The organism is Leptothoe sp. LEGE 181152 (assembly GCF_032906605.1).
Taxonomy (GTDB): Bacteria; Cyanobacteriota; Cyanobacteriia; order Phormidesmidales; family Phormidesmidaceae; genus Leptothoe; species Leptothoe turfae.
On record NZ_JASATU010000035.1, the window covers coordinates 1 to 57,437 of the forward strand.

Consider the following 57,437-nt stretch of genomic DNA (forward strand, 5'->3'; position numbering starts at 1 on the left):
TTGGTTGAGTTGATTGATACGATCTTGCACATTCATGGCAATAGGCTGAGCTTCTTTTGGTTTTGCTCTTTATCGCCTATTGCCGCTTCCTAGTGCATTCCTCTCTTCAAATTTCTACAAAGTCCAAGGCCTTAGCTTTTACGGGTTCTGACAGGGCTCCAAATCGGCGATCGCGATTTTGGAAGGCTAGCAGTGCCTGGTGAAACTGTTGGCGGTCAAACTGGGGCCAAAATACATTAGTAAAGTACATCTCGGCGTAGGCCATTTGCCATAGTAAAAAATTGCTGAGCCGCTGCTCGCCACTGGTGCGAATTAACAGATCTGGATCGCTACAGCCAGAAGTATAGAGATGACGTTCCAACAGCTCTTCAGTAATCGCATCAGCAGACAGCTCACCCTGCTCAACACGTTCAGCAACCGAGCGACAGGCCTGAGTAATTTCATGGCGGCTACCGTAATTGATAGCAACATTAAACTCCACAGCATCGTTATGTTTGGTTTGCTCCATAGAGCGTTCCATTTCACGACGCAGGGATGTATGTAAACCGTCTAGATCACCAATAAAACGAATACGTACCCCCTCTGCATGCATTTCCGCTAACTCTTTGCGTAGCAAGCGCTCAAACAGAACCATCAGAAAATCGACTTCTTCGTGGGGACGTCGCCAATTCTCAGTCGAGAAGGCATAGGCAGTTAGAGCTCCAATCCCCCAATCCTTACAGCAGCGCAGCAAATCTTTGAGCACAATGGCCCCTCGACGATGGCCTTCAATCCGGGGTAAACCTTGGCTCTGAGCCCAGCGGCCATTGCCATCCATAATCACAGCAACGTGGTTAGGTAGACCGCGAGGGTCAAGGTCAGACGGTAGAGTTTTCAGAGTTTGGATCGTCATAATTGCAGATACGTATTGCTCCAAATATGCCTTAAACGTGAATGGCCTGTCTGTGCTGTCACGCAACCGATATAGTCAAGTTCAAGGAAAAATTAAAATATTGGCTCTTACGAAACCATTGACTTTCATACAATCATCCACACAACGCTCCTTAACTAAGAACGGTGACATGATTCAAGGATGCCCTAAATCATTGAAATTTAGACGTCTCTATAATCTATGAACAGCAGACTACAGAAAGTGCATCAAAATCCTTTGATTAAAAGACAGGTCAGACCAGTGTACCCCCTTGCTTGTTTACACCCTATAGGGTTCTTTGTCTGAGATTGTAGGTAAGGGTTTGAATTTAAAGGTCTGAAAAAGTCGGAATATCCTATGCGCAATGGCTTGGAAGATAACGGTAGTCTATCAATGGTTTTCCATTGACTGTGGCCGATGGGTGTCGATACTGCTATCGAATTTACGGATTATCTACTCTATGAGAAAACAGGACAACACCTCAGTGACCTGCAATGCTGCATATTGAAGCAGGTATGGGGAGGCAAAACCTACCGTGCGATCGCAACCATTGCTGGCTATAGTGAAGGTCATGTAAAAGATGTCGCGTCTCAGTTATGGCGCTTGCTTTCCGATGTATTAGGGGAGCGCATTACTAAGGGTAATTACCGTTCACGGCTGGTCTACTGGCTGAAACGTGCCAAACGCAAAATGGTGCACGTTGCTGAGGAAGCCTGGCCCCGCGTTAGTGCATCGCATACCTCGCAATCCACTCAAAAAACGATCCCAAACAGCGAATCGCCAATTTTAGATCCACATTTTATTGGTCGGAGCGCAGCGCTTGAAACAATCAATACCATTAGTCATCAAGGGCACAAAATCATCGTTATTCAAGGTGAGGGCGGGCTAGGCAAAACCACCCTCGCCCAGCATTATTTACGGCAAATGACATTCGATGTAGTGCTAGAGTGGCGTATTGCGCAGGAAACCTCCAGCTTAACTGCGGTTAAAAATATTCTCGACGAGTGGCTGCGTCAGGATCTCAATGATGAACCCGGTCAGGACTTGAGTATTAGCCTGAGTCGATTAAAACGTCATCTAAAACAAAAACGCGTTGGTATTCTCATTGACAACCTTGAGCCCGCTCTAGATGGTGATGGACAATTTGTTATTGAGGCTCGTTGTTATGCAGAACTCCTAAAGTTGTTAGCGGATTTTTCCATTAATGCAACAACCTTAATAACTAGCCGCGATCGTCTCTGTGAGCCAGGCATCCGAGCGTATCATTATCGCCTACCTCGTCTCACCTTTACAGATTGGCAACAGTGTTTTACATATCATCAATTGCGCCTACCTGAGGTTGACAAGATTTTGCAGAGGTTACACCGTGCCTATGGTGGTAACGCCAAGGCAATGGAGATTTTATGTAGTACAGTACAAACTGATTTCAATGGTGACCTAGAGGCCTATTGGCAAGCTTACGGCGCAGACCCGTTAGCAGAGATTGATTTAAATAACCTGGTCATCAGCCAAATCAATCGACTCCAGTGCCTCGACCTCATAGCGTATCAACTCTTGTGTCGTCTGAGCTGTTATCGCTATCAAACCATTGCTACACTATCGCTGCCTGCTGTTCTGGCTCAATGTAACAGTACCGACGGTCAGCGGGCGATTTCATCTCTTCGCAACCGCTCACTGATTGAGATGGAAAATGGCCAATATTGGCTGCATCCAGTCATTCGTGCTGTCGCGATTGAACGGCTACGACAAAGCGACCTCTGGTATCAGGCTAATCAGGTAGCTGCCCAGTATTGGACTAATAGCATAGAGAAACTAACAGAACTGCTAGATGCTCAGAAAGCATTGGAAGCCTACTATCACTATGTTGCGATCGATGAATATCAGGCAGCAGCACAGGTGCTGTTGCAGAGCCGTCATAACCAATGGCAACAGTTCTTACCCCTGGCCAGTAGCCTGTATCGCATGGGCTTATTGCAACCTGTCAGCACATTAATTTTAGAAGTGTTATCCCATCTGGAAACGGCACCTGACCCATTGCCCCAGGTGAGCGAACTCCGTAATATTCTGGGCGATATTTATTGGATTACGGGGGAAATTAGTCAGGCCATTGAATGTCAGCAAGGTGCGATCTCAACTACTCAGCAGCGACTAGCGATTACGGATCCAGCAGATTCCCTCAACCACTATTACCTCCAGATGTTAAACATCGATTCACGGTTGAGCCTGGGACTGTATGCCATGGATCTATGGGAACTAGACCAAGCCAAAGCAGCCTTTAATACCGTTATAGAACTTGGGCAAGATACCCCACATCAGGCTTGGGCAGATAAGGCAATGGTTGCCCTGGCCCTGGCCCTGGCCTATCATAATCAAACGAAAGCTGCCCACACCCTCGCTAGCCAATGCCTCAGCACCTTTGCCCATCACAGTCCAAAGTCAGGCAGACTCGCCTATTTTATCCAGCTTTTGGGGCAAACCTATGGTCAGCTAGGGGATATGGAACAAGCTGAAACATTACATCAGCAGGCCCTCACATTTGCTGATGTTGGCCATTATCTACAAGTAAAAGCAAAAGCTCTGACTGGATTAGCCACCATTGCCCGCCAGCGTCAGCATATGGATAGGGCAATGGACTATCACAGACAGTCCATTGCCCTATTTCATAGCATTGGTGCCAAGTGCGACCTAGCCAATGCCCATGTGGAACTAGGACATAGCTATATGAGCCTTCATCAAAAAGATACTGCCCATGAGCACTGGCATCGTGCCCTAGCTTTATACTCTGATATTCATGCCCAAAAACAGGTTAACCGAGTAGAAAAACTATTAGGTTAAATGACTGACTGTAGAGTCAAATCAATTGATATTAAAAAAACAGCCTGTTCATTTTGAAAATCAGTGAGTCCCAGTATAAGCCGCTATCTACAGGCGGGTTTTATAGGCAGATCATACGAAATACTGATTTCTTCATCAGCGATTTATCCAACTATCGAAGTTACTGACTATTCTAGAAATGTGCCGAACGAGCACATCAGCAATCTTCCCCGAGACAGAAGGTAGCTGTCAGTACGATCTAGTCTCTTTGATTCTGAAAGCCAATGATTAGACTGTGCGGTGCAAACCGGCAGTCTTTTTTTTTGCGCATCTCACTTTCCAATCAAAAACCACGTATTGTAAAAGGTAAAAATACTGCCTTTAATCAAGAAGTTTTATTCATTTTCAGGCACTATCTTCCCTAAAAAATAGCAATCACAAAAAACTGTTACAGCTACAGAAATCATTAATATTGATTAGTATGCGAATGAAGACCTGTGTAGCCCTATTCTTGACACATCATATCAATTGGCGTTCTCTTTTTGTTGTCGCGATCGCAACGTTGTTGCATCAATACCGTCATCGCTCACAGCCTCGAACACAACTTGATCATCCTGAGACAGCCCTTCCAGATAATAAATCCATTCGAAGATAGCCTTTGTGCTGAGTATGTGAAACGCAGAGATAATCACTAAGAGGTGCTTCAGTGCCATAGGCTCAATGTGAATCATGGGAGAGAAAAACACATTACCAATGGTGTCATAGGAACTTGTTGCCACTAAAACCTTGGCTGGATCTACTCAATTGCTGCTGCTGCGAATTGTTCGACGGCATCAAAGCCTAAGCCTTTACGCAGAATGACTGGCTCATCTTCAGTCATATCCAAAATCGTCGATGCCAGATAGCTCGGCTCAGCTTCACTATCAATAATCAGATCAACCTGCTTCTCTAAAGCATCAAACAACTCATAGCGAGAGAAGTAAGCTTCATCCATATCCCCCGTATGGGCCGACGTGGAAATAATCGGGTTGCCCAGACTCTTCAAGAGTGCCTGACACACTGCACTATCCGGCACCCGAATCCCTGTCGTCTTACGTTTAGGATTCATCACTAGCTTCGGCACTAATTTTGTCGCAGGCAAAATAAATGTATAGGGTCCTGGCACCAGATAACGCATTGTCCGATAGGCCGGATCACTGACATAGGCATACTCAGCAATATTCGACAGCGACGAGCACAGAAATGTCAGGGGTTTATCATTTGACAGTTTCTTGAGCTGCCGTACCCGCTTAATGGCATTCTTAGACAGCAAATCACAGCCAATAGCATAAACAGTATCAGTGGCGTAGAGCATCACCGCACCACTTTGCAACTGCTTACGAATTTTCTCGACTTTAAACAATTGAGGCGACTCTGGATGGAGAGTATAAATTGTAGCCATGGGTCGAGCCCTCACTCGTGACTCGCTACTGCAAACTGTATCGTAACGAGTGCTACCGTATTTTTACGAAAACGGCTAATTCTCTTAACAAAAGTCCTATGGTCACCTCCAGCTTTGAAACATGTGTACCACTACATCAGCAAACGTTTTCCTTAGATCACGCGGCGTTCACTAAGTTACTTACCCACACCGAAAACCTACTGATCATTCAAGATTTGGATGGAGTGTGCATGGGACTGGTTAAAGATCCCCTCAACCGTGAAATCCATCCATCATATGTAGAAGCTGTCACAGCCTATGATGGTCATTTTTTTGTTCTGACCAATGGTGAACACATTGGCAAACGAGGAATTAACGGCATTATTGAAAAGGCATTAGGGAAAGACGTGAGCGATTGTCACTTACCAGGGCTAGCAGCCGGAGGTGTGCAGTGGCAGGACCGCTACGGCCAGTTAAACCACCCTGGCGTCAGTGATGATGAGCTCATTTTTCTTCAATCTGTCCCCAATCGGATTACAACAGCCCTGCGTGAGTTTTTGAACAACCTTAACCACGGTTTATCCTCAGAAGTTCTAAACCACTGCATCAATGCATCAGTACTAGACAATGTGGCATCCCCTACAGCCAACCTCAACACGTTTTACGAAAAGCTTGCCAATCCAGCGCTTTATCAACAAATTCAAGAACACATGAAAGTGCTAATGGATCAGCTTTTGACAGAGGCTGTAGAAAAAGGCTTGGGGGACTCATTTTTTGTGCACTATGCCCCTAACTTAGGGCGCAACAACAATGGTGACGAAGCTGTATGGTGGGCCAATGAGACCACTTCAGGCACCACAGATTTTCAATTTATGCTGCGCGGAGCCATTAAGGAAGCTGGAGTACTGGCTTTACTTAATCGCTATTACTTCAAGAAAATAGGGGTACACCCCTTAGGGATTGGATTTAATGCGCGGCAAGCCCCTAGAACGATGGATGATATGTTGGCTCTGGTCAAGCAAGACTTTGACCCGGCGCACATGCCGCTGATCATTGGTGTTGGTGATACGGTTACCAGCCAGGCTGTGGAGACAGAAGATGGATTGGTGTTTCAGCGTGGTGGGAGCGATCGCAACTTCCTCCAGCTGATCCAAAATATCGGCCACGTCTTTAATAATGGCAATCTCGTCGCCTATGTCGACAGCAGTGGTGGAGAACTTAAAAATCGTCGTCCCGTCCAAGTGGAGACCCAAAATGGTATCTCAAAAGTAACCCAAGGCCCTGGTGATCCACGGGATAATAGCGACCCGCTAAAGCTAAATGTGGTTTTTCCTGGTGGTCATCAGCAATATTGCCAGATATTCGAAACAGGTGCCCACGGGCGGCGACAATTGTAACCTGAGAGGGTCAGCTTCGGAATTCATTGGGCGGTATAGCCATCAAGCTGGGCAGGCTCGCGACACCGACGCCTCAACCACAATATCCGGGACCGATACTAGAGCATTGCGATGGCAACTGTCATCGCAATGCTCTATCTACCTAAGGTGCAATCGGAAAGCAGATAGTCTCGATACGGTGGCATCTCATGCTCATAACAGCCGCGCTGCGCAATGGTGCAGGCATGATTGGCGAAGCTAAATGAACAAAGGATCATATTAGTCAGCCAACAAAAAATGAAACCCTTAAAGTAGGACTAAAACGTTACAAAACTGACTCTAACCAATTTTCTAAATTGATAAAGATAATCAATCGAAGACTTATATAAACCGTTGTAAACTTGAGTAAAGGCCATCGATCAGACCATGTCGCTAGTGCTACATTAATCCTATAGAAACAACTGAATAGCTGTCAGGCAAATCCAATTGTTCCTGACATTTGAAATCCAAATCTTCTTCAGGTTTAGCTATGTGTCTAAGTAGGGTTAGCATCATTTCAAGTAATTGAAAAAAGCAACCAAATCTCAATCGATATAAGGCAAGTAGCAAATTTGAATCGTAAACCCTAGCAACTTAATCTTATCTATTTCTCCAACCAAATTAACAGTAGACTAGCGATTGTTTTTGAGTTTTGCCAAGTTAAAAGGGACCAGTTAGAAATAACTGGTCCCTATTTTAATGAATAATTTTAGACCGCATAAATCTGTACTAAGCCAATAGTTAAAGCAATAATGATTGATTGGCTAGCCCTCGTCATTGGGAATACGCGATGGCACTGGGCCTGGTTTCAGGATGATCACTTACAACACGTTTGGCACCATGAACATCTAGTCAATAGCCAAACACCCACCCCAGACTTATCCTCAATTTTGGCAGCCCATGCCCCCTCTCAGATACGGCTCTTACCAATTGAATCTCTCAATATTTGGGCTGTTTCAGTGGTGCCCAGCCAAACACGGGGGGTGGAACATATATCTACGATTCGATGGCTCCGTCATTTTCCTTTAGAGAAGGTGTATCCCACCATGGGGCTGGATCGCATTGTTACGCTTTGGGGCGCGGGTCAGCACTATAGTTGGCCTACTTTGGTCATCGATGGAGGTACCGCACTGACATTTACAGCGGGAGACGCTGGTACGTTTGTGGGAGGAGCCATTTTATTGGGCGTGCGATCGCATCTAGCTGCCTTACATCACTACACCGCAGCACTCCCCCATCTCAGCCCGCCGCCACACTTACCAACACGGTGGGCTCAGGATACTCCTAGTGCCATTCAAGGCGGTGTAATTCATACCATCCTGGCTAGCATCCATGAATTTATTCACAGCTGGATCAGCCAATATCCTGACACATCTATTCTATTCACAGGCGGTGACGGCGAGTATCTCCATCGCCTTTACCTGGCGCAATATCAGATACAACAAAACCAGGCTCTAGTAAATAGAACCTGGTTTGATCCAAACCTTATGTTTTGGGGAATCTCTGCTTACCGCAAGGAGGAAACTCGAGAACTATAGGCTGTAGTATCAGTACCGGCTGTCGCTGAAGGAATTGCTGATTCGTTATCCATTTGCTGTAGACGCACTACTCGATCACGAGGATTTGGGTGCGTGCTAAAGATAGCTGGTGGGCTGTTGCCACTATCTAGCTTTTGCATCAGCGTTGCCATACCAGTCTGATCATAGCCAGCTTCACCCATGGTGACAAAGCCATGTTCGTCAGCTACAAGCTCATCTCTACGGCTGTTGGGCAGAGTCAATGCCACATCCACAGCAATCCCCACCATTTGGTTGCGGCTCAGCCCAAAGGCCCCGGCCACACCCTGGGCAATGGCAACATCTCGCATCTGATCAAGGGCATGCTTTTCGGCAATGTGTCCAATTTCGTGTCCAAGCACCCCTGCAACCTCTGCCTCATTGTCAGCCGCGGCGAGCAGACCAGTCGTAATGTATACATACCCCCCCATCGTGGCAAACGCATTAATGCTGTCGTCTTCAACCACCTGAAATACGTAGGGGATATCTGGACGATCGCTATGGGGAATCAGGCTCTGACCAATTTGATCTACATAAGCTGTGAGGGAGGAATCTCGATGTAGTCGAAATGAGCTAGAAAGCAGCTGTTGATTAACCTGCTTACCCAGACTAACTTCCTGCTCATCAGACATATTGGTAATCTGAAACACTTGAATCGTCGGCAAAATGATGTCGAGCAAACCGGCAGTAGCAGGTCTTGGTGTAAAGACGCCAAAACTTAACGTCACGAAAAAAGCCATCAAGCCATAGGCTAAACGGCGTTGCCAGCGATTACCCCAGCGGAGAAATGCATTAGACATGGTCAGCTTACTGTAGTGAAACGATGAATCAAACAAAAGACAGGTACGGTCAACTCTGAAGTTGGACAACGACAACAGTCAATTGATGTCCATGGTTTGACCATAACGATAGCTGCCGAGGCTTAATCTGGAGGCTGTGACAGTTAATTGACTGTAAATTTGGGCACTAAACCCAGCTTAAGCAGTCACATGAGGAGGCAGCATTCGTCAACTGGCGGATACTCCATCAATCTACGATTTGACACTGCAACCCAGGCACTGCTTAATAGTCTGACGCCCATTTAATCGACATGCCCCATGGTTAAATACTAACGATTGCTTTGCATATTCTGTATAGAGACGTTGCATGTCTGTTACATTATCGCTTGGGCTAATCAGCGCTTTCAAACGCACTAAGTCTAAATAGTAGGGATTGTTCGGAGTGCCAGAAACTATGGCTATTTTGGATTCTAAAGGCCGCTTATTTGGCAAAATCAGTCTCCTAGATATTGGAGCAGGACTGATTATTCTAATGGTGGCAGTTGCCATATTTTTCTACCCTGGTGCCTCAGGTTCGGTGGCCCCAGTTGGAGCTGTTAATCAGGAGGTCGAAGTCGATGTGATGACTCGAGGTTTGACTGTTCTCAATCCTGAACAGTTTCTAGACGACCTGAAGGCTGAAGGCACTACCAAAATCATTATTCGCAATCAACCCTACGGCCAAGTTACCGTCAAAGATGTGCAAGCTCTGCCCCGTAGCACTGCCGTCCCCCAACCTGATGGCTCAGTGAAATCGTTTCCTGATCCAAGACCTGAACTAGGATTTACGGCTGACATGTTGATCACTCTGACAGGAACCGCCGAGATTACCAAGGATGGTCCTGTCTTAGGCAATAGCAGAATTAAAATTGGCACCCCCATTGAATTAGAAGGCAAAATCTACACGTTTAAAGCTAGTACGGTAGCTGTTCGTATCCTTGAGTGATCCGGCAAAGAATGTGATTTAAATCACATTCTTTGCTCAGCCAACTATCATTCTTTTTTTAAAAGCTCTCAGACTTCTATCAGAGGCTATTCAGATGTGTTGTCCAAAATCACAGATAAGAAAGCATTAAAAACTTCCTTTCTTTGGAGGACACACTATGAAACGCTTCGTACTTTCTGGTTTATCAGTTCTATTAGCTGCTGCTGCTATTACACCTGCTGTTGAAGCTAAAAGTCCTACTCATGATTCTTTAGTAGACACCACTCTTCAGCAGCGTCGGTTAGATGCGTTGGATCAGCGCACGAAGAGCAGTGATTCTTTGGTCAATACTACGCTTCAGCAGCGTCGCCTAGATGAGCTAAATCTACGCACAAAAAGCAGCGGCTCACTAACTGACACGACTATCCAGCAATATCGTCTCGACGCTCTAGATACACGCGATAAGTCATAGTCAATAGCATTTGATCCGCTTTTTCTCAATTAATTTCAGGGCTTAGGGGGCAAATCATTGCCCCCATTTTTTTGGATTATTGGCCAATGTTCTGGGGCAATGGCAGGAGAATCGTTATGATTAAAATTAATTGACATTTCTTAAAGGTTTTTGTCGTCCATGACTGCAGCTGCCGACTCGCAGGGTATTAAGCAATTTTTGGAAAAACGCATTTTACTAGGTCGGCCCCTGACTACTGAGTTAACCGCTATCTTGCTGGTGTACTTTGTGCAAGGCATCTTAGGTCTGGCTCGGTTAGCAATTAGTTTTTTTCTTAAGGATGATTTAGGTCTGAGCCCTGCAGAAGTTGCAGCACTCACCGGAATCGCTAGCTTACCTTGGACCATTAAGCCCCTATTCGGATTCTTATCTGATGGCTTACCTATCATTGGCTATCGCAGACGCCCCTATCTAGTCTTATCGGGCGTGATGGGTACAGCGGCTTGGCTGACCTTGGCAACCCTCGCTAATACCGCTTGGCTAGCGACCACGATGATCTTGCTCAGTTCGCTGTCTGTTGCGATCGCAGACGTGATTGTGGATTCCTTAGTGGTCGAGCGTGCCCGTCAAGAATCCCAGAGCGAAGTTGGCACCCTCCAGTCACTGTGCTGGGGGGCGTCTGCCCTAGGGGGGGTACTAACGGCCTACCTGGGCGGATTACTCTTGGAGCAAACAAGTACCCGCGTAGTTTTTGCGGTAACCGCCACATTTCCCCTAATTGTCTCCGTCGTCGCCTGGCTGATTGCAGAGGAACCGGCCCAAGAAAAAGCAAACTTTCAAACGGTATGGAGTCAGGTCAAACAGCTAAAGGCAGCCTTTAGCCAACGGGTCATTTGGATGCCTGCTTTATTTCTGTTTCTCTGGCAGTCCACCCCCAGTGCTGATTCAGCTTTTTTCTTTTTCACCACTAACGATTTAGGGTTCGAGCCTGAATTTCTAGGACGAGTCCGCCTAGTCACCAGTCTGGCAGCCCTGGTAGGTATCGCTATTTTTCAGCGCTTTCTCAAAGCCGTTCCATTTCGGACAATTTTTGCTTGGTCTACCGTTCTAGCAGCGTTGGGGGGCATGACCACATTGCTTTTGGTGACCCATGCGAATCGCAGCATCGGTATTGACGATCACTGGTTTAGTCTTGGCGATAGCGCAATTCTTACCATCATGGGCCAAATTGCGTTTATGCCTGTGCTGGTCTTGTCAGCAAGACTATGCCCCGCTGGTGTAGAAGCCACCCTCTTTGCGCTGCTAATGTCGATTGTCAATCTGGCCGGTCTTGTTTCCCATGAGCTAGGTGCCCTCTTAACCCATTGGTTGCATGTGACTGAGACAGATTTTGAGAATTTGTGGCTGCTCGTAACCATTACCAGTCTCACGACGTTATTACCACTGCCACTACTATTTTTGCTCCCTAGCACGTCTGCATCGTCAGACATGGAATTATCTGAGGCCGATGGGGAAGACGCTGCTGACAAAGATTCAGCGGCTCCAGAACCGGTACTTACATCGTCATAACGCGCTAGCCAATTAGGTGGTGATTAACATCACACGCAGGCCTTACACATTCACAATTCATACCCGAATCACATCAATTACCTCTTCCTATGCAGACTCTCTCATCTCCCAGTGCTTCCACTAGCTTTGACATGGACGATTGGCGTAGCGGCTATCGTTCACAGCCCAATGAGTATGCCTATGCAATTGAAGACATTGATGGCACCATTCCCGCTGAACTAGAAGGAACACTCTTTCGGAATGGCCCAGGATTACTCGATGTTAACGGTTATCCTGTACACCATCCTTTCGATGGCGATGGCATGATTACGGCCATCTCTATTGCCCAAGGCAAAGCCTATTTTCGCAATCGCTTTGTACGTACCGAGGGTTATGTCAAAGAACGAGCTGCTGGAAAACCTCTCTATCGCGGTGTATTTGGTACCCAAAAACCCGGTGGTCCCATGGCCAATGCCTTTGATTTACGCCTCAAGAACATCGCCAATACCAATGTGATTTATTGGGGCGAAAAATTGCTGGCCCTATGGGAAGCAGCGGAACCCCATCGACTCAATCCTGAGACATTAGACACCCTGGGTCTGGATTACTTAGACGGTGTGCTCAAACCGGGGGAAGCTTTTTCTGCCCATCCACGGATTGATCCAAGTTGCGATCGCACCAACAACCAACCCTGCCTGGTCAACTTCGGCGTTAAAACGGGACTATCTAGCACCATTACCCTCTACGAATTTGATCCAAAAGGCCGCCTGGTGCATACTCACCGCCGCAATATTCCAGGGTTCGCGTTTCTGCACGACTTCGCCATCACCCCGAACTACTGCATCTTCTTTCAAAACCCGGTGAGCTTTAATCCCATACCTTACCTGGCAGGCATCAAAGGAGCTGCTGAATGTATTCAGTTCAATGAGAAACAACCCACACGAGCCATTGTTATTCCCCGCGATGGCATCAGCCCCATTCAAACAGTTGATCTGCAACCCTGCTTTGTTTTCCATCATGCCAATGCGTTCGAGGCTGATGGCAAGCTCTACTTAGATTCCGTTTGCTATCAAGAATTTCCCGATCTTAAAGGTGCAGAAAACTACTTAGAAGCTGATTTTAGTCGAATTCCTGAAGGACAGCTATGGCGTTTTGAATTAGACCTGACCACAGAGACTAGCCAAGCGGACTGTTTAATTGAGCGCGGTTGCGAGTTTCCTGACCTAAACCCCAACAACGTGGGTCGTCCCTACCGCTATTTATACATTGGTGTTGCCCATCAGCCCCAAGGTAATGCCCCTCTCCAGGCTGTACTTAAACGGGATTTAGCCACTGGCAAAGAAGAGATTTGGAGTTTTGCCCCCCGCGGCTTTGCCGGTGAACCGATCTTTGTGCCGCGTCCCAATAGCACAGTTGAAGATGATGGCTGGATTTTAAGTCAGTTTTACAATGCCGAACGCGGTTGCTCAGAGCTAGCAATTTTAGATGCTCAACATGTGACACAAGGTCCGGTAGCCACACTGAAGCTCCCCCATCATGTGCCCTACGGATTGCATGGTAATTTCACGCAGGATTTTGTGATACCTGCGTAGAACACAACGGTTTTTACCAATACCCAGGCTTCTCACCGTCTCCCTTAATCAGGGATCGTGCCGATTTGTGGCACCAGAAAGTTGAAGCCTGGCAACAGACGGGCACTATGCGTAGTGTAACCAAGTGACAAATAACACCCGTACCGACGATGAATTCTAACCCAACATCAGGTAACAAAACCTTGAACTACCGCTTGCGCACCAATCAACAAGGCATCTGTCTTGATGTCTGGGAAGATAGCCATGCGTTTACTCCAGGCCAAGCATCTTATCGCTTTTTTGTAACCTATCAGCTCAAATCCGCCGACGATGCCCAGGCCATCCTAGATCGCTACTTGATCGCCAATGACATGTACCACGCCGTACCCTCTAACGATGCAGTAACTCCCATTCATTTAAGAACCCTTGCGGGGTCGCAATCTTGATGCGATTAAGACACATCTTCAGATAGCTGCTGTAGCTCTCGCTGTTCTTCTTCTAAATAATAATCCCCGACATCAGCTCCATTGATAGGAATCGCTTCGTAACGCAGCAAGCCCTCCACATATACTTGCTTACCGACAGCAGGTGGCTCTTGTTGAGTCAAGATCCACACCTGCCCGGTGCCATCATCAATCTGATATAGCCAGCCATTCAAAATCGTTAGATGTTGCTTTACCGAGCCTTGGAGAGGAACCGACCGCTCAACACGCTGGGGTTGACGCAGGGAATCAATCGTAACCGTTGATTGAGGCAGAGAGATAACGGGCACTTGGCCACCCGATGGGGATTGACAAGCGGAACAGATCGCCATGAAGCTGATTCCGAGGCTGAATATAATCAGTCTGTAATTTAAAAAACGCATTGCAAAAGGAGTCTGTCAGGGTTCACGTCTGTCAGGGTCCAATCAAAGCATTCGAGCATCAGTCAATTTAGGAAAGGCTGTGCAACGAATGCATATTGGTTTTGTTTATCAGTTATCAAGCAGGCCATGTTGACTTGAAACGCTCGCATTTGGGTCAAGGAGTAGCCTTTGGTACTCTGGATAGAGCCAATGTGGCTAGTATCCCCTAATTGACTAGCTGCATCGGTAAAGTCGCCGATAAAGTTAGTAAAAATTTCATGGCCCAGCGGTTAGATGGCAAAGCACTTGCCAACAAAATTCAATCCCAGCTCGCAGCCAACATTAATCATGACAGTGAGCATAGGGACAGACCACCTGGCTTAGCCGTACTAATGGTAGGTGACCATCCCGCCAGTGCCGCTTACGTCAGAAATAAAGAACGGGCCTGCGAACGGCTAGGAATTGCATCTTTTGGCTCCCATTTACCTGCTGACACGTCTCAAGCGACGGTCGCTGAAATAATTGACCAGCTGAATCAAGATGACCGAGTAGATGGCATTTTAGTTCAGCTACCTCTACCTGACCATATAGATGCTGTAGCACTGCTTAATCGCATCGATCCGGCTAAGGATGCTGATGGATTGCATCCTGAAAATATGGGGCGGCTGATACGTGGAGAATCTGGCCTGCGCAGCTGCACTCCCGCTGGCGTCATGGCTGTCCTGAAGGAGTACAACATTGAACCAGCCGGGAAAAAGGCTGTTGTATTAGGGCGTAGCATCTTAGTCGGTAAACCGATGGCCCTCATGTTGCTAGAGGCAAATGCCACGGTCACGATTGCCCACTCTCGAACACAAGATTTAGCTGAACTATGCCGTCAGGCAGATATTTTAGTTGCGGCTGTGGGCCGCCCCAATATGATCGGTGCTGATTGGGTCAAACCAGGAGCCACTGTGATTGATGTGGGAATTAATCGTATTCAGGATGCCGAGTCAGGCAAATCTCGACTGGTTGGAGATGTTGATTTTGCCAGTGTGGAGCCCCTAGCTGGAGCAATTACCCCCGTACCCGGTGGAATTGGCCCCATGACAGTGACCATGTTGTTGCACAATACAGTATTAAGCTACCGTAAACGATTTAATGGTTAATTAATAGTTAGCCTTTTCGTTTTTAACGCCACGCGATCTCATTTGCCATTGCTGTGGTGTTGACTGCTCCATAAATTCGTTTTCTATAACCATGATGCCCACCGATGTCAATGTTGATTTTGACCTCAACTCCTACCTGGCCACTAAGGGGGCTGATGTTGAGGCTGCTCTCGATCAGTCATTAGCGGTGGTCTATCCCGAAGTCATTTATGAGTCAATGCGCTACTCAGTGATGGCCGGGGGTAAGCGGTTACGGCCAATTCTCTGTTTGGCAACCTGCGAATTGGTGGGAGGGACGAGCGCCCAAGCCATGCCCACAGCCTGTGCGCTAGAAATGGTCCACACCATGTCGCTAATCCACGATGATCTACCGGCCATGGACAATGACAACTATCGTCGGGGTAAACTGACCAACCACAAGGTTTATGGTGACGATGTGGCAATTTTGGCAGGTGATGCCCTCCTAGCCTATGCCTTTGAATTCATTGCTGACCGCACTGAGGATGTTCCGGCAACAGCAGTGTTAGACGTTATCCGCCGACTAGGGCACGCCGTAGGGGCTGCTGGTCTTGTGGGCGGCCAAATTGTTGATTTGGCTTCCGAAGGCAAACCCGACACATCAATTGAAACCCTCAACTTTATCCACATACATAAAACTGCAGCATTGCTTGAGGTTTCTGTGGTCTCAGGGGCGGTCCTCGCAGGAGCTGACAATGACACCATTGAGCGTCTTTCTCGCTATGCTCAGAATATTGGTCTAGCGTTTCAAATTGTGGATGATGTCCTAGATGTTACCTCGACCCAAGAAGAACTGGGCAAATCGATTGGCAAAGATATTCAGGCTCAAAAGGCAACCTATCCAAGCATTTGGGGACTAGATGAATCAAGAAAGAAGGCTGACGACCTGATCCAGGCAGCTAAAGAAGAGCTGGAACCGTTTGGCCCCCTGAAACGACCTCTGGTTGCGATCGCAGACTTTATCACTGCGCGCACTCACTAATATCTCGTTGAATTATTGAATTGAATATACTTATATGGAAACCTTTATCGAGATTCTCCAGAACCACGTTCTTGTCGTATCCCTAGTTGCTTGCTTAAGCGCCCAGTTACTCAAGCTTATCATTGAGGCTATTACCCACCATCGCTTGAACTTTCGTGTTCTGGTCGAAACAGGCGGCATGCCCAGCTCTCACTCAGCTTTAGTCACTGCGCTCACCTGCGGCATTGGCCAGACCATCGGCTGGTCCAGTCCAGCATTTGCTGTGACTGCCGTATTTGCCGTCATTGTTATGTATGACGCTGCTGGAGTTCGCCAGGCTGCTGGCAAACAAGCACGGGTCCTCAACCAAATTGTAGATGAGTTCTTTAACGATCATGAATTTCAAGAAGATCGGCTCAAAGAACTCCTAGGCCATACACCTTTACAAGTAATTGCCGGTGCGGCCTTAGGTGTGTTTATTTGGCTATTAGCAGCACCGACCTATTAGGGTTGGTAGCTTATCAAAAAGCGACTCGGCTTGCCTATGAGCGACTGTTAGGAATTACTGAATTGTATCGGTCAGTCGGATGACCTTTTCTCCATTTACTAAGAAGGACGTTAGGCCGCTATCAACTAGCTGTTGTAATCTTGCTGCCGCCGCCGATGAATCGGTTGTATGCAGCACTAACAGATAGGGCTGCTGGAGATAAACTGCTAAGCCCACGCTTCCTTGTTGGGCCAAATTACGTCCAATCTCAGGATTTTGCTGATAGTCCACCAGGACGGCCACCCCCTCACCCAACAATGTTGGCTGATACTGAGATTGCAGGTCTGCAACAGGCGTAGCAGCTACAATAGGCCCTGTCACTGGCTCCTGCTCAGCAGTAGTAGAGGATGTTGCTGAGTCATCCACCACTGGCTCTTGCGTTGCAGTGGATGACTCAACAACAACAGTCTCAAGTTCTTCAATATCGTTGAGGTACAGTGCCCAAGAATTAGCTACCTCCAGGGACGTGAAACCACCAGCACGAATGACGGTATCGTCCAAATAGTTACACACCAGAGTGGGCTTATCGACCGGGAGGACGGAGATAGTGCGATCGCGAGTCTCCGCATCAGAACCACGCACAAGCAATAAATATTCTCCACTTGCAGGGGGTGGACAGTCAGGATAACTCTGAGCTATCCCTTGCACACCACTGCTAAGGAGAATAAGCATGGCTCCACTTAACCACCGATACCCCATAGCTAAACCTCCTAGCTAACTCAACCGCACTCGTACCCCAAAGCTGTTGTTCGGATAGAAAATACCCCAGAGTTATAGCGTGAATATGATTTGTATGCCAATTATGCAGCAGCAGCTAAGGAAGCAAGCGGATCGTTAACGGAGGTCAACGGAGTCTCAAACTCCCCAGTGGCAATATACTCAAGTCGCAACTTCAGCCAGGTAATAAACACCTTATCAGTGGAAACTATGGCTGCTGAAGGTTGTGGGCAACTTACCTTAACAGCCTCTAGTTCAGATGCCTCCAGAAAAGCAGGCTGCTTAATTAACCAAAAATCAATCTCTTTTTCTTGTTCTTGATAATAACGTCGCCGTTCCTTAAGAACTTCTTCCAGGGGCTCTTCTTCCAGTAAAAAGCGCTGGCTGGCTACAGCGTAATAGTATGTTGTCATCTGTCTTATAAAACCACCAAAAGTAATGACCCCGTAAGGTCAGATTTCAAATCCAATAGACAGGATTCTAACAGGGAATGCAGAACCACTGTTATTTTCTGTAATTAAACCTTGTACGCAGCCAACCTATACAAGCCTGACTTGTTGATAACGTTAGAAACTAGAACATACTTATGTCTGTTCCAATATCAGCGTAGCCAACCACCTCGTATCGTTAGCCTTTGAAGATCCGACTGATCTCTAGAAATCGATCCGTGCTGTAGCGACTTCTCGAGGAGTATCCTGTTCATCTTCTTCAAGGAAATAACGCTCATCATCATCTTGATAATCGTCATCGTCAATTTCGTCTTGAAGAGTGACATTAGCGCCATTAATTAAGACGCCCAACAAGCGGATATCTTCGTTGAGATCTAGCTCCTCAAGTGCTGTATTTAAAACAGCTCTTTCTGTTACACCAGGCCGCGCCACCAATATCATGCCGTCGGTTTGCTCTTCTAGCAATAAAGCATCATCAACACGACTCAAAGACGGCGTATCTAAGATAACCATATCAAACCGCTCACGCGCATCGTCTAGGAAACGACGCATCTCGCTTGATTCAAGAATGGCAGCAGCTTGACGCTGAGGACCAGGACTAGGCGACACATACAAGTTTTCGACAAATGGCACCATACGCACATTGTCACCAATACTGCCACCGTAATAGCGTAGCGGTTCCATCAAAACTTGATCATCATTCACTAATCCTAAATATTGAGCCTTAGAGCCGGAACGCAAATCAGCTTCCACTAGAAGGGTACGACGCCCCGCTTGAGCAGCTGCAATTGCCAGATTATAGGCCGTAATACTCTTACCTTCATTACTAATCGTGCTGGTCACTAACACCACACGAGGACCAATTACACTATCTTCAAAGCCTGTCAAACGCAACTTGCTCAAACAGCGTTCATAGCTACTGTGATACTGAGAATCGGACTGCACCAAAATGGGTGCCGCTTTAGCTGGGCGTGTACGAATAACTGGGACAGCCCCTAATATTGGCATATCCTGATCGCGCAACAGTTTTTCCAAATCTTCGGGCGTACGGATAGTGCCGTCTAGCATATCCAATAGGAAGATGATTCCACCACCTGAAACAAGCCCCAGCAAGCCTCCTATCAGGAGAATGGTAGCAGGGTTTGGCTTTTCAGGTTCGTTAATAACAGCGGTAGGAGGACTCGCCACAGTTAAACTACTAACCGTTTCAGCCTCCGCAGCTTCCGCATCGACAATTCGAGCTTGGATCTGATCATAAAGTGCCTTTTTCAGGCCCACCTGATAGGCCAAACGCTCACGCTCCAACTGCTTATTAGGTAAACTGGAATACTGCTGGCGCAAGTCTCGAGCCGATAGGGCCAAAACTTGACTCTGACTGATCAGAGTATCCCGTTCCGTTTGCAAATTGACCAACTGGTTGGCCAAACCAGCTCGGGCAGGGTCTAAATTACTATTGATGTTAACAATGCCAGAAGGCAAAGCAGCCGTTTGACCATCACCAGACAGAACATCGTTTACCCGACGACTGAGCTGTGATTGCAATGCACTATAGTTCCGTAGAGATTCCACAACTATAGGATGATCTTCACGATAATCTGACGCTTGCAATATATTTAACTCATTTTCAGCCTGATAGATTTGCGCTCGCAAATTAGCAATTAGCGGGTCAGCACTTAAAGCTGAAGACACATAGGCTTCATCAGCAGTCAGTCCCAACCGTTGTTCTAGACTACGAATTTGAGTATCAATACCAGCCAGGGTGATTTCATTCTGCCGAATTTGCTGTTGGCTACCTGAAATTTGCCCCAACAAACTGCCATCTAATGCAGCTTGAATGGCTGGTCCTTCCTGACGGTCATATTGCTCTAAAGTTTGTTCCGCTTGCCTGAGGGCGGTTTCAATGGGTGGTAGGCGCTCGTTCAAAGCATCAATAATAGCTTGCAGACGGGCTTTATTACGGACACGACTTAGCTCAACCATGCCCTGGAAGAGTGTGTTTAGCACAACCGTTGCCGTCTCTTCGTCAGCATGAATAAAGCTAACATCTGCCCGAAGGCCAGTCTCACCCTTTTTGCCACCACTGACTGTCACCGTCGTATTTCTACGAATCTCCCCTGGTGTCAGATCGATACCTCTTGTCCCCAGCTGTCTAGACACCTCTTTCAGCAAGACCTCAGATAGCAGCTGATCCTTACTAATGATGCCCCTCCCAAGCTGATCAATAGTGTCTGCCGTATTAGTAAGTGAAACCAAGGGAGCATTATCAACCAGTGTTCCCTCGGCATAGTACTCAACTGGCGGGGGCGGCTGTAGAGCTACAACCCCCGAAGCACCAACAATTGACAATAAACAGGTCAGTCCAGCCCACTTATATCGCTGAACAGCTAATAGATACCGCTTAAAAATAGGAGATACCATGGGCACTCATCGGATAAAGAGAACTAAGGGAAGGCAATGGCCTGAATCATTTGCTCAGGTGACAGTCAGTAATTTTTCAGAAATCTAGGCTACTAATCCAGACAGTTAAGGCAATCATAGCTCAATCACCAAATGGATACCTCTTTGCTAGGGCATGCTGTGAATACGGACAACGACTAATCAAAAGATGTCGCGATCAAAAATGCCATCGAAAAAGAGTACAAAGCTGAGAATATCTTGAAAAGGTTGCGTAATCGTATCTATGGCAAAGGTAATTCGGTTAATAAAGTTCCTACCAACCACAATCACATCGTTATCCCTGAGTGGGGGATTCTGTGTGGGATCTCCATGGATGGCCTCTTTGGCGTTTAACTTGGTGACAACAGCTTCACCTTGCTCTGGATCAAAGCGAATTAGAGCCACTGAACTGAGGTTAGCTTGATTCAGAGGGATACCAATACCATTCCCCCCCCTGGCAGCATTGCCCACCAAGGCATCAACAAATGTACTGCCGTTCGGCAAACGTTGTCCGCCGACAGAGCCTCTAGGGTAGTTAATCACTCGCACCAGGATCTCAGGCTGAGCTAGGGTAGAACGGGTAACAAAGTTGACGTCATAGTCTTGGGTTTGCGCCGGATCAAGACGAGAAATAATAACGATATCTCCATTCTCTAAGCGCTCCTCGGGAAAAGGTAAACCATCTCGAACGGGCGTGTAAAGATCTACTGTCTTTTCAATGACGCTGTTATCAGGCAAACGTCGCTGAATACGTATCTCGCGCAAATCGGCTGTACTACGAGCACCACCAGCAGCCAAGAGGGCGGCAGTCACCCGTGGAGCTTCCAAGGGGTAGAGTCCTGGGCGTTCAATTTCTCCTAACATGATGACTTCTACCCCACGCTGGGCAGTCAACGTTAAGGTAACATCAGGGACCCGATAGTTTCTTGGATCATTGGCTCGCAGAGCTTGATAGTTGGGAACAATACGGCGGTTAAGTTCGACCTCTGAGACCTGATATGGTACCCCCTGAAGAGCATTCGCCAAACCGACAGAACGCACTTCGGAAAGCACTACATATTGGTTGTAGACGGCACGAATTCTATTTTCAGCTTCATTGAGAGTGAGGCCTTCCAAAGACACAGCGCCCTCAATGGGTAAAATCACGTTGCCTTGCTGATCAAGGGTTGCTTGAAATGACAGATCAGGAAACCGTTGAACACTAACAAAAATACCGTCTCCAGGCCCTAAGCGATACTGATCAAAGTTACGCTCAACCGATCCTGGAGTCGAACCTGTTCGAATGCGAGGATCTAAGTCTTCTAAGGTTGGGCGGCTCTCTAAGACTTCCACCGACGGGAGTTCGGGTCCTACAGCTTCATCAGCCAGGGAAGATTCATCAATATCCTCCTCAGGTGTATCCATAGGGACAGCATCCTCTGTTGAGGTGTCTGATGGAAGAGGAGCTAACTGCGCTACGCTTGGATTCTGCCAAAGATTCCAAATAACGGTACTGAGCAACAGTTGCCCAGCTAGCAGGCTGAACTTCTTATCCCAGGGGCTATGGGAAACCTTGGCATTTTTGATAAGAACCATACCAACTCAAAATTAACAAAACGTATTTGAAATAAAGCTAGTTCACGAAAACCATAGGTTTTTCAATGTAGCTACTTTAGCTCATCTGCTGTACCGTCATAGGTTGATGCATTCCCGTGTTTGCGGACATGAAATGAGAGGCTACACTGCGGTCAACACAGCCTCTTCTAAAGCTGTTTGCACTAATTGACTCAAACTTTCTAAGTCAGCATAGAAGAGTGAGACGTCCCCAAGGGGAGGCATCGGTACCAGTAGACTTACTGCAACCCACGGCAGACGTTCGCCTCGAGTCCACTGATATTTTTGATCTCTCCAAAACCAATGATGGGGAGCAGGATGACCACCTTTGGGTAGTGCATACCATTGAGCTACTGCAAAGGTTTGGTTGGATGTCCAAGCTCGAAACGTATCTATGCTTAGCTTTCCTATACGTAAGCGACGAGGGTTAGAAGTTTGCCATTTTTGGGCCCCCTTTAAATCAATCCATTCAACTTGAGGCTGGTCCTCTGCCTGCCCCTGGGGTTTTAGGAAGAGTACCATTTGTTCTGAGGTGGCATTATCGCTATGGGTCAATTGCTGTACTGACCACTGAGAACCACCCATGGTGATTTTCTGTTGGAAATCTTGAGACCATCCCTTTAAGGTAAGTCCCGTTTCTTTCAGCTCTCGAATATCGCGAATTTGGGCAACACCGGGAGGTGAGTGCCAAGGCCACTGACCTAAATACCGAGGAATGGCAACGGCGGCAATAATGGCGGCTAGTAACGCTACGACTAGCCACCTTAGCCAAGGTCTAGATTTAGAGTTTGCAGACAATAAGGACAAAGCCATTGGTTACGAACATCCCGAGAAAAGCTTTGTGAACACTTGGAACATCGAGCTAAAAATCGACGGGAGGCATCTGCTGAGCAGGTTGACTGCCATCTGTATGGACATTTTCGAGTGCCACAGTTTTCATGGATACACTTTCTGGCACATGGCTTTGGATAGCATTCACTATTAAAACCAGAGAGCCTAACATAATCGCAGAATACACATCGCCGCCCCAGCTGTCATGGAGCCAGTGAAAAGCCTCTGACATACTGTTGCCATGAAAGAAAGTCAGAATTGTATTACGGAGGATATTACCGATGACACTTACTGAAATGATGCCCACAAAAAAAACTCCTGTGCGCAACCTTGAGCAATTTAGACCGGTCCAATAGGTAAGAACCAGACCCATGTACAGGCTGGTGAACAGCATCTTTAAGCCTGCACAGTGAGGGGCAACCTCTACCAGTTGCTGATTCATGCTGAGATAAATGTTATTGACTTCCACCTCATAACCAAGACCGTGCAAAATAGTTCCGGCCACGGTGGCAATAAATCGTTGTAGCGGCAAGATATGAGGCTCAATTAGATAGGGCAGCTGTGTCGGGGTAGAAAAAATGATCAGTACCAGGGGGAACAGCATCAGTTTTAAACCTGACGGGCCTTTGAGACACAAAAGCAAGCCTGTCAGTATCAGGGGCAACGATATATTCACCGCATCTATCACCCCGCTGGTATAAAACACCAGGGCTATGGCCAGACACAGCAGACCTGCCCAGTGGCAAACATCACCCAACTTTTTCCAGTCTTGGCGTTTATCCCAAACGAGTTTACAAGCCAAGGGAATGCCTAAGATGCCGTGGCTAAAGTATTCATGCTGAATACTAATATTCTTGTTAATCCAACCATCCCATACCCAGTGATAGAGCAAGGGTCCATAAAGAATCACTAAACAGCTAATCACTATAAGCTCAAGTGCCCATCGCGACGCTTTGGATTGAGAAATACTAATCATAGTTGGGTATATCCGCTGCTCTTATGGGTTTAAATCAAGACTGGACAAGCTTGGACACCCCCGGCAATGGTCTCCACAACATACTGTAGTTGGTCGTTACTCATGCCGGGATACATGGGTAGTGATAAAATCTCTTGACTCAGCTGTTCAGCAACGGGAAAGTCACCAGCGCGATAACCCAGGTTATGAAACGCAGGCTGTAGGTGACAAGGCACTGGGTAGTGAATGCCAGATTGAATTTCACAGGTAGCCAATTCCTGCTGTAAACGGGTGCGGTCAATTGAGCAGTCTTGGGTTAAGCGGATAACATAGAGGTGATAGACATGACCACTGCCGCTCTGATTCAGCATAGGGACTAAGCCATAGTTAGCCAGGGGTTTTAGGGCATCGTCATAAAGTTTTGCGAGACGGTTGCGATCGCAATTCCATGACGCCAAATACGCTAGCTTTATCTGTAGTATTGCTGCCTGTAGCGTATCGAGACGGCTGTTAGTCCCACCAGGATCCGTGTGATAGTACTTACGGGTAGACCCATAATTACGCAACGATCTGACCGTTTGAGCAACGAGGTCATTTTGCGTCGTGACCATGCCGCCATCTCCCATAGCTCCCAAGTTTTTACTGGGATAGAAGCTAAAGGCAGCTGCCAAGCCAACACTACCGGCCTTCTTTCCTTCACGTTCTGCGCCGTGCGCCTGGGCAGCATCTTCAAAAATAATCACGTCGTACGTCTCAGCCAGGGAGCGCAAAGCTTGAGGAGAGACCATCTGGCCATAAAGATGAACCGGAATAATCGCTCGAGTTCTTCGAGTTATCGCCTGTTCTGCGGCAGCCAAATCCATCAACCCAGTCTCTAAATCGCAGTCTACAAAGACAGGAATGGCTCCAACCTGAAGTACGCCAATTAAGGTGGCGACAAATGTATTAACCGGCAGAATCACCTGGTCCCCAGGTCCTACACCGCAGGCCTGGAGCCCCAGGGTCAAAGCATCGGTACCTGACCCCACCCCCACACCATGACAAGCATTACAGGCAGTGGCAAATGCCTGCTCAAATTGAACGACTGACTCGCCTAGAATATAGTCACCCCGAGCCACCACAGCCGCTATCGCCGCCATTAGCTCCGAGTGCAATGGGTCGTGCTGTTGGCATAAATCAACAAAGGGAACAAAGCGTGAACTAGCCATGATGTGAACTTTCTACTGCAATATTGGCACTTGCTCCCACAGTTGTTAGTAACAGATGTCGGGTAGAGTAGCTGCCATTTATAAAATGTTCCCTATTAAAACCCAGTGACACCTGTGGAAACAGCAGGTTAATCACACCGCACCTGCATACACAGCTTTCATAGAAGAACTATAGGAGTCGTACGGGTCTGGTATATGTAAGCTTGGCGCAGACTCTCCTTTGGAGATATGCATCCAGCAGTTTGCTATATTTGTGCCCCTATTCACCAGTTTCTCTTGTTAATTTGAGAATTGGGCATATTGACATCGTAAAGTCTCTATGAAGCTTGTTAAATCCCTTTGTCCCTGCTTCAGAATTGACGATGGTCGTTTCTAACCTTATGGTGGGCGGAACCTGTAGTAGCAGAGTGCTGCCCCAGTTTCTCTTCCCTCTCATATTATGGATATTAAAACAGCTCAACATGTGGTGATGACCCAAGCGGATTTGACCGTATCTGATGCATTTTTGGCACGGCTACAGCAGTATAAACCGCCAGTCCCCGGACAAGTGACGTCGTTACTACTAGCTTTAAAGTCAATTACAGAAAACCTAAAAGCTGCTGAGCAGTTAGATCGACCATTAGTCTATGCTTTACATCAACTCGCTTATGAAGGTCGCCAGTTCTATGAGCAAGGAAAACGCGCCAAAGTAGAGTGGCCACCGCTATTGAATGCTGATATTGAGCGTATTGCGATCGCAACCGCGCAAATCTTTAAAGGGAAGACATGAGCTTGTATACAGCAAGCTTATCTACATCAAGACGGTTAGCGTTACCCCTTAGTTGCTATCCCCCTATAGAAATAGCCAATCAGCTTCGGCAAATCCCTGGAATAAAACTCTTCACACTCCATTTGGTCAAAAACAGCCTTAACGAGGGTAGCCATAGGTTGGTCTAGACGACAGCCATCGGCAATACGTCGCTGGAGCGGTGTAATCCGACGCTGCCAGGTACCCACACCACGTTCTGGACTTAGACCATGTTCAATAAAGAAAAATTTTCCTCCTGGCCGGAGTACTCTGTACACCTCCGTCAAGGCCTTTTCAACATTGGGAATGCTGCACAGAGTCCAAGTACACACCACCGCATCAAAGCTTTCAGTGGCCATGGGTAACGCCTCAGCACTGGCTGTTTTTAAGGTGATATCTACGGTTGAGTCTTGAATCCGTGGGTTTGCGATCGCAGCCATCCCTTCGTTAGGATCAATGGCAGTTAACGCTGTCACCTCATCACTGTAATAAGACACATTCAACCCTGTGCCAAAGCCAATTTCCAGCACCTGGCCCTTCACAGACTGTAGTAGGGATTGACGATAGTCATTTAACTCTTGTCCTGACATTGTCAGATCTAGTAAGCGCGGAAAAACTATACGTGAATAAAGGCCCATACTTTAACTCCAAAAATTTTTAGGACATCCCCCTAAAACATCAATATCGCCTGTTCAGGCTAAATAGTAGTATCTTGTTGACTCTACCAATTTCACCAAAGATGCTATGGACTCACTGAAGGGACGGAATCTGCTTAGCATGGCAGATTTAACCAGTACAGAACTACACGGACTACTCGCCTTGGCAGCCCAACTAAAAGATGGCACCAAACGGCCCAAATGCCTGAACAAGGTACTGGGCTTGGTATTTTCCAAAGCATCCACGCGTACCCGTGTGAGTTTTTCAGTGGCCATGTATCAACTGGGCGGTCAAGTTCTGGATCTCAATGCCGGCGTCACCCAGATAGGGCGTGGAGAACCCACCGCAGACACTGCACGCGTTCTCGATCGCTATCTGGATATAGTCGCCATTCGTACCTTTGCACAATCTGAAATAGAAGAATTTGCTGAATACGCCTCCATCCCAGTGATCAATGCCCTGACTGATCTGGAACATCCATGCCAGATTTTGGCAGATCTGCTCACCCTCAAAGAAGCGTTCGGCACCCTAGAGAACTTAACCATGTCCTACCTGGGAGACGGAAATAATGTCGCCCATTCTTTAATGCTAGGTTGCGCCCTGGCAGGCGTGCATATTCGCGTCGCAACACCAGATGGCTACGCCCCTAATCCAACCGTTGTGAAGCAAGCAATAGAACTTAGTCAGGGACGTAGTGAGGTGATTATTACCACTGATCCTAAAGCTGCTGTAGAAGCAAGCCATGCACTTTACACAGATGTGTGGGCCAGCATGGGCGAAGAAGCAGAAGCAGAGTCTAGAATTCCTAAGTTTCAGCCCTATCAAATCAACCAGGCCATGCTTGATTTGGCTAACGAGCAGGCCATAGTCCTCCACTGTCTACCAGCTCATCGCGGTGAAGAAATTACCCACGATGTCATGGAAAGCTCCCAATCTCGTATTTGGGACCAAGCTGAAAATCGACTCCATGCTCAAAAGGCTCTACTAGCAGCTATTTTGAGCGCAGCTTAAAGCAGACATAAGCTGTCAAACAAACTAGAATTGACATCCCCAGGATTCCAGAGAGAGGATTACCATGGATGCCCGTCACCCATTCAGGTACCTGCCCTGAGGGAAGAACTAAATCCCCCACATCTACAATGTAGTAGCCCCATATGAGGCCTCCATGAAACCCCATTGGCAACCCTAAACTGGCAAAAGAGCGCTTCCGAAAATATAGATAGCGCCCACATCCCAAAATAAGTCCCAAGAGAAGCAATCCTAAAAACTGGGGGGACGTTCTCAAAATGTCAGGTAATGGCTTAATGAAATGGGCGATAGCAAAAATCAAACTGCTCCAAACAATTGCCTGAGACCTGGGCAAATTTTGTTGAAGCTCAGTTTGCAACCAGCCACGGAATAACAGTTCCTCTGCAAAACCAAAAGCCAGACCTACGGCTAAGCCTTCTACAGCAATCCTCGTTAGAGGTTGAGGATGAAAGTTGGCCCAACCACACAATACTTCTATCCCAAATAGGAGACATACCAAGGCAAAACCAAATGCAACAGCAAACGCTAAATCGCAAAAGAAGCGCTGACAGCAGACTAACCCATATGTTTGAAAAGGCTTAGGCCAAGCATGACCCCAACGCCCCCAAAACCAAGCATGGCCGAGGAAACAACCATATAGAGCAATCAACGCTAGCGCATTCATTACATCAGACTGCCCGGTCAAACCTCCTATGCTGTAAAAAGTTAATGCGAAGGGGGTCCATAGAATGACCAATGTCACCAAGAAAGCGATGATCCGCCAAGCTAACGGAGCATGCATTAAGCGTCGATATAGCTGAATCTGCTTGACCATTGTGGTTAAGCAGCCATGGTTGGAGTAAAAAATCTGATCATAATCAAGCTATTGAGTCTTACTCATCAGGCTCAATAGTACTTGTAAGCCCCTTAGAACGCAGCATTTCACTATAAAACTCAGCGTGTTCTAACTCACAAACAATCACCAAACCAACGCCCGCATTATGGGCCTGCATCATAATATCGACTGCCTGCGGCACTGAAAGACTGGGCACAGTCTTAACCAAAGATTCCACTACATACTCCATAGAGTTGAAATCATCGTTGTGCAGTAAAACCCTATAGCGAGGAGCATGCTGCCGCTTATTTGACGTAACTGTCTTCTCAATTGTCCCAGTAGACACCATGACCTTATCCAATCGTTAATCAAGCAAATTTCTTTATGACAGACGGCTACCTCGGAGTGCCACTCCTAATCAAGCCACACACACTGTTTTTAATTTTAACCAGAACTTATCTAAAAACTCAGGCATAAACCTCTAAACAAAGCTTTGGATAAGGCATTGCATGTCCTTGAAAATTACCACAAGCTTTAAAAGCAACAAAGAAATAATCTAAGTAAATGTTTCTCAACACGCTTAATGGTAGTTTATTAGCTAATTTAACAAAATTTGAATTTTTTCATCTCCTAGAGCCATATAAATGGTCTCTTATCCATTTCTTCCCCTACAGGGTGATGGTTTGAGAATTTAGCTCACCTTGTATCGACCCATCTATAACGTTTTTATTGAAACTCCTTTTTCAACATGGTTAGCATAAACCCTGGGCAAATCGTTTACCTGGAATGTTTAGATCAGCGTCTCTATGCTGAGGCAATTCAATTGGCTGGTTCGGTACGCTTGTGGTGCCGCCCCTTAATGCTGGTATGCAATCTTCCCTATGGGTCTCGGCAACAGCAAATGATGATCGCAGAAGCCGCTGCCAAGCCCGAAACTTGTAACTTAGACCTCTACGATCTAAAAACAGCTCCTGACCTTGTCTGGCCGATGGATAGGTTCAAGCTAGCATTCGATACAGACTTTTTTGCTTTGCTTTTCTATCTACGGATCGCAGACAATAATGACTCTGAAGATCTGGCGAAGCAGCATTTTCAACACTTTCTGCACACATGTTGGAACCCTGGGAGCTCAAATAATGATGCTTCTCAGTCATCTACGAAGCTGCTCTCAATACGATAAAAAATAAGATTCAGTTTAATCAGTTTTGAATGGGTGCAACATTAGGGCAGTATCCATATCATTGATATCTTTGGTGCCAACTATCGAACAGTTGGCACTAACTTGATACGGCCTTCATCCATTTCACTCATCAGAAGTTCGAGGGCTTCATAGTCAACTTCTGATATGTAACCCAGGCGTGAAAGCTCGGAGTTGATTTGTTCTTCAATATCTGGAGTTAGCTGCTTTGTATAAAGAGCTTTCTCAACCAGGTGGCGAATAGCAAACGAGTGCATGATGACTTATAGCAGGCTTTGCATCAGTATTTACATTCCAAGGACCATTTTCCATCTGGAACATGGTTGTCACTACTTGGGGGTATCTCAAGTGAAACTTCTGGAGTTAGTTAACTCAGTGATCCACATCACCCAACATGCCAACCCAAGGGCATTACCCTCATGACGTAGCTGTTGCTACCGTTTGATGGAGCAACTTTCTGGAAACTTCAAAGAGATGGGCTAGACATTAAGATTCCACAAATAGGTGGTAGGCATCTGGGCAAGCTTAGATTTGCCAAGTTAGCTTCAACAACATATGGAAAGGTCGTAGTCAGACAATTAATTTAATCTAATCAAACTGATAGGAGACAGAATATGAATAGCGTTGAAACATCAGTTCAGGTTGTGCGACCTATGGGCGCTTTAACATCTGCCAACGCTGACGCATTTAAAGAGGAAATGCTAACTGCTATCACATCTGAAAGTGCTAGCGAGGTAGCGATCGATATGGCAGCAGTAGACAGTGTAGATAATTCTGGATTAGTCGCACTGTTGGCCGGATGTGACACAGCTAAGCGTCACCGGAAGCGGTTGAGCCTATGTGATGTTGCTCCTCGCGTACGTATCGTGTTTGAGCTAGCTCAAGTTGATCGTGCTGTTTTAATGATAGACAGTCAAGATTTACTGGCTGCTTAGATTGATTAACTGCAATTATTCTTGTTCCCTTCGGTCTTGATACATAGCTGATTGATAATGCAGGACCGCACAAATTTATAAATATCGCTGGCGAGGCGACGGTCAACATGTTGACCGTCGCCTCGCTATTATGAATTGGCTGTGCTTCTAGTTAGCGCTCTACCCACCAAGGCACAACATTCGCAGCACTTAAGAATCAGTTATAGTTTAGGTCTGAGTTGCTTTTTCCATTGCCGTGGCTATTGCTGTAGACCAACTGATTACTCCAGATATTGCTCGTCCTGCCCGTTATTTAGGTAATGAGTTAGGAGCAGTTAATAAACCATGGGAAACAGCTACAATCCGATGGGTTTTAACGTATCCAGAAGTCTATGAGGTAGGGGCCTCAAATCTGGGCCATATCATTCTCTACAGCATTATCAATCAGCAGCCTCGACAGCTCTGCGATCGCGCCTATCTTCCTGGTTCAGACTTGGTACAAAAGCTGACAGAAACCGACACATCTCTGTTTGCTGTTGAGTCCCGTCGACCACTGACCGATTTTGATATTTTGGGCTTTAGCCTCAGTTATGAACTGGGTGCCACCAATATTTTGGAAATGTTGACCCTGGCAGGGATTCCTCTTACTTGGCAAGAGCGCAATAGCGATGGTCTCTGGAACGAATCTAGCTGGCCCATGATTTTTGCAGGTGGCCAAACCGCCACGTCTAACCCTGAACCCTACGCCGACTTTTTTGACTTTATCGCCTTGGGAGATGGCGAAGAGCTATTGCCAGAAATTGGTTTAGTACTTGAAGAAGGCAAAACAGCAGGAATGACTCGACAAGAGATCTTGCTAGATCTGGCCCAGGTGCCAGGAGTCTATGTGCCCCAGTTTTACGACATGGCCGATGATGGCTCAGTACATCCCAATCGAGAGGATGTCCCTAAGCGCATTCTCCGTCGAGTCGCCACCCCGATTCCCGACTATTCCATCGGGTTAGTACCCCATGTGCAAACTGTCCACGATCGGCTCACCATTGAAATTCGCCGGGGCTGTACCCGGGGCTGCCGTTTTTGCCAACCAGGAATGCTGACACGACCGGCCCGTGATGTTGCGCCTGAAGAGGTAATCGACACTATTGAACGGGGGATGCGGGCAACAGGCTACAACGAATTTTCCCTACTTTCTCTCAGCTGCTCAGACTATTTGGCGCTGCCTGCAGTAGGTGTCGAAGTGAAAAATCGACTTAAAAACGACAATGTGTCCCTGTCTTTACCCAGTCAGCGAGTCGACCGATTTGATGAAAATATCGCTCACATAGTCGGTGGCACCCGCAAAACTGGCCTCACCTTTGCCCCAGAAGCAGGCACACAGCGCATGCGGGACATTATTAACAAAGGCCTGACTAATGAGGAACTCCTGCGCGGCGTTAAAACTGCCCATGAGCAGGGCTGGGACAAGGTAAAACTGTACTTCATGATTGGTCTGCCAGGGGAAACAGATGTCGATGTGCTAGGCATTGCTGAAACTATCCAATGGCTGCGACGGGAATGTCGTATCAAAGGCCGGAGGTCTTTGAATTTCAACATTACGGTTTCTAATTTCACCCCCAAGCCCCATACTCCCTTTCAGTGGCATTCTGTTTCTACTAGCGAGTTTGAACGGAAACAAGCCATGCTTCGGGAAACATTTCGGTCAATTCGTGGAGTCAAGGTCAACTTCACCGATGTGCGTATTTCGGCCATGGAAGACTTTGTGGGCCGAGGTGATCGACGACTGTCGAAGGTGGTCCGTCGAGCCTGGGAGCTGGGGGCAGGTATGGATGCCTGGTGGGAGAGCCTAGAACGAGCTTTTAATGCTTGGACTCAAGCCATTGAGGATGCTGGCCTCACCTGGAAGTATCGCCAGGTTGAGCAGGGAGAATGGAATCTGGGAGAGTCTTTAGAAAACGAGAGTGTAGATCAAGCAGAGAATGCGACTCAAGTAGAGAATCTGCATCGTTGGCAAGTGGCAATGGATGCTCCACTGCCTTGGGACCATCTAGATACAGGCATTGATAAAACTTGGCTGCAAGATGACCTTCGCCGCGCAATGGCAGCAGCCATCGTGCCTGATTGTTCCTTTGAAGGCTGCTCCCATTGCGGCGTGTGTGGCACTGACTTCGGCCATAACATTGTTATTCCACCCTTACCGATTCCTTCCTTCGAGGGCCATAGCAAGCCCAAATCTGAGCGGGTGCAACGGCTGCGTGTGACTCTCGGCAAACTAGGGGACATGGCACTCATTGGCCACTTGGATTTGGCCAGAATGCTTGACCGGGCTGTCAGACGAGCTGCTCTGCCAATTTCGTTTACAGGAGGCTACCATCCTGGCCCCCGTATTGCTCCAGCAAATGCTCTATCCCTTGGCGCAACCAGCACAGGAGAAGTAGTTGACTTCGAACTGACTGAGCAAATGGACCGTACTGATTTTAGACAGCGGCTACAGGTACAGCTATCAGATAGCCTGCCTATTTATGACGTTAAGGAAGTCGATATCAAAGCTCCATCAGCCACTAAAGCCCTCAACCAAGCTGACTATTTACTAGCTATCACCACGCAACAGGAAGGGCAAGCTTTGAATTGGCAGGCTTTGATTGATCACATCCTAGCCACAGACGAAATTATTGATACCCATACAACAAAGTCAGGCAAGGTCAAGCAAATCAACCTCAGAGAACGATTGCATACCGTAGAATTAGTTGGGACTCTACCCTCTCATTTGCCCAGCAGGGTTATTCATAAGCTAACGACTACAGGGGATGTGGTTATTCGATATGTAGGCAGCTGCCGGAATGATGGCAATATGCTGCGTCCTGAGCAGATGCTGCGTATGTTAGAACGACAACAGGAAGATACAACCGCTTCTTCGTTAGTATTAGGCCATGTGCATCGCCAACAGTTAATTCTGACGTAAAAGCTCAAGCCATTAGTAAAATCCGTGGAGAGACGTTACATGCAACGTCTGTACATCTAAGAATTGGAATGTGCTAGACATGAAACTTATGGTGTGGTCAGCGATTTCAAGCCTGTATCTATTGTTGCCTGGGCCTTATGCTGTGGCACAATCAGCAGCAGTGCAGCGCATAGACTGTCAGCTTAGTGCTGAGCGCCCTAGAACAGAAGATAGCTCAACGGACAACACACAGTCTCCTCGGGTATTACTGGCAGAAGATTTAGAGGCCATGTGTCAGCTCAATGGCCAAGAGCCCCGGACAGATGATGGCGCGATCGCAACTGACGACAATCCATCCCCTGAACATTTTTCAATTCCGAGTTTGTGGTGGCAGCAGCAGGTAGTAGGAGAAGCTATCAACAGCCGCCTAATTGATAGCTGGAGAGCCTATGGAAACACTAACCTAGACAGCGGAGCCAGCATCCAGACCGAGGGATCTACCCCCCATGTGGATATCATCGTCAACGGTCAGCTTTGGCCATTATTAAATTATCTAGAACGATATTCACTCATCAATCAGTTTGGAGAAAGCACTAAGGATTACGGCTATCAGCTGAGGGTATTCACTGGAAATCGCTTGGTCGGGTTACATGTATGTGATTTTTCGGACAGAAACGCCGCAACTAATGAAGCAACTTACACACCACAATGCGTTGTCGAGCTGAACTATTTTGGCCAGGGCGCAATCCGCGGTAGACGGCAGCTTTAACCCTCGGCCTCAACGCTCAATAATGTTTCTATATTTGTTTGCCCACGTCTTGATAGCGGCAACAGAACCTCTCCATGACCGGGTACCAATAGCGTCTGCTGAGATAGCTGTTCAGGCACCTTCACATCCGGCAAGAAAAATGATGGAGACACCCCATAGCTAGACACAGAAATTTCAGTCGCAATCGGCATCTGCCAGCAAAACTCCATCCAAGCTTGGGCCTCTTCCGTAAGTTTTGCGTTAGTCGGAGCAACCCACAAATCACTCGTTAACACCGTTCCTTCTTGAGGATGAACAGCACCTAGCCGTCGATAGCGTACTAGCGTCGCTAAAATATCACCGCTCCACCCCACCGCCAGCCAAACATCTTCATTCACCAGGGCCTTTAAATACGCCTGAGAATCAAACACTTTAACCTGTCGATAAAGGGCCAGCAGCTGCTCTTGAACATCATCTCGAAGCAATGCGGCTTCATCATTGACGGAATATCGGAGTGCTTTTAGGACAATGGCAATTGCCAGTCTAGGTTGATTGGGCATCGCAATGCGCCCGGCTAATTCAGGCCGCCACAGATCTGCCCATTTGGTAATGGGCTTATTATTGGTGTTGGTTTGAAAGATGGGCTTTTGATAAGCAATCATCAATCCTTGGGTGCGATAGGGAACAGCCCAGAGCTTACCGCGCTCACTGGAGTACCCCTCACGATCACGGCGCAGCAATTTTTGCCAGGGCTCAGGCAAGGCATAGGCCAAGGGAAAGTCTGGTAATGGTTGAATTAAGTCCTGACGAATTGCATGCTCTAGCCAAGGATCGCTCAAGGTCACAAGATGAGCCCCCACGGGTGGGGGCTTTGTTGCATCTTGGCTGGATGAGTGACCGATGGGAATCAACCGTCGCCACAGGGGGGGAGTCATTGGGGAACGAGCCTGCCACCACTGCAACTGTTGATAAATATCAATGAGATTAAGCTCAGACTCAAAGTGAGTTAGTGTGTCCCGACTAAAGGCTTTTAAGACTTGAGCGGGCACCGATCGAGCCAGCACTTTTACTTTTAAGGAGGCAGACGCACTGGAACGACAACTGGCAACAGCAGTCCCTAACCCCAGCAATCCCAACATTACCGTGCGTCGTTTTACCATCGTGCTTTGCGAAACTGCCTATCTAACCTAGCTTAATAGGTGAACACCATCCAATGTAGAACACTAAAAAATTGCGAATCTTGCGATCGCAAAAAAGAGGACAAGGTTTGACAACCTCACCCTCTTATCACGGTTTAATAACAAAGGCCCTAACAAAGAACCCACTCAAAAATTAGTCAAAAGTAGCAGGTGCAGAAAACCGGATCTTACCAGCACCCCACATATCACCCATGACCTTGGGTTGTAGCAGAATGTAACCGGCAATGGAAACCAAGTCGTCTTCAGTCAGGCTTCGCATCTTCGGGAAGATATCAGTACTCTGGGTACTGGGGTGTAGCTCAGAAATTTCAGTCAACCCATCATAGGTAGTTGGGTTATGCAAATAATCAACTAGAGCTTCTAGATTGTTACGATTGGGATAAGCACCTTCTAGAGCTTCAGGTTCTAAACCAACGTTTGGATTGGTCTTGGTGATACCTTGCACATGACAAGTTGCACAGGCGTAATTAAACTTTCTCCGGCCCTGGGAAACCTGCTCTAGGGAAAGCACAACTGTGTCACCCTGCTCATTCAGGGGAATGGTACGGATATTTTCATCCAGCTCAGCCGCCATCGCGTTGCCACCTACAAATAGGTTACCGACAAGAAAAACAGCCGCGACCACCAGCCAAATGCACTTTTTCAACATGATTCTCCTCGAAATGGATCGCCCGTAAAAGACGCAACACAGCACAAAGCCATAAGCCCAATAATCAGGCTAAGCTCGCGATTTGCAGCTATCTGATAAATAACGTCCAAGTTGTAATCTACAGCTCCTGCAATGGAAAACTATAGGTGTGGACGTGGACAAAATTTATTTCAGGTAGCCAATAGTTAATACCTATCATGCCACCGATAGGGTCAATTCCCAAGACAGTTAAAAGCTTGACTATATAACCGGTTTGATCGGCACAAGGTGACCATTGGCAACTCTATCGAGTGATACATGACTCAGCGAGGCAGACGCTACAGGCAATTTATGTAAGCGAATCAGCTGCGCAATGGTGTCTTTTAGCTGGGTACGCGGCACAATTTTATCGATAAATCCATGCTTAAGGAGATATTCTGCCGTTTGAAAGTCGTCCGGTAGCTTTTCTCTCAATGTCTGTTCCACCACACGACGCCCTGCAAAACCAATGGTCGCTTTTGGCTCAGCCAAGATAATGTCGCCCAACATGGCAAAACTGGCCGTCACACCTCCTGTAGTGGGATGGGTCAGAATTGGCATGTAGAGTAAACGGCTGTCACGATGACGTTCCAAGGCAGCTGAAATTTTAGCCATCTGCATGAGGCTTAACATGCCTTCTTGCATACGCGCCCCGCCTGAGGCGCAGACAATCACTACAGGTAACTGCGCCGCAGTCGCATGCTCAATTAAACGGGCAATCTTTTCACCGACAACTGAGCCCATGCTACCGCCCATAAAGCGAAAGTCCATAACGCCCAAGGCAATTCCTTCGCCGTTGATCTGACCAACACCGGTTTGCACACCATCGTTGAGATTGGTCTTGCTCTGCATATCGCGCAGCCGATCACTATAGGCTTTGCGATCGCGAAATCGCAAGGGATCCTTAGGTTCAATTTGCTCATTCAGAGGTTGCCAAGTATCTGTATCGATCAGCTGTACGATCCGCTCATCACTAAAGACACGGTAATGATAGTCACATTCCGGACAAACCATCTGGTTAGCCCGCAAATCCTTGGTGTAAGTCAGCACCCCACACTGATCACACTTAGTCCATAAACCATCGGCAATTTCGCGTTCCTGACGATCTTGGCTAATGGGGCTTTCTTTCTTACGGTTTGCAAACCAGTCAAAGAGGGACATAGACCCTGTTCTCGATACATAGCGTTCTCCAATCCTACCGGCTCGCCCACCCCCCTGGAATAGTCCATAGAGATTTTCTTGTTGCCATAGATTACAAATGGCCTTCAAAAAAAAGCCCCAAATAGGCCTGTATCAATGCATTCCCAAAAAATACGCTAATTCCTGCACCGAAGGCTAAAAATGGTCCGAAGGGAATAGGTTGGCGACGATCTAGTACCCCCAACGCTATCCCCAGCCCACCACTCATGGCACCCATAAACGAAGCCAGTAGCATACTCAGCAATAATCCCTGCCAACCTAACCAGGCTCCTAACATAGCTGCCAGCTTGCCATCGCCCCCACCCATCACCGTCTTACCAACCGCAACGGCCCCGAGCAAACTGATGCCATCAAATAACCACAGACCCAAAATACTAGCGCCAACACTGGCGACCAAAGCTGAGGCCACAGTTTGCTCAGGAGTTTGCCCAGTTGCCAACAGTACTTGAGCTAGCCAGCCTAGACACACACCTGACATCGTCAATGCATTAGGCAGCGTGAGCGTATCAATGTCAATTAAAGTGAGCGCCACTAGCCAGGTGGTTAAACCCCAATAAATAGGCGTTTCGAGGTTCCAACCAAATCTGAGAAATAGAGCGATATACAGCAGACCACTCATCAACTCCACCAGGGGATATCGCATCGGGATCGACGCTCGACAATATCGACAGCGTCCACGCAGCCACAACCAGCCCACCACTGGCACATTGTCATAGAGCTTTAGACGGGTGAAACAGCGGGGACAGCGAGAGGGCGGGGACAGGAGTGAGATTCCAGCTGGCAACCGATAAATAACAACGTTCAGAAAACTCCCAATGGAAGCCCCTAGAACAAAGACAAATAAATAGATGACCAGGCTGTCTAGCATCTAGTGCAAGCCGGGCTCCAATTGAGTTAAAGGGATAAAGCTCTCGTGGGGCAACAGCACAGGCTTAGGACCAAAGATAAGCTTGCCACGGCGGGTAGTGCGGCCAATGGCCACACCAATGGGACGCTCTACCACCTCAGGATGCACCTCATAGTAGGTGCGATAAATGTGACGGGCAGCCCGCAATAGTGCGGGGTCTAACATTGACGATGGAGACCTTAAGTTCAGCGGGCTACGGCTCAGCCCGGTTGCTGCCACGCTGGGGTGCACTGCCGCCTCACCATGGCTACTGTACTCTGGTCGCTGTAAAGATGACACGACTGAATACTCCCTCTAGCTCGATAGTACGTATGTGATGGAACTGACCTGAATTTATAACGAATTCAGCAATTCATTTGCTGAAGATACCCTATGTCTGCTAATAGAAACAGCCCTGCCACTATTCAGTACAACAATACTAGCTATCATCTATGGATTGTGCCAGGATTTTTCAATCATGGCTAAACTAAGGCGTGCAGCAGAGCATCACCCATCGCCTTACAGCCAACAGCGGTCATTCCTTCGGCCATAATATCGCCTGTGCGATAGCCCTGAGTGAGCACGGTATCTACGGCAGTTTCAATCATGTCAGCGGCTTGGGGTTGGCTTAAACCGTAGCGCAGCATCATGGCAGCACTGAGCACCTGGGCCAAGGGATTGGCCTTATCTTGCCCAGCAATATCAGGAGCTGAGCCATGCACCGGCTCAAACACACCAGGTCCTGAAGCCCCCAGACTAGCAGACGGCAACATGCCAATACTGCCAGTGAGCATCGCCGCCGCATCCGAGAGAATATCACCAAATAAATTGCCGGTAACGATGGTGTCAAATTGTTTGGGCCAGCGCAGGAGTTGCATCGCCGCGTTATCTACATACATATGGGAGAGTTCCACGTCGCTGTAGTCACTGGATAAAGCAGTGATGCGATCGCGCCATAGCTGCGACACCTCCAGCACATTCGCCTTATCTACTGAGCATAGGCGGCCCTGGCGTTTTTGAGCAGCTTCAAATGCAACCCGACCAATGCGATCAATCTCGGCACCTGCGTAGGCCATGGTATTTACCCCCCGCTGATCGCCATCAGCGTCAAACACCCCTCTGGGTTGACCAAAGTAGATGCCACCAGTCAATTCGCGCACCACCATAATGTCTACCCCTTCTATCACCTCATGCTTGAGGGAAGAAGCATCAATGAGTTGGGGCAAAATCGCCGCTGGTCGTAAATTAGCAAACAACTGCAACCCTGCTCGCAATCCCAGCAAACCCGTTTCTGGCCGTTGTGCACGGGGCAAAGAATCCCACTTGTATCCTCCGATCGCCGCTAGCAAGACCGCATCACTTTGCCGACAGGTATCAAGGGTTTCGTCTGGAAGCGGACCACCGGTAGCATCAATGGCACAGCCACCAATAGGCACTTCGGTAAAGTTAAACTGAATATCTAATTTGGCACCAACGGCCTGGAGGACATCAACTGCAACGGCTGTAATTTCAGGCCCAATGCCATCACCGGGAAGAAGGGTAATACGAAACTGCTGGGTCATGGAGACTTAAGTCGAGATCTTGGGTGATCGAACATCATATTGTAAGCATGGCATAGCACTGGAAACGATCGGGTCGTGGTTGACTACATCTATCTTCATGGGTTTGCATCGGGGCCACAGTCCTTTAAAGGAACATGGTTACGATCGCGTTTGCAAACCCACAATATTGACCTCCAGTTACTGGACCTAAACCAGGGGGATTTTAGCCATCTCACCCTCACTCGCCAAATCCATCAAGTTACCCAACAGCTGCACGGGCCTACCATCCTGATCGGGTCAAGTTTAGGGGGTATCGTAGCAGCATGGGTCACCCAGCAATCTACCTGCGTTGAACGGCTCATTTTGCTGGCCCCCGCCTTTCAATTTTTGCACCAGTGGTTACCCAAACTGGGCACAGAACAACTAAACAACTGGAAATCGAACGGCTGGCTATCGATATATCACTATGGTCTAGATACCCAGCAGCAATTGCACTACGACTTTTTAACCGATGCTCAACGCTACCCAGATAGTCAACTTAAAAAGTCGATCCCTACTCTCATTCTTCACGGCCAACGAGATGAGGTCATTGCTGAGGATGCCAGCCGACTCTATGCACAACATCGCCCTTGGGTCACCCTACAGTCTTTAGATACTGACCATGGTATGGCCGATGCAATGGAAGATATTTGGATCGCCATTCAGGATTTCTGTGCACTGTAAACCATTTATGCACTGTAAGCCGTTGCCGATGAAGAGGACCAATCGCTTTGATCAGCAAAAATGGCACAATAAAAAGTCTGCAATCCATAGGTTTTTCCATGCTGCCTTTCTTGCGTGCTGATTTGGCTAATCTCAAGGCTTATAAGCCACACCCCCCAATGCCAAAGCCCTATGATCAGCTCGACACGAATGAGAGCCCAATTGATCTACCTGATGACGTCAAAGCATCCCTAGCGGCGTCTTACCAGCAAGCTATTGCCGCCAATCGCTATCCAGATGGTGGGCATACAGCTCTAAAGCAAGCCATTGCCAACTATGTCGCAGAATCGAGTGCAGAGTCAGTAATGGTGGCGGAGAACAACATCTCAGTAGGGAACGGGTCCGATGAACTGATCCGGTCATTACTGATTGCAGCCGCCCTTGGTAACGGGTCTATTTTGGTCGCCAGCCCCACATTTTCCATGTACGGGATCTTGGCTCAAACCTTAGGCATTCCGGTTATAGATGTCGGTCGTCGAGAGAACTTCTGCATCAATTTAGAGAAAGCCCAAACTGCTATGGAGCAACACGCTATCCGAGTCGTGTTCATGGTGCATCCCAACTCCCCTACCGCCAATCCTTTAACCACAGAGGAAATTGCATGGCTCCGACAGTTACCTAACGATGTTCTGGTGGTTATTGACGAAGCCTATTTTGAATTCAGCGGGCACACCCTTGTCGCCGATAGCCTCAGTCGTAGCAATTGGGTTGTGTTGAGAACCTTTTCTAAGGCTTTTCGTTTGGCAGCCCATCGAGTTGGCTATGCAGTCGCTCAACCAGCTCTGATAGAAGCGCTTGAAAAAGTTCGATTGCCCTACAATCTGCCCAGTTTTTCCCAGGCAGCAGCATTGGCAGCTTTGGTCCATCGAGCATCACTTCTAGCCGCTGTACAGGTCACCATTGCAGAACGTCAGACAATGGTCGACTGGCTCAAACAGCAACCGATACTAACCCTATGGCCTAGTGCAGCAAACTTTATCTATTGCCGTTTAAGTGAGCAGGGTCGATCTCAGTTGGGGATGTCCCAAGCCGAAGGTCTGCAGCATATCTTCGGCACTTTGCGTCAGCAAGGAACCTTAATTCGTTATACCGGAGGGGGTTTACGGATTAGCCTGGGCACACCTGAGGAAAATCAGCGGACACGAAAAAACTTGGAGGCTATTAGTGAACCGTTAACCGCCCATGCCTAGGCGCACTCGCCTCACCGTTTGAGGTAAAACTCCTACCATCAGGGCAAAGGCTTCATTAGGCACGTTGTCGATAGTGCTCTTATCAAAATAAGTTTTGAATTGGTCCAAAATCATTTGAGCCCGGTCAGTAGAGCGCGGCTGATCCGTGAAATTCTGGGTGAGACGAATCCACTGTAGGCGGATTTTTAAAGCTTTTTGATGCTCTTCATGATCATCGGGCTCAACCAGCGACAGGTTACCCAGCGGAATAATCTTATGGCAGCCTTGGTCAAAGTCACCACCCACTGCTGCACCAGGGCCGGCAAATTCAGCATAAAACTCTCGAAAAATAATCAGGCCGTTGCGACGACGACTATTGACGACCAGTAAATCGCCACGATTTATTTTTTTGAGCAGACTGTCAACAGCTAGCGTTTCATTCACAGGCACATTAGAACTTGAACCGAGAGGCTGCTTAGCTCGCTCAGCCCACCACTTTACCGTACTATCTTCTAGATGCATAGCATTGCCCGAGGACGGTTTCGCTTGCACATTAAAAATATGGGGATGTTTTCTTCGGCCAAATCGTTTGACCGAAGATGAGTAGAGTGAAGGTGGATTGGATTGAGCATCCATCATTTTAGAGCGTCTACCTGGGGGGTAAGGTAATCCAGACTAATTACTCTTATTTGATACGAACACGATCACTTTCGTGCAGGAAATCAGACGAGTTTTATCCAGTCTTTGATAGTTACCAGTCCCTCCTCATACTCACTACATAAAAAATAATATTTATCAGGAGGATATGGATAATTTCACGGTATGAGGGGCGACAAACACTGTATCCAAAGTGCGTTAAAACTCTTGAACATACTTACATAACAACGTTTTTAATATTCTCTAAGAAATTGCTATTTGTAGTAGTTAAATGCTCATTAGTGAAACAGTTCTTTAACCATCATTTGCTTTCGCTGCCATGGATGCTGACTATGAAGCTGATAGCCAATTTTGTGATACAAGGCAATCGCTGGCGGATTATCAGTAGCAACATGTAGGTAAAGTTGCTGACATCCCCAGTTTTTGCCAATGTATTCACAGGCTAGGAGCATTTGCTGAGCGAGGCCACGACGCCGATGTTGCCGTTCGACAGCAACATTGGCGATATATGGACGACGGGGCTGTAGTGGTTGCCATAGTTGCGATCGCAATGAGATTTCCACCGTCCCAACAATTGCAGCCCCAGCAGACTTATCAATGACGACCAGGCAGCCATACTGATTAGACGAGTGCTTCAGACGGCGCTTGATATCTTCTTGAATACCCATACGCATCAATGGGTACAACCATCGATTACAACGATGTTGAGGATAGAAGCTGGTTAGGAGTAACTCCACTAGTTGAGATAAATCTTCGGGATAAGCAGGCCTTAGCCAATAGTCTTGAGGCAGAGTATGGACTCTGTCCCAGTTAAGTCTGGACATGGTGAGCAGCTTGCTCGCTAGGGTACTCTGGATGGGTGATAGGACCATTCAACCAGGTAATGCCCACATCGTAATTGATGGGTGTCTTAGTTGATTTTTCGTTGATTTTATCCATGGTTGGAACCGTGGTCCCAGGGCGCACTACATTTCTGCAGTTATTCAATACCCACAGTCGATTAGAGAAACCATAGGGTGCATGTCCAGTCCAACCAGCAATCGACAAGCCCACACCACAAAACCCAAGATCTTAGTCGTCGACGATGAACCTGACAATTTAGACCTGTTTCATCGAACGTTCCATCGAGAATTTCAGATACTACGGGCAGAGAGTGGTCACGCCGCATTAGAGAGTTTAGCCCAGAACCCAGATACTGCAGCGATCATCTCAGACCAGCGCATGCCTTATATGAGTGGCACAGACCTGCTGCTCCAAGTTGCCCAGCATTATCCCAACACGATCCGCATCATGCTGACCGGCTACACCGATGTGGAAGATCTGGTGGATGCCATCAATACAGGCAAAGTATTCAAATACATTACTAAGCCTTGGGAAGAAAAAGATTTAAGGGTCGTTGTTCAGCAAGCGATCGAAACTCATTCTATCCTCATCGCCAGAACACGAGAGCTGGATCGCATCGTTGAGCAAGAAACCCTGCTAAACGAAATTACCCGCACTATTCACAGTGCTGAAACCTCCGAAGAGATGTTGCAGGTAATCCCTCGCATGTTGGGCTCAGCCTTTGCAGCTGACTACTGTGCACTTCGCCCTTTGTATAACCTCCCTAACCAAATACAAAACTATTGGACCTATCAGGCAGATTCAGCTGCGCCATTAGATGACCAAACACTAACAGATACCGCTATTGATACGGATAGCCTGCAAATCTTCACAGCGCCAGACATTCCGGATCACAAGGTGTATCAACTCTTAGCGCCTTACTCCACTGTTCTTATCCCTCTAACGAGCAAACGCGAACCTCTGGCAATCCTGGCATTACATCACTGTCAGCAGCCTAATCATTGGCAACCAGAGAAGCTTAAGTTACTAGGTACCCTGGTGGCTCAAGCGGCATTGGCTCTGGCTCAAGCATGGACCCACGAGCGGGTACAAGCCCTGGCCCAACGGGAAGTGTTAATCAACACCATCACCCAGGCCATCCACAGTAGTTTGGAACCCAAACAAATCTTTTCGGCCATTACGCAAAAACTAGGGCAGGCCCTGGAAACTGATGGCTGTACTATTTCCTTATGGACCCAAGACGATGACTACGTAGACTGTGTAGGGCTTTACGACGCCCAACAGACCAAAATTTTGACCCTGCCTAAGTCCCAGGCCAAAATTAGCGAAAATCCAATCTTGCAAGAGCTCTTAGTCAGTCGCTCTCCCGTAGTCTTTGATGATTTATCCAAGGCCACAGCCCATACTCCCGAGCACCTATCGATCCAATCCCAGGCAACTGCATTACTGGTAGTGCCTCTAATTACGGATGGCCAGATTATTGGCAGTATCAGTCTGCGTCAGAGCCAGCCTCGCCAATGGCATATGGAAGAAATCAATTTGGCTCAGGCAGTTGCCAATCAAGCGGCCATTGCAGTGCAGCAGGCACGGTTATATCAAACGACTCGTCAACAGGCGGAGCAATTGCTGGCATTAGACAAACAAAAGACGACATTTTTTCAGAACATTTCCCACGAGTTTCGCACCCCCCTCACCCTCACCATTGGGCCTTTAGAATCAGCCGTAGAAAACGGCACAGGCTTGCCCTTTGATCAGTCGGTTATTGCCCTGCGTAATTCACGACGGTTACTGCGCCTCGTCAACCAATTACTTGATCTCCAGCGTCTTGATGCTGGGCAGATGCAGGCTACGTTCTATCCCTGTGACTTTGACCAGGTGATAAAAAGTGTGGCTGAGTCATTTCAGGCTTATTGCGATCGCAAACACATTACTCTCACCACTCAAATCCAACCATGTTCATCGGTCTATCTCGACCTCGAAAAATTTGACAAGGTGCTTTATAACATCCTGTCTAACGCTGTGAAATTCACACCAGCAGAAGGCTCCATTCAAATCACCCTCAATACCTTTGAAAACCGCTGCTATCTTGAAATCGAAGACACCGGCATTGGTATTCGTAAAGAGCAGCTACCCCACATATTTGAACGATTCCAACAGGCTGACGGCTCTGCTAGCCGCACCCATGAAGGTACAGGGCTTGGCTTGGCGCTCGTGAAAGAGTTAGTGGAGCTCCACGGTGGACAGGTGCGAGTTTCCTCCACCTATGGAGCAGGCACTATGTTTACGATCGAACTCCCCATGGGAGCTGACCATTTACCCGTTGATCGTGTCAGCAAAACCTTCCGCACACTGGAGCCACGCCGCGCCGCAGTTGAGCTAGCGGATCTCCACAACCAAGTTGTCGATACAGCAGCAGCAGAGGTTCAGAGACCAAAGGCAGCCCAGCCTCAGTCCATAGACCTCTCCCAAGCCAACCCACCAGCACTGGACAAAAACATTCATATCCTTGTGGTTGATGACAATCCTGACTTGCGCAGCTATGTGGCTAGCATCTTGAAACGTCGGGGATATGGCATCAGCACCGCTGACAACGGAGCCACTGGATTGGAGATAGCCCGCAAACGGCAGCCGCATCTGATTATTACTGACCTGATGATGCCCCAAGTCTCAGGCATAGAACTGATTCAGCAAGTACGTCTGGATGCAGCTCTACAAGGTACGCCGATTATTTTACTCACCGCCAAAGTCGATGACGACACGCGACTAGAGGGCGTTGAGCAAGGTGCAGATGCTTACATATCAAAACCGTTTAAGGACCGCGAATTGCTGGCAGAGGTGCATAATCTCTTAGCGCTTAAAGCCAATGAACATCGGATCGCAGAACTCAATCAGTACCTGACCGAATCGGTACTTAAGCGATTTTTACCGGCTTCTTTGGTCAAAAAGGCAGCCCATGGTGACCTACAACTGAATCTCAAACCCGAACCCCGTCTCGTAACGGTGTTATTCAGCGATATTGTAGGATTTACTCAGTTGTCGAACACATTGAGATCGCGGCGGGTTGCCGAATTACTCAATGAATATTTTGAGGTCATGACCCATGCCATTTTTGCCAATGGTGGCACCGTGGATAAGTTTATGGGTGATGCGGTTCTGGCCCTATTTGGTGCTCCAGAACGCTTGAGCCCTAATGAACAGGTCATGCGTGCGATCGCAGCTGCTCGCCAAATGTATAAGGCCCTAGAAGACCTCAATCAACGCTGGAGCCAACAGGGCGTTCCATCAGTGAAATTTCGCTGCGGTATTCATCAGGGTACTGCCGTAGTTGGCATGTTTGGCAGCGCCCACAGAACTGACTACACAGCCATTGGCCCCAGCGTCAACATTGCCGCACGTCTACAGGAAGCCGCCGATGGTGAAAGCATTCTCGTATCTGCCGCTGTCGCCGACTACCTCGATGAACAAGAAATCGTTAAATTTAGTCCGCTACAGCTGAAGGGAATTGATGAAACGGTTCTGACCTTTAATGTGAAAACAAAGCTTTCAGAAGGACTGTTGAGTTCTTAGATATCAGAATTTTACAAGGGCCAAAAATTATTTGTTGTAGAGGCATTCCAGGTAACGCTTCTACAACAAATTCCCAAACCGTAAGTTCAACGTCAACCGTTTACCCTGTCGGCAAGCCGTAACTGTGCATAATATGTCGCATACGCTTTTTTGCCCGTGATACCCGTTTGCGTAGGGTGGCTTGGTTAGGAATATCTGTGTCCCCAAGTTCCACTAGACGGCTAGTGATTTGCTCCCATGACAGCTGCTCAATCGTTCGCCACACTAAGAGTTGAGCCGTATGGTCATCCTCGCGGGATAGTGCCCTAAGGGCTTTGTAAAGCAAATCAATCTCGTGACTCAGATCGATAGACTCCAAGACATATTCAGGCTCCGCACTGATGCGATACTCAATATCATCGTAGCTTTGGGATGCCTGTCGCTGGGCATGACGACTTTTCTCACGCACAATATTAAAAGCGGTGCGCTTTAACCAAGCATGGGGATTGTAGATAACTTCACCACTGCGCTGACGGGCCTTGCCCCGCAAATAAGCCTCAAATAAAATCTCATAGGGCTCGAACTGGTGCATCAGTCGAAACTGAAAAAGATGACGACGTACTGTAGCCAAGGTGGAATAAGCATAGGAATTGCCGCTACCTAAAATTTCTGAAAGGGCAAGATCCAAAACATCCAATAAAGGCAAGTCAGAAGGCAAGTCAGGTTGGTCAGGCATACCAATGAGCCAGGTGATCCTGTTATGAGTTGATGATTCCTCTTAATAGTGAAGAACAGCTTACCTCCGTGACATTCCGCATTGTGCCTACAATTGTTCAGAAATAGGTAAAGGCACATACCGGAAACTGTCATTTGTTGTACTGATTTCGGCGAATCGAGCAACCCTCTGAAATTGGATGTCACATGATCACACCCCCAGCCACTAACCCCTTAGCGACTCACCCAATAACTGCAATGGAGACCATCCCATGTTTAGCTACTCCAGTCCTCGCAATCTCGGTATTAACGATCAATCTCAGCTGCATCGCGATTTGATCCACACCTATTGTCAGTTGTCTGTGCAGCCTGCTCTCAACAAAAACGATGCAGATCGTTTGGATACCATTTTGGCAACTGCCGAAACAAATCCACTCATTAGCTTTCTCATTGATGAAGCTGATCATATGCTGGCTCACTTACAGAGTTGGATTGATGAAAACGATATTACTGACCAGCAGCAAAAATTGCAGACATGCCTGAATGAAGCATGGCTAAACGAAGCGTTCCAGGATTTAGCCCAGCGTCTGCAAAAATCCCAATGCAAAACTCTACAGCAATATCTTCACAAACACGGTTGTTATAACGGAGCCATTGATGGGGTGATGGGACAATCCACCCAAGCTGCCATGAAGCAATGTTGCGAACAGCACGGGCAACTGCCACACCCCTTACCTATCCATACCCCGGATATAGCATATTAAGAAAACCGCTATATTTCTCTCACAGCAAGGTGTTTTCCACTTTAGCCAGCCTTAGCTCACTGACCCAATCACTGTATTGACCACTACACTGACCGGTCACATATACACGGATGTCATCACTAGTAGATGAGTAAGCCTACTAGACTTCTTTGATGAATATCACGATGCAATCGAACATTCAATGTTTAATCAAACGTTACGAACAGGGTGAGCGCATATTTCACGGCTTGGACTTGAGTGGATGTGACTTAAGCCACTTACAGCTGCCTGAGATTGATCTCAGTTACAGCATTTTAAGTGAGGCCTCTTTAGTAGGCACCGATTTGGAATGGGCAATTTTGCGCGATGTTAACTTGACAAAGGCTAATTTGACCCAGGCTCATTTACATCGAGCTAACCTGCGGCGCGCTAACTTGACAACCGCCAGGCTACATAAAGCTGACCTCCGAGCAGCTGACCTGAGCGGGGCAACGATTATCGATACTGTTTTTGTGGACAGTAATGTTTGGGGTGCGGTGGCTCCAGATGGTAGTCCGCTACATCTGCATTAGACGGCAGACGCGACTACTCTACCCGCAGACGCCGGGTAACTACAATCAGACCGTCTTCACGAATCAGTAGCCCCGAAACCCATAGGTTATCGTCATCGGTGGGAGCATCACCGAGCTTAAATAAACCACCGGCCGATAACAGTTCTAGATCCAGGGGTCGTGGCGTAAAGAAATCTTCTTGTGTGGTCCCCTCATCTAACGCTGCACCTAGCAAATAACGCTCGCCTAAGGGTTCTTGAACAATGGCATCAAATCCATAACTTTCACCTGGCTGTACACGCTCCGGCAAAATCACCACAATCTCAGGGGATGTGGCACTAGAACTGAGCTGGTTACGCTCAGATAAAATTTCTTGGGATGTAATTTTATTTCCCGTAAACTGCTGGCGAGAGTGAATGACCGACTCCAGGCTTAGACGCCGAGGCATGGTCTGCGTGCCATCAATATAGGTGACGGTCTCAGCAACATAGCCACCATCAACTTCTTCCCATGACTGCAGTTCTACCCGATAATTAAGAGTCTCGTAGCGTTCCCATAGCTGCGGTAGCGTTGTTTCAAGGGTGGCATAGGTAAAGCCGTCATTATTTGTAAAACTGTCGGCATAAAATTCCATCACCCCATCTATATCTCGCTCATTAGAAGCAGATTCAATCTGCTCTAGGGCAGTAGTCAAAGCTGCTGGTGCGGTTTCTGGAGGAGCTGCTTGGGCAGTCAAGCCAAATACACTCATCCCTAGCACACCCAGTGAACATAACGACCAGTGGCAAGGGTGAATCATATGTAAAGTCCTCGATAGTAGTATCTGTGACAATTGAGGTTGGTCAAATTAAGCAAAAGGCATTATCTTAGAGCCGACTGGCTCAGTCTGTGCAATTGCAATCGCTGACCCATTGGTGCCGATTCAGCGGATAATAGCTCCTGGCTAAGTTATTGCTAAACATACCCCTAAACTCAAGTCCCAATCTAGAAACAGTTATAAAGCCTAATTATTCAGGCCATTGTTACTGATGGATGGTCAGGGTCTTTCACATTATGGACGACAGACAAGGAAATGGTGAAGGCAATAAGCTTTTGATTGCTGCCAGTGGCACTGGCGGCCACCTTTTTCCTGCGATCGCAACTGCCGAGCATCTGACTGGGCCAATTGAATGGCTTGGTGTGCCCGATCGTTTAGAAACTGAACTTGTCCCGGCGTGCTACCCCCTCCATACGGTTCGCATGGGAGGCGTTCAGGGCAAACTGGGGTTAGGGACTATAAAACTATTTGTCCAGTTTGCACAAGCCACGTTGGCGACTCGGCGACTGCTACAGCGAGGTAACTTTAAGGGCGTCTTTACCACTGGTGGATACATTGCGGCACCTGCCATCATTGCCGCCCGCAGTTTGGGGTTGCCCACTGTGTTGCATGAGTCCAACGCCATGCCGGGAAAAGTGACTCGTTGGCTGAGCCGCTTGTGCTCAATAGTTGCTATTGGATTTAAGGAAACCCGCCAGTATTTGCCTAAACAAGCGCAGACAGTCTGGGTGGGGACACCAGTGCGATCGCAGTTTTTGACTGACAGTCATGCCAGTCTCCAGGATTTCTCCATCCCTGACAATGTCCCCTTAATCGTTGTGATTGGTGGCAGTCAAGGCGCTGTCGCTGTAAATAAGCTTGTACGGGCTGCAGCCCCAGCCTGGTTGGAACAAGGTGCCTGGGTAATTCATCAAACGGGCAACAATGATCCAGACACCGAGACTCTGAACCACCCTCAATACATTCATCGTCCATTCTTTAAAAATGTAGCCGCCCTTTTTAAGCGCTCCACCCTAGTGATTAGTCGGGCCGGAGCTGGCACATTAACGGAACTAGCCATGACCCATACCCCATCTGTCTTAATTCCCTACCCCTTTGCAGCAGACGACCACCAAGCTTATAACGCCAACGCTTTTGGCACTGTCGGAGCGAGTAAGGTATATCGACAGTCAGACCTTGATGGCGACACGTTGCAAAAGTGGGTCTTAGCACTCCTGGAAAATCCAGCAGAATTGGACTGCATGAGGGTTGCAGCAGCAGCTTTAGCCGTCAGTGACAGCGCAGAGCAGGTGGCAAGCCTGCTGCAAAAAACAATGGAATGATGATGCCCCACTATCTGATGCCCTCAAATAGTGGGGCAGTTAAACGCCAGCCGTTACTGTCAACTCGCCAACCATACCAGCCTCAGCATGACCAGCAATTGAGCAGTGGAGTTCATAAATCCCTGGTTTTTGAGGAATAAATACCCATTCAGCCTCAGCTCCAGGCTTCAGCTCCAGTTCATGAATAGCACCTTTGACTTCGACCTGGCCTGCTTCTACTTTTTGAGTCCAGATTACATCCGCAAAGTCTTTGGCCGTAAAGTAATGCTTGACGGGGCTAGGATTATCTAGCAGCAGCTTATAGCGTTTACCAGCATCAAAGGTTAACGTGTCAGGTTCAAAGACCAGAGCACCTGATTTATCACCCAGGTGCACCTGTAGTGTATCTATCGGTTGTTGGCTTGGGGCTCCTGCGGCAAAAGCGCTATTCGTGGACAGTACTAAGATAGACAAGACTAGAAACAGCCCCATTAGAACTAGAGTTTGTCCCCAATTCTTCAAAGCGCTGAGGCAAGTGCGTAGGGTCACCATCATTCCCCAGACTCCATCACTCGGATCTACATAACAATCTTACTTGCCTGAGTGAATGCCAATACCCGCTACGCAAGAACCTTTAATACCAGTTCTTAGTTGGAGGACGTTTTATGGTGGCTGCCACAAAAGAAAGTGGTCCCTGGCAAAACAACCAGAGACCAGGGAGTCGTGATGAACACTGACAATCTGTATTACATGAGAGAGTACACAGCAGTTTTGAAACTGTGTGAGTCTATAGTTAAGCGTTGTAGCGAACACTATAACGTGAGGGGGTTAGATCTGGGGGTGACCGGCATAGCAACGGGAGCTCTCATTTTGAACCTACGGCCCAAGAAGGAAAGTTTAGCCTTGGTTTCGACAGTTTCAATGGACTGGGTAGAAGGCGTGTAGGGTGCGCCGAGGTGAGTGAGTTGCATGGATAAATTCCAAATAAATGTGTTTAGCGGTGACGGATTATAGCGCATTAGACAGCATGCTGACGATGGGGCAACACTCACCTGACTTGCCAATAGTATGGCTAAGCAAAAGCGCTAAGACCTTCCACCAACGGAAAGATTAAATCTTGTTTTTTCCATTATCGGAAAGAGTGGGAAATGACTATCTTTACAGATTCCAACATCCCAGGACTGTTTCTTCTTGAATATCTAGAGCTGAACTAAACCAGCGATTGATAATTTCCTCATAGATAGATACCCCTGACAATCCCCTTATATGGCTTGGCAATCACTTGCGTGACTTATCAGAGGCGTTATCAGACTCAGACCACTCAGCACCAGCTTGCTTGGCATCAAGCACTGCCTTTTCCAGCAAAAAAGCACAAAGATTGCTCAGTGGTCGGCCATCATAGGCGGCCCACTGCTCTAGAGCTTCCGCTAGGCGGTCTGGAAGGGTTACTTGCACACGTTTGGTCATAGCGGCCATGATACCGCCTCTCATCTACAGACACACTTATTACATCAAATAGACATCGATTTGTGTTTTAACACCACTAAAAAATGTAAATAAGCTTGATCAAAAAGAATGTTTGTACTAAACTGCCAAAATGCATAAACAATTGTTGAGTCAACCATTAGCGACATTACGGGACATTATCCTAGCCAGCTCCATGAAGTTAGGATTCATGCCATGGTTAACATGGCTCATCCGTAGCTATGCCCAAGAAAAAACGCTTGGCTTAACTCATCAAACACCTAGCAGTGCCACCTCCGAGGACTCTACGCAGCCTGGCAGGTTTCAAGACCACGGCAGTAGCTCTACTTGGTATGCCTGGTTCGATGATAATATAGATGACTTCTACACTGCCGATCCTTCATCAGCACCACAACCACTAGAGCCCACCGACCTAGTCAACTCACTTCTAGAAAATCAAATCACCCTTTGGCATCATCCTGAATTCGCTCCATGGCTGATTGCCTTTGCTGAACAAGCCTTCTATCAATGGCCTGCTGAAATACCTCTTGATGCCGATCTAACTCAACCTGAGCAAGTCAGGTCACCGGAAACGCAACAAAAACTCTCCCAAGCTTTTAGTACTTTGCCACGAGAATTGGTCAACAATACTCACATACAGGAACTGGTATTGATGTATTTAGGCGCAAGTTACCCAGTTATTGAAGGATTTTCCAAAACTCCTGTAGCTCAAGCCACAGCAAAAGAACGAGAGCATTACCGTCAAGAGCGCTACGCAAAACGAACAACTTTCTATCAACAACATAACATTACGGCTCAGGAATAGATTGAGCAGAACTTAAATCTCAACTCACCTGACGAGCTAGACTGAGCACAAACCCATTGACAAAAATCTATTTCCGCAGTGACCTCATCCACTAAGGCTGTTTCTAGACACTGCTACAAATCTGTCTTATCCACTAACAACAAGGGCGGAGACTTCTCTTTCTCCACATAATGGCCATCTGTAAGCTATAGAATCTGCCATTTTTGGCCATTAAATCACCCAAACTCCGGAACACCCAAACTAGCATAGAGCAGATTCTTAGGCTCACCAATGAGTTTTTCTGGAGAATCCAGATACCTTTCGGTTAGCTATCGAAAAGAATGGGTCCAACTACATAGAAACCTTTCTTAAGGAATAGGTTGGCATGGCATCCGAAAACAAGTACAGGCGAACTAAAGCAGTGACTTGTTTGTGATCACACCCCATCCATCCTACTTTTAAAACACCCAGAAATCGGTCTTAGACAACCATTTTTTAGTTATTTGCCCCGTTCCATAACCTTTTCTTTACCGACAGATTATAGTCTGACATCTCCCGATATCGTTTGCGTAGCAGCCAAGATAGTTAAGCAATTTAATCCTGTCGTTGCAGCTATTCAAATCTGCGGTATCAAAGGGAAAAGCCCCCATTAAGTCAAGGATTACCTTGAGGAGCCCCCATAATGACCGTTTCTGTAAAGAAGCAAACGATCCCCAATCTGCGTAACCCTGATTATTACTGCAATCGAGAGCTGAGCTGGTTGCAGTTTAACGACCGGGTGCTCCACGAGGCCTTTGATGAGAGAACGCCTCTGCTAGAACGCCTCAAATTTCTAGCAATTTTCAGTACCAACCTGGACGAATTCTTCATGGTACGGGTGTCTGGCCTATTGGAACAGGCACAAGCAAATATTACAAAGACTCCGGCAGATGGTCTGACACCTCAACAACAGCTAGAGCGTATTCATAGTCACCTATTACCAGTTGTGCAACGACAACATGAGTATTTCTTGGGTGAGATGCGATCGCAAATGGCTAACGAAGGCATCCATCTTCTCACCTACGATCGACTCAGCAAAGAACAAAAGTCTCACCTCGCCAAATTATTTGACTCCCGCATCTTTCCAATTTTGACTCCTCTGGGTGTTGATCCTGCCCATCCCTTCCCCCGCATGTCCAATCTCAGCCTCAATATTGCCGCCGAAATTGAAGACCCCAAGAACCAAGAACGTCGCTTTGCCAGAATCAAAGTGCCGAACAACCTGCCTCGGTTCATTAGTTTGCCAGACGAACTCACAACTGTTAATGGTGAGTCAGTTCATTGGGTAGGTGTAGCCCTGGAAGATATCATCATTCATCACCTGGAGGCTTTGTTTCCAGGCATGACTATTCTCAGTAGTCATCTGTTTCGGATTACCCGAGATGCCGACTTCCCCGTACGTGAGGCAGAAGCTGACGATCTCTTACTAGCCATTCAGCAAGAGATTAGCAGACGTCGACTGGAAGGATCTGTCGTTCGTCTTGAGGTAGCATCAACATTTCCCCAGGAACTACAAGACTCTCTGATTCAAGAATTCAAAATTAGCCCTACTGACATCTACCAAGTAGACGGCTTACTCAACCTGCAGGATCTCTTTTTTTTTCTGTCTATCTCCAGACCAGACATCAAAGATTCTCCCTGGGTAGCTGTTATCCCACCGCGTCTCAAACCTATCCATGAAGTAGACGTTGAAGAAGCTCTAGATCTACCCGATACTCACCCGGATATTTTTTCCATTATTCGAGATGGGGATCTGATGCTTCACCATCCTTATGAAGCCTTTGATGCCTCGGTGCAAACTCTGATCACCCAGGCTGCCCATGACCCTCAAGTGCAGGCCATCAAAATGACTCTGTACAGAACATCTGGGGATTCTCCCATCGTTAACGCACTGATTGAGGCAGCGAGAAATGGTAAGCAGGTAGCAGTACTGGTTGAGTTAAAGGCCCGATTTGATGAAGAGAACAATATCGAATGGGCCAGACGCTTAGAGCAATCAGGCATTCACGTTGTCTATGGGGTGCTAGGGTTAAAAACCCACACCAAAACAGCTCTCGTCGTGCGTGAAGAAGGCGATGAGCTACGTCGTTACGTTCATATTGGCACCGGCAATTACAATCCCAAAACTGCTAAGCTCTATACTGATTTGGGACTCATGAGCTGTCAAGAAACTCTGGGTGCGGATTTGTCCGATCTGTTTAACTATTTGACTGGCTTTTGCCACCAAAAAGCCTATCGCAAGCTACTGGTGGCACCGGTTACACTTCGAGATCGCATGATTGGCCTGATTCAACGTGAGATCGACCATTGCCTAGAAGGACGTCCCGGCAAGATCATTGCCAAAATGAATTCGTTAGTTGATCCTGAGATGACCCGTTGGCTGTACAAAGCCTCCCAAGCAGGCGTTCAGATCGACCTCATCATTCGTGGCATTTGCTGTCTCAAACCCGGCATTCCTGAGGTTAGCAAAAACATCCGCGTCATCAGCATTATTGGCCGATTTTTAGAGCATTCTCGGATTTTCTACTTTCAAAATAATCACCAAGAAGAAGTCTATATCGGCAGTGCCGATTGGATGCCCCGCAATCTAGATCGACGGGTCGAAGCCGTGACTCCTATCGAAGAATCAAGCTTGGTGGATGAACTCAAGGAACTGCTAGCCATTTTCATGGCAGATAACCGTCAAGCCTGGGAAATGCAGTCTGATGGCAGCTATGCACAACGCCACCCTCACTCTGATGAACCTGAGCGTAGCTCCCATCAACAGCTCATGCAACGTGCTACTGCAAGAATGTCCTAAAGCCAGTCATAACCTAACTCACACCGAGATCATTACGTTTCCGCATCAAACTACATCAAATAGACAGTGCGGAAGGCTTCATGTTTCTATACAATATCCTCTTAATAGGAATAAATGCTCATCTTATAGTGCATTTGTTCCTATTAAGAAAAATGCTCATACATTAAAAATCCATTTTTATAAGCAGCGAGGGGTAAACATGTATATCGTACAAATCGCCTCCGAATGCGCTCCGGTGATTAAGGCCGGCGGTCTAGGGGATGTGGTCTATGGCTTGAGTCGCGAGTTGGAATTATCCGGCCATACAGTAGAGCTGATTCTGCCAAAATACGATTGCATGCGGTACGACCACATTTGGGGTCTACACGATGCCTACAAAGATCTCAAAGTGCCCTGGTATGGTGCCGAAGTTCGCTGTGATGTTCACTGCGGATGGGTGCATGGACGTCTCTGTTTCTTTATTGAGCCCCACGACAAAGACAATTGGTTCCGCCGTGGCCGGTATTACGGCTGCGATGATGACCCTATGCGCTTTGCTTTCTTTAGTAAGGCAGCCCTAGAGTTTTTACAGCAAAGCAATAAGCGACCTGATATCATCCACTGCCATGACTGGCAAACAGGTCTAGTGCCGGTGATGCTTTTCGAAATCTATAAGTATCATGGCATGGAGCACCAGCGGGTGTGTTATACCATCCATAACTTTAAGCACCAAGGCAATGCTGGTACCGAGGTGCTATGGGCGACGGGTCTAAATCGCGAACCCTACTACTTCAATCATGAGCGGCTACAGGATAACTTTAACCCCTTCGCCCTCAACTACATGAAGGGTGGGATTACTTACTCCAATGCTGTTACCACCGTTTCACCCCACCATGCCTGGGAAGCACACCATGGAGACTTTGGCTATGGTTTAGGCCAAACGCTTCATATCAACCAGCATAAGTTTAAGGGCGTCCTCAACGGCATCGACTATAACCTATGGAATCCTAAGGTTGATACTTACATTCCCGAGCCCTACACCCCCGATACGCTAGACCATAAGCTTTACAACAAGAAAGCGCTACGCGAACGGCTGATGCTAAGCCATGATGACAAACCACTCGTCGCTTTTATTGGTCGCCTGGACGAGCAAAAGGGTGTACATCTGGTGCACCACGCCATGTACCGAGCCCTCGACCGGGGTGCTCAGTTTGTACTGCTGGGCTCAGCCACTAATGCCAGTATTAATGACCATTTCCATTACGAAAAAGCTCACCAAAATGATAATCCTAACTGCCATTTGGAGCTGGGATTCAACGAGGAACTATCACACCTGATCTATGCTGGTGCGGACATGATTGTGGTGCCGAGTAATTTTGAGCCCTGTGGTTTGACTCAGTTGATTAGCTTTAAATATGGCACTGTTCCGGTGGTCCGTGGTGTCGGTGGCCTCGTGGATACTGTCTTTGACATTGACTATGACGAAAGTAAACCGCCTGAAAAACGCAATGGTTTTGTGTTCTACCAGTCAGAT

The 57,437-nt window shown here is 47.5% G+C and carries 56 protein-coding genes (1 of these 56 running past the window's edge); 26 read left to right on the plus strand and 30 right to left on the minus strand.

What is annotated here, in order from left to right:
• Window positions 1–106: 106 nt before the first annotated feature.
• Window positions 107–892, minus strand: a complete 786-nt coding sequence (uppS, locus tag QGP82_RS19435) for a polyprenyl diphosphate synthase (protein WP_499060729.1) — start codon at window positions 890–892, stop codon at window positions 107–109.
• Between the two features lie 435 nt (window positions 893–1,327).
• Here uppS and QGP82_RS19440 point away from each other — a divergent pair, with 435 nt between their 5' ends.
• Complete coding sequence (locus QGP82_RS19440; RefSeq protein ID WP_163659902.1) at window positions 1,328–3,745, plus strand: tetratricopeptide repeat protein; 2,418 nt, start codon at window positions 1,328–1,330, stop codon at window positions 3,743–3,745.
• A 503-nt stretch (window positions 3,746–4,248) separates the two neighbouring features.
• Here the strand turns inward: QGP82_RS19440 and QGP82_RS19445 are convergent.
• Window positions 4,249–4,503, minus strand: a complete 255-nt coding sequence (locus QGP82_RS19445) for a hypothetical protein (protein ID WP_163659904.1) — start codon at window positions 4,501–4,503, stop codon at window positions 4,249–4,251.
• A gap of 17 nt (window positions 4,504–4,520) precedes the next feature.
• Window positions 4,521–5,165 carry an L-threonylcarbamoyladenylate synthase gene (locus tag QGP82_RS19450; RefSeq protein WP_163659906.1) on the minus strand — a complete coding sequence of 215 codons (645 nt, stop codon included), beginning with the start codon at window positions 5,163–5,165 and terminating at the stop codon, window positions 4,521–4,523.
• Between the two features lie 98 nt (window positions 5,166–5,263).
• On the opposite strand from QGP82_RS19450, the gene stpA reads away from it, so the two are divergent.
• Complete coding sequence (gene stpA / locus QGP82_RS19455) at window positions 5,264–6,541, plus strand: glucosylglycerol 3-phosphatase (protein ID WP_499060730.1); 1,278 nt, start codon at window positions 5,264–5,266, stop codon at window positions 6,539–6,541.
• A 770-nt stretch (window positions 6,542–7,311) separates the two neighbouring features.
• Entirely contained in the window at window positions 7,312–8,097 is a 786-nt protein-coding gene (locus QGP82_RS19460) for a pantothenate kinase (protein ID WP_163659910.1), read from the plus strand.
• On the opposite strand, the gene QGP82_RS19465 is transcribed toward QGP82_RS19460, so the two are convergent.
• Window positions 8,067–8,915: a M48 family metallopeptidase gene (locus QGP82_RS19465; protein ID WP_163659912.1), complete on the minus strand. Its 849-nt coding sequence runs from the start codon at window positions 8,913–8,915 to the stop codon at window positions 8,067–8,069. The two genes, QGP82_RS19460 and QGP82_RS19465, sit on opposite strands and share 31 nt — an antisense overlap.
• 433 nt (window positions 8,916–9,348) lie before the next feature.
• Between QGP82_RS19465 and QGP82_RS19470 the strand changes: the two genes are divergently transcribed.
• The 5 genes from QGP82_RS19470 to QGP82_RS19490 all read left to right on the plus strand — a co-directional run bounded on the left by QGP82_RS19470 (window position 9,349) and on the right by QGP82_RS19490 (window position 13,874).
• A complete protein-coding gene (locus tag QGP82_RS19470; RefSeq protein WP_163659914.1) occupies window positions 9,349–9,879 on the plus strand; it encodes a DUF4330 domain-containing protein in 531 nt (176 codons plus the stop codon).
• Between the two features lie 157 nt (window positions 9,880–10,036).
• On the plus strand, window positions 10,037–10,330 hold the full coding sequence (locus QGP82_RS19475) for a hypothetical protein (RefSeq protein ID WP_163659916.1): 294 nt from the start codon (window positions 10,037–10,039) through the stop codon (window positions 10,328–10,330).
• Window positions 10,331–10,489: 159 nt separating this feature from the next.
• The gene (locus tag QGP82_RS19480; RefSeq protein WP_163659918.1) at window positions 10,490–11,878 is read left to right on the plus strand and encodes a folate/biopterin family MFS transporter; all 1,389 of its coding nucleotides are present in this window, start codon (window positions 10,490–10,492) and stop codon (window positions 11,876–11,878) included.
• Between the two features lie 89 nt (window positions 11,879–11,967).
• The gene (locus QGP82_RS19485) at window positions 11,968–13,449 is read left to right on the plus strand and encodes a carotenoid oxygenase family protein (protein WP_499060732.1); all 1,482 of its coding nucleotides are present in this window, start codon (window positions 11,968–11,970) and stop codon (window positions 13,447–13,449) included.
• A 149-nt stretch (window positions 13,450–13,598) separates the two neighbouring features.
• Window positions 13,599–13,874, plus strand: a complete 276-nt coding sequence (locus tag QGP82_RS19490) for a hypothetical protein (RefSeq protein ID WP_163659922.1) — start codon at window positions 13,599–13,601, stop codon at window positions 13,872–13,874.
• A 5-nt stretch (window positions 13,875–13,879) separates the two neighbouring features.
• Here the strand turns inward: QGP82_RS19490 and QGP82_RS19495 are convergent, their stop codons facing one another.
• Window positions 13,880–14,242 carry a hypothetical protein gene (locus QGP82_RS19495; protein WP_163702828.1) on the minus strand — a complete coding sequence of 121 codons (363 nt, stop codon included), beginning with the start codon at window positions 14,240–14,242 and terminating at the stop codon, window positions 13,880–13,882.
• Between the two features lie 308 nt (window positions 14,243–14,550).
• Between QGP82_RS19495 and folD the strand changes: the two genes are divergently transcribed.
• From folD to QGP82_RS19510, 3 genes are all read left to right on the plus strand, one after another.
• Window positions 14,551–15,420: a bifunctional methylenetetrahydrofolate dehydrogenase/methenyltetrahydrofolate cyclohydrolase FolD gene (gene folD, locus QGP82_RS19500; protein ID WP_163659925.1), complete on the plus strand. Its 870-nt coding sequence runs from the start codon at window positions 14,551–14,553 to the stop codon at window positions 15,418–15,420.
• 91 nt (window positions 15,421–15,511) lie between these two features.
• On the plus strand, window positions 15,512–16,420 hold the full coding sequence (gene crtE, locus QGP82_RS19505) for a geranylgeranyl diphosphate synthase CrtE (RefSeq protein ID WP_499060733.1): 909 nt from the start codon (window positions 15,512–15,514) through the stop codon (window positions 16,418–16,420).
• A 34-nt stretch (window positions 16,421–16,454) separates the two neighbouring features.
• Complete coding sequence (locus QGP82_RS19510) at window positions 16,455–16,907, plus strand: divergent PAP2 family protein (RefSeq protein ID WP_163659929.1); 453 nt, start codon at window positions 16,455–16,457, stop codon at window positions 16,905–16,907.
• A gap of 54 nt (window positions 16,908–16,961) precedes the next feature.
• On the opposite strand, the gene QGP82_RS19515 is transcribed toward QGP82_RS19510, so the two are convergent.
• From QGP82_RS19515 to QGP82_RS19545, 7 genes are all read right to left on the minus strand, one after another.
• The gene (locus QGP82_RS19515; protein WP_499060734.1) at window positions 16,962–17,645 is read right to left on the minus strand and encodes a hypothetical protein; all 684 of its coding nucleotides are present in this window, start codon (window positions 17,643–17,645) and stop codon (window positions 16,962–16,964) included.
• 101 nt (window positions 17,646–17,746) lie between these two features.
• The gene (locus QGP82_RS19520; RefSeq protein ID WP_006516938.1) at window positions 17,747–18,076 is read right to left on the minus strand and encodes an MgPME-cyclase complex family protein; all 330 of its coding nucleotides are present in this window, start codon (window positions 18,074–18,076) and stop codon (window positions 17,747–17,749) included.
• A 240-nt stretch (window positions 18,077–18,316) separates the two neighbouring features.
• Window positions 18,317–20,530, minus strand: a complete 2,214-nt coding sequence (locus tag QGP82_RS19525) for a GumC family protein (protein ID WP_163659933.1) — start codon at window positions 20,528–20,530, stop codon at window positions 18,317–18,319.
• A 180-nt stretch (window positions 20,531–20,710) separates the two neighbouring features.
• Complete coding sequence (locus tag QGP82_RS19530; RefSeq protein ID WP_499060735.1) at window positions 20,711–22,123, minus strand: polysaccharide biosynthesis/export family protein; 1,413 nt, start codon at window positions 22,121–22,123, stop codon at window positions 20,711–20,713.
• Between the two features lie 141 nt (window positions 22,124–22,264).
• On the minus strand, window positions 22,265–22,954 hold the full coding sequence (locus QGP82_RS19535; RefSeq protein ID WP_499060736.1) for a cyanoexosortase B system-associated protein: 690 nt from the start codon (window positions 22,952–22,954) through the stop codon (window positions 22,265–22,267).
• A 49-nt stretch (window positions 22,955–23,003) separates the two neighbouring features.
• A complete protein-coding gene (gene crtB / locus QGP82_RS19540; RefSeq protein ID WP_163659937.1) occupies window positions 23,004–23,948 on the minus strand; it encodes a cyanoexosortase B in 945 nt (314 codons plus the stop codon).
• Between the two features lie 29 nt (window positions 23,949–23,977).
• On the minus strand, window positions 23,978–25,135 hold the full coding sequence (locus tag QGP82_RS19545) for a DegT/DnrJ/EryC1/StrS family aminotransferase (RefSeq protein WP_163659940.1): 1,158 nt from the start codon (window positions 25,133–25,135) through the stop codon (window positions 23,978–23,980).
• A 439-nt stretch (window positions 25,136–25,574) separates the two neighbouring features.
• On the opposite strand from QGP82_RS19545, the gene QGP82_RS19550 reads away from it, so the two are divergent.
• Complete coding sequence (locus QGP82_RS19550) at window positions 25,575–25,904, plus strand: hypothetical protein (RefSeq protein ID WP_006516944.1); 330 nt, start codon at window positions 25,575–25,577, stop codon at window positions 25,902–25,904.
• A 41-nt stretch (window positions 25,905–25,945) separates the two neighbouring features.
• Here QGP82_RS19550 and QGP82_RS19555 read toward each other — a convergent pair whose 3' ends face one another.
• On the minus strand, window positions 25,946–26,560 hold the full coding sequence (locus QGP82_RS19555; protein ID WP_163659942.1) for a class I SAM-dependent methyltransferase: 615 nt from the start codon (window positions 26,558–26,560) through the stop codon (window positions 25,946–25,948).
• Window positions 26,561–26,666: 106 nt separating this feature from the next.
• Here QGP82_RS19555 and argF point away from each other — a divergent pair, with 106 nt between their 5' ends.
• Window positions 26,667–27,590, plus strand: a complete 924-nt coding sequence (argF, locus tag QGP82_RS19560; protein WP_163659944.1) for an ornithine carbamoyltransferase — start codon at window positions 26,667–26,669, stop codon at window positions 27,588–27,590.
• Here argF and QGP82_RS19565 read toward each other — a convergent pair.
• Window positions 27,571–28,422 carry a CPBP family intramembrane glutamic endopeptidase gene (locus QGP82_RS19565; protein WP_163659946.1) on the minus strand — a complete coding sequence of 284 codons (852 nt, stop codon included), beginning with the start codon at window positions 28,420–28,422 and terminating at the stop codon, window positions 27,571–27,573. The two genes, argF and QGP82_RS19565, sit on opposite strands and share 20 nt — an antisense overlap.
• 58 nt (window positions 28,423–28,480) lie before the next feature.
• Window positions 28,481–28,771, minus strand: a complete 291-nt coding sequence (clpS, locus tag QGP82_RS19570) for an ATP-dependent Clp protease adapter ClpS (protein ID WP_006516948.1) — start codon at window positions 28,769–28,771, stop codon at window positions 28,481–28,483.
• A 399-nt stretch (window positions 28,772–29,170) separates the two neighbouring features.
• Here clpS and QGP82_RS19575 point away from each other — a divergent pair, with 399 nt between their 5' ends.
• The gene (locus tag QGP82_RS19575) at window positions 29,171–29,602 is read left to right on the plus strand and encodes a hypothetical protein (RefSeq protein ID WP_163659948.1); all 432 of its coding nucleotides are present in this window, start codon (window positions 29,171–29,173) and stop codon (window positions 29,600–29,602) included.
• Window positions 29,603–29,682: 80 nt separating this feature from the next.
• On the opposite strand, the gene QGP82_RS19580 is transcribed toward QGP82_RS19575, so the two are convergent.
• Window positions 29,683–29,877 carry a hypothetical protein gene (locus QGP82_RS19580; RefSeq protein WP_006516950.1) on the minus strand — a complete coding sequence of 65 codons (195 nt, stop codon included), beginning with the start codon at window positions 29,875–29,877 and terminating at the stop codon, window positions 29,683–29,685.
• A 357-nt stretch (window positions 29,878–30,234) separates the two neighbouring features.
• Between QGP82_RS19580 and QGP82_RS19585 the strand changes: the two genes are divergently transcribed.
• From QGP82_RS19585 to QGP82_RS19595, 3 genes are all read left to right on the plus strand, one after another.
• Complete coding sequence (locus tag QGP82_RS19585) at window positions 30,235–30,555, plus strand: STAS domain-containing protein (protein WP_163659950.1); 321 nt, start codon at window positions 30,235–30,237, stop codon at window positions 30,553–30,555.
• Between the two features lie 235 nt (window positions 30,556–30,790).
• Window positions 30,791–33,493: a TIGR03960 family B12-binding radical SAM protein gene (locus tag QGP82_RS19590; protein WP_499060739.1), complete on the plus strand. Its 2,703-nt coding sequence runs from the start codon at window positions 30,791–30,793 to the stop codon at window positions 33,491–33,493.
• Between the two features lie 79 nt (window positions 33,494–33,572).
• Window positions 33,573–34,241 (plus strand): hypothetical protein, encoded by a 669-nt coding sequence (locus QGP82_RS19595; RefSeq protein ID WP_163698686.1) that lies wholly within the window; start codon window positions 33,573–33,575, stop codon window positions 34,239–34,241.
• Here the strand turns inward: QGP82_RS19595 and QGP82_RS19600 are convergent.
• The 6 genes from QGP82_RS19600 to leuB all read right to left on the minus strand — a co-directional run bounded on the left by QGP82_RS19600 (window position 34,238) and on the right by leuB (window position 39,734).
• A complete protein-coding gene (locus QGP82_RS19600; protein WP_163659956.1) occupies window positions 34,238–35,380 on the minus strand; it encodes an extracellular solute-binding protein in 1,143 nt (380 codons plus the stop codon). The genes QGP82_RS19595 and QGP82_RS19600 overlap by 4 nt on opposite strands.
• A 172-nt stretch (window positions 35,381–35,552) precedes the next feature.
• The gene (gene psbV, locus QGP82_RS19605; RefSeq protein WP_006516955.1) at window positions 35,553–36,068 is read right to left on the minus strand and encodes a photosystem II cytochrome c-550; all 516 of its coding nucleotides are present in this window, start codon (window positions 36,066–36,068) and stop codon (window positions 35,553–35,555) included.
• 240 nt (window positions 36,069–36,308) lie between these two features.
• On the minus strand, window positions 36,309–37,247 hold the full coding sequence (gene accD, locus QGP82_RS19610; RefSeq protein WP_490793161.1) for an acetyl-CoA carboxylase, carboxyltransferase subunit beta: 939 nt from the start codon (window positions 37,245–37,247) through the stop codon (window positions 36,309–36,311).
• A gap of 91 nt (window positions 37,248–37,338) precedes the next feature.
• Window positions 37,339–38,154: a prepilin peptidase gene (locus QGP82_RS19615; RefSeq protein ID WP_163659958.1), complete on the minus strand. Its 816-nt coding sequence runs from the start codon at window positions 38,152–38,154 to the stop codon at window positions 37,339–37,341.
• Window positions 38,155–38,412 carry a hypothetical protein gene (locus QGP82_RS19620; protein ID WP_006516958.1) on the minus strand — a complete coding sequence of 86 codons (258 nt, stop codon included), beginning with the start codon at window positions 38,410–38,412 and terminating at the stop codon, window positions 38,155–38,157.
• Between the two features lie 242 nt (window positions 38,413–38,654).
• The gene (gene leuB / locus QGP82_RS19625) at window positions 38,655–39,734 is read right to left on the minus strand and encodes a 3-isopropylmalate dehydrogenase (RefSeq protein WP_163659960.1); all 1,080 of its coding nucleotides are present in this window, start codon (window positions 39,732–39,734) and stop codon (window positions 38,655–38,657) included.
• A gap of 75 nt (window positions 39,735–39,809) precedes the next feature.
• On the opposite strand from leuB, the gene QGP82_RS19630 reads away from it, so the two are divergent.
• Entirely contained in the window at window positions 39,810–40,436 is a 627-nt protein-coding gene (locus tag QGP82_RS19630; protein WP_163659963.1) for a YqiA/YcfP family alpha/beta fold hydrolase, read from the plus strand.
• Between the two features lie 98 nt (window positions 40,437–40,534).
• A complete protein-coding gene (locus tag QGP82_RS19635) occupies window positions 40,535–41,665 on the plus strand; it encodes a histidinol-phosphate transaminase (protein ID WP_163659965.1) in 1,131 nt (376 codons plus the stop codon).
• Here QGP82_RS19635 and QGP82_RS19640 read toward each other — a convergent pair.
• The 3 genes from QGP82_RS19640 to QGP82_RS19650 form a co-directional block, all read right to left on the minus strand.
• A complete protein-coding gene (locus QGP82_RS19640; protein WP_250564681.1) occupies window positions 41,648–42,283 on the minus strand; it encodes a hypothetical protein in 636 nt (211 codons plus the stop codon). The two genes, QGP82_RS19635 and QGP82_RS19640, sit on opposite strands and share 18 nt — an antisense overlap.
• A 296-nt stretch (window positions 42,284–42,579) precedes the next feature.
• The gene (locus QGP82_RS19645; RefSeq protein WP_163659967.1) at window positions 42,580–43,125 is read right to left on the minus strand and encodes a GNAT family N-acetyltransferase; all 546 of its coding nucleotides are present in this window, start codon (window positions 43,123–43,125) and stop codon (window positions 42,580–42,582) included.
• On the minus strand, window positions 43,112–43,240 hold the full coding sequence (locus tag QGP82_RS19650; RefSeq protein ID WP_499060740.1) for a hypothetical protein: 129 nt from the start codon (window positions 43,238–43,240) through the stop codon (window positions 43,112–43,114). The genes QGP82_RS19645 and QGP82_RS19650 overlap by 14 nt, the downstream gene beginning before the upstream one ends.
• A gap of 81 nt (window positions 43,241–43,321) precedes the next feature.
• Here QGP82_RS19650 and QGP82_RS19655 point away from each other — a divergent pair, with 81 nt between their 5' ends.
• Window positions 43,322–46,711 (plus strand): response regulator, encoded by a 3,390-nt coding sequence (locus QGP82_RS19655; protein WP_499060741.1) that lies wholly within the window; start codon window positions 43,322–43,324, stop codon window positions 46,709–46,711.
• Between the two features lie 100 nt (window positions 46,712–46,811).
• Here QGP82_RS19655 and QGP82_RS19660 read toward each other — a convergent pair whose 3' ends face one another.
• Window positions 46,812–47,426, minus strand: coding sequence for an RNA polymerase sigma factor (locus QGP82_RS19660; protein ID WP_163659971.1), 615 nt, complete (start codon window positions 47,424–47,426; stop codon window positions 46,812–46,814).
• Between the two features lie 250 nt (window positions 47,427–47,676).
• Between QGP82_RS19660 and QGP82_RS19665 the strand changes: the two genes are divergently transcribed.
• Entirely contained in the window at window positions 47,677–48,168 is a 492-nt protein-coding gene (locus QGP82_RS19665; protein ID WP_163659973.1) for a peptidoglycan-binding domain-containing protein, read from the plus strand.
• Window positions 48,169–48,332: 164 nt separating this feature from the next.
• Window positions 48,333–48,719 (plus strand): pentapeptide repeat-containing protein, encoded by a 387-nt coding sequence (locus tag QGP82_RS19670; protein WP_006516967.1) that lies wholly within the window; start codon window positions 48,333–48,335, stop codon window positions 48,717–48,719.
• 13 nt (window positions 48,720–48,732) lie between these two features.
• On the opposite strand, the gene QGP82_RS19675 is transcribed toward QGP82_RS19670, so the two are convergent.
• On the minus strand, window positions 48,733–49,449 hold the full coding sequence (locus QGP82_RS19675) for a DUF8623 domain-containing protein (protein ID WP_250564682.1): 717 nt from the start codon (window positions 49,447–49,449) through the stop codon (window positions 48,733–48,735).
• Window positions 49,450–49,751: 302 nt separating this feature from the next.
• On the opposite strand from QGP82_RS19675, the gene murG reads away from it, so the two are divergent.
• A complete protein-coding gene (gene murG / locus QGP82_RS19680; RefSeq protein ID WP_163659977.1) occupies window positions 49,752–50,837 on the plus strand; it encodes an undecaprenyldiphospho-muramoylpentapeptide beta-N-acetylglucosaminyltransferase in 1,086 nt (361 codons plus the stop codon).
• Between the two features lie 39 nt (window positions 50,838–50,876).
• Here the strand turns inward: murG and QGP82_RS19685 are convergent, their stop codons facing one another.
• The 3 genes from QGP82_RS19685 to QGP82_RS19695 all read right to left on the minus strand — a co-directional run bounded on the left by QGP82_RS19685 (window position 50,877) and on the right by QGP82_RS19695 (window position 52,292).
• A complete protein-coding gene (locus tag QGP82_RS19685) occupies window positions 50,877–51,371 on the minus strand; it encodes a cupredoxin domain-containing protein (protein ID WP_163659979.1) in 495 nt (164 codons plus the stop codon).
• 257 nt (window positions 51,372–51,628) lie between these two features.
• Window positions 51,629–51,787 (minus strand): DUF4278 domain-containing protein, encoded by a 159-nt coding sequence (locus QGP82_RS19690; protein WP_163659981.1) that lies wholly within the window; start codon window positions 51,785–51,787, stop codon window positions 51,629–51,631.
• A gap of 307 nt (window positions 51,788–52,094) precedes the next feature.
• Complete coding sequence (locus tag QGP82_RS19695) at window positions 52,095–52,292, minus strand: ribbon-helix-helix domain-containing protein (RefSeq protein WP_163659983.1); 198 nt, start codon at window positions 52,290–52,292, stop codon at window positions 52,095–52,097.
• A gap of 121 nt (window positions 52,293–52,413) precedes the next feature.
• Between QGP82_RS19695 and QGP82_RS19700 the strand changes: the two genes are divergently transcribed.
• The 3 genes from QGP82_RS19700 to glgA form a co-directional block, all read left to right on the plus strand.
• Complete coding sequence (locus QGP82_RS19700) at window positions 52,414–53,106, plus strand: hypothetical protein (protein ID WP_163702927.1); 693 nt, start codon at window positions 52,414–52,416, stop codon at window positions 53,104–53,106.
• 661 nt (window positions 53,107–53,767) lie between these two features.
• Window positions 53,768–55,924: a polyphosphate kinase 1 gene (gene ppk1, locus QGP82_RS19705; protein ID WP_163659987.1), complete on the plus strand. Its 2,157-nt coding sequence runs from the start codon at window positions 53,768–53,770 to the stop codon at window positions 55,922–55,924.
• 199 nt (window positions 55,925–56,123) lie between these two features.
• Window positions 56,124–57,437, plus strand: the 5' portion of a protein-coding gene (gene glgA / locus QGP82_RS19710; RefSeq protein ID WP_163702928.1) for a glycogen synthase GlgA. 162 nt of this gene lie beyond the right edge of the window; the window shows 1,314 of its 1,476 coding nt (coding positions 1–1,314); the start codon lies at window positions 56,124–56,126; its stop codon lies beyond the right edge, outside the window.

What these genes read in the sequence shown, in the direction of transcription:
- uppS (WP_499060729.1), bottom strand. Translation starts at nt 892, where the DNA reads ATGACGATCCAAACTCTGAAAACTCTACCGTCTGACCTTGACCCTCGC.
- QGP82_RS19440 (WP_163659902.1), top strand. Translation starts at nt 1,328, where the DNA reads ATGGGTGTCGATACTGCTATCGAATTTACGGATTATCTACTCTATGAG.
- QGP82_RS19450 (WP_163659906.1), bottom strand. Translation starts at nt 5,165, where the DNA reads ATGGCTACAATTTATACTCTCCATCCAGAGTCGCCTCAATTGTTTAAA.
- stpA (WP_499060730.1), top strand. Translation starts at nt 5,264, where the DNA reads ATGGTCACCTCCAGCTTTGAAACATGTGTACCACTACATCAGCAAACG.
- QGP82_RS19460 (WP_163659910.1), top strand. Translation starts at nt 7,312, where the DNA reads ATGATTGATTGGCTAGCCCTCGTCATTGGGAATACGCGATGGCACTGG.
- QGP82_RS19465 (WP_163659912.1), bottom strand. Translation starts at nt 8,915, where the DNA reads ATGTCTAATGCATTTCTCCGCTGGGGTAATCGCTGGCAACGCCGTTTA.
- QGP82_RS19470 (WP_163659914.1), top strand. Translation starts at nt 9,349, where the DNA reads ATGGCTATTTTGGATTCTAAAGGCCGCTTATTTGGCAAAATCAGTCTC.
- QGP82_RS19475 (WP_163659916.1), top strand. Translation starts at nt 10,037, where the DNA reads ATGAAACGCTTCGTACTTTCTGGTTTATCAGTTCTATTAGCTGCTGCT.
- QGP82_RS19480 (WP_163659918.1), top strand. Translation starts at nt 10,490, where the DNA reads ATGACTGCAGCTGCCGACTCGCAGGGTATTAAGCAATTTTTGGAAAAA.
- QGP82_RS19485 (WP_499060732.1), top strand. Translation starts at nt 11,968, where the DNA reads ATGCAGACTCTCTCATCTCCCAGTGCTTCCACTAGCTTTGACATGGAC.
- QGP82_RS19490 (WP_163659922.1), top strand. Translation starts at nt 13,599, where the DNA reads ATGAATTCTAACCCAACATCAGGTAACAAAACCTTGAACTACCGCTTG.
- QGP82_RS19495 (WP_163702828.1), bottom strand. Translation starts at nt 14,242, where the DNA reads ATGGCGATCTGTTCCGCTTGTCAATCCCCATCGGGTGGCCAAGTGCCC.
- folD (WP_163659925.1), top strand. Translation starts at nt 14,551, where the DNA reads ATGGCCCAGCGGTTAGATGGCAAAGCACTTGCCAACAAAATTCAATCC.
- crtE (WP_499060733.1), top strand. Translation starts at nt 15,512, where the DNA reads ATGATGCCCACCGATGTCAATGTTGATTTTGACCTCAACTCCTACCTG.
- QGP82_RS19510 (WP_163659929.1), top strand. Translation starts at nt 16,455, where the DNA reads ATGGAAACCTTTATCGAGATTCTCCAGAACCACGTTCTTGTCGTATCC.
- QGP82_RS19515 (WP_499060734.1), bottom strand. Translation starts at nt 17,645, where the DNA reads ATGGGGTATCGGTGGTTAAGTGGAGCCATGCTTATTCTCCTTAGCAGT.
- QGP82_RS19520 (WP_006516938.1), bottom strand. Translation starts at nt 18,076, where the DNA reads ATGACAACATACTATTACGCTGTAGCCAGCCAGCGCTTTTTACTGGAA.
- QGP82_RS19525 (WP_163659933.1), bottom strand. Translation starts at nt 20,530, where the DNA reads ATGGTATCTCCTATTTTTAAGCGGTATCTATTAGCTGTTCAGCGATAT.
- QGP82_RS19530 (WP_499060735.1), bottom strand. Translation starts at nt 22,123, where the DNA reads ATGGTTCTTATCAAAAATGCCAAGGTTTCCCATAGCCCCTGGGATAAG.
- QGP82_RS19535 (WP_499060736.1), bottom strand. Translation starts at nt 22,954, where the DNA reads ATGGCTTTGTCCTTATTGTCTGCAAACTCTAAATCTAGACCTTGGCTA.
- crtB (WP_163659937.1), bottom strand. Translation starts at nt 23,948, where the DNA reads ATGATTAGTATTTCTCAATCCAAAGCGTCGCGATGGGCACTTGAGCTT.
- QGP82_RS19545 (WP_163659940.1), bottom strand. Translation starts at nt 25,135, where the DNA reads ATGGCTAGTTCACGCTTTGTTCCCTTTGTTGATTTATGCCAACAGCAC.
- QGP82_RS19550 (WP_006516944.1), top strand. Translation starts at nt 25,575, where the DNA reads ATGGATATTAAAACAGCTCAACATGTGGTGATGACCCAAGCGGATTTG.
- QGP82_RS19555 (WP_163659942.1), bottom strand. Translation starts at nt 26,560, where the DNA reads ATGGGCCTTTATTCACGTATAGTTTTTCCGCGCTTACTAGATCTGACA.
- argF (WP_163659944.1), top strand. Translation starts at nt 26,667, where the DNA reads ATGGACTCACTGAAGGGACGGAATCTGCTTAGCATGGCAGATTTAACC.
- QGP82_RS19565 (WP_163659946.1), bottom strand. Translation starts at nt 28,422, where the DNA reads ATGGTCAAGCAGATTCAGCTATATCGACGCTTAATGCATGCTCCGTTA.
- clpS (WP_006516948.1), bottom strand. Translation starts at nt 28,771, where the DNA reads ATGGTGTCTACTGGGACAATTGAGAAGACAGTTACGTCAAATAAGCGG.
- QGP82_RS19575 (WP_163659948.1), top strand. Translation starts at nt 29,171, where the DNA reads ATGGTTAGCATAAACCCTGGGCAAATCGTTTACCTGGAATGTTTAGAT.
- QGP82_RS19580 (WP_006516950.1), bottom strand. Translation starts at nt 29,877, where the DNA reads ATGCACTCGTTTGCTATTCGCCACCTGGTTGAGAAAGCTCTTTATACA.
- QGP82_RS19585 (WP_163659950.1), top strand. Translation starts at nt 30,235, where the DNA reads ATGAATAGCGTTGAAACATCAGTTCAGGTTGTGCGACCTATGGGCGCT.
- QGP82_RS19595 (WP_163698686.1), top strand. Translation starts at nt 33,573, where the DNA reads ATGAAACTTATGGTGTGGTCAGCGATTTCAAGCCTGTATCTATTGTTG.
- QGP82_RS19600 (WP_163659956.1), bottom strand. Translation starts at nt 35,380, where the DNA reads ATGGTAAAACGACGCACGGTAATGTTGGGATTGCTGGGGTTAGGGACT.
- psbV (WP_006516955.1), bottom strand. Translation starts at nt 36,068, where the DNA reads ATGTTGAAAAAGTGCATTTGGCTGGTGGTCGCGGCTGTTTTTCTTGTC.
- accD (WP_490793161.1), bottom strand. Translation starts at nt 37,247, where the DNA reads ATGTCCCTCTTTGACTGGTTTGCAAACCGTAAGAAAGAAAGCCCCATT.
- QGP82_RS19615 (WP_163659958.1), bottom strand. Translation starts at nt 38,154, where the DNA reads ATGCTAGACAGCCTGGTCATCTATTTATTTGTCTTTGTTCTAGGGGCT.
- leuB (WP_163659960.1), bottom strand. Translation starts at nt 39,734, where the DNA reads ATGACCCAGCAGTTTCGTATTACCCTTCTTCCCGGTGATGGCATTGGG.
- QGP82_RS19635 (WP_163659965.1), top strand. Translation starts at nt 40,535, where the DNA reads ATGCTGCCTTTCTTGCGTGCTGATTTGGCTAATCTCAAGGCTTATAAG.
- QGP82_RS19640 (WP_250564681.1), bottom strand. Translation starts at nt 42,283, where the DNA reads ATGATGGATGCTCAATCCAATCCACCTTCACTCTACTCATCTTCGGTC.
- QGP82_RS19645 (WP_163659967.1), bottom strand. Translation starts at nt 43,125, where the DNA reads ATGTCCAGACTTAACTGGGACAGAGTCCATACTCTGCCTCAAGACTAT.
- QGP82_RS19650 (WP_499060740.1), bottom strand. Translation starts at nt 43,240, where the DNA reads ATGGATAAAATCAACGAAAAATCAACTAAGACACCCATCAATTACGAT.
- QGP82_RS19655 (WP_499060741.1), top strand. Translation starts at nt 43,322, where the DNA reads ATGTCCAGTCCAACCAGCAATCGACAAGCCCACACCACAAAACCCAAG.
- QGP82_RS19660 (WP_163659971.1), bottom strand. Translation starts at nt 47,426, where the DNA reads ATGCCTGACCAACCTGACTTGCCTTCTGACTTGCCTTTATTGGATGTT.
- QGP82_RS19665 (WP_163659973.1), top strand. Translation starts at nt 47,677, where the DNA reads ATGTTTAGCTACTCCAGTCCTCGCAATCTCGGTATTAACGATCAATCT.
- QGP82_RS19670 (WP_006516967.1), top strand. Translation starts at nt 48,333, where the DNA reads ATGCAATCGAACATTCAATGTTTAATCAAACGTTACGAACAGGGTGAG.
- QGP82_RS19675 (WP_250564682.1), bottom strand. Translation starts at nt 49,449, where the DNA reads ATGAGTGTATTTGGCTTGACTGCCCAAGCAGCTCCTCCAGAAACCGCA.
- murG (WP_163659977.1), top strand. Translation starts at nt 49,752, where the DNA reads ATGGACGACAGACAAGGAAATGGTGAAGGCAATAAGCTTTTGATTGCT.
- QGP82_RS19685 (WP_163659979.1), bottom strand. Translation starts at nt 51,371, where the DNA reads ATGATGGTGACCCTACGCACTTGCCTCAGCGCTTTGAAGAATTGGGGA.
- QGP82_RS19690 (WP_163659981.1), bottom strand. Translation starts at nt 51,787, where the DNA reads ATGCAACTCACTCACCTCGGCGCACCCTACACGCCTTCTACCCAGTCC.
- QGP82_RS19695 (WP_163659983.1), bottom strand. Translation starts at nt 52,292, where the DNA reads ATGGCCGCTATGACCAAACGTGTGCAAGTAACCCTTCCAGACCGCCTA.
- QGP82_RS19700 (WP_163702927.1), top strand. Translation starts at nt 52,414, where the DNA reads ATGCATAAACAATTGTTGAGTCAACCATTAGCGACATTACGGGACATT.
- ppk1 (WP_163659987.1), top strand. Translation starts at nt 53,768, where the DNA reads ATGACCGTTTCTGTAAAGAAGCAAACGATCCCCAATCTGCGTAACCCT.